Genomic DNA, 57671 nt, shown 5'->3' on the forward strand with positions numbered 1-57671 from the left:
GTTCGGCGAGCGATTTATGCAGGCGCGTGGATAACGCGTTGTTCAACCGCCTCGCCCACAAAAATGCGGACAGGTTCTTGTCGAGTAGCCGATGCACGGCGCCAATACGTCCCGGTGCGCTCTTCCCGGCCTCCAGGGCATCGTTGTCGAGCGGGCGTGACCGCAGCGCTTCACCACCAAGCAGCACCGTGTGCAGTTCAAGCACATGGTCCCGTGTCTTCCCATAGACCACCGAACCCTGACCGCATGCATCCGTGTTGACCATTCCACCGATGGTCGCCCGGTTTGACGTGGACAACTCTGGAGCGAAAAACAGTCCGTGAGGACGCAAAGCAAGGTTCAACTGGTCCTTCACCACGCCGGACTGCACGCGAGCGCAACGCTGGCCAGGATCGATCTCAAGGATCTGATTCATGTGGCGCGAAAGGTCGACCACCAGCCCATTGGTCAGCGACTGTCCGTTGGTACCGGTGCCGCCGCCGCGGGCCGCCAGCTTGATCTCCTTCCAGGCCGATGTTCCCGCAAGTTCCATCAGCCTGACCACATCATTGTGATGCTTTGGAAATGCCACGCATTGCGGCGTCACCTGGAAAATCGAATTGTCCGTGGCAAAAACTATCCGATCACCATCACGAGTCGATACTTCGCCCTCGAAGCCGCTCTTCACCAGCGCATCTGCGAACCGCAGATAGAGAGGCGCGGGAGCCGCACTCGCAGGCAAGCGCGGGATCGCGCGATTTCCAGAACGAAGCATCGCTGTTTCTACCGGTTAAACCATCACGTCCGCAAGCGACGCCATGTCATCAACCCAGAGGTCCGGTTGATGCGGCGTGCCGCCGAACGGACGCTTGCGGCGGTCGATGAATGCGGAGCGCATACCAGCCGCCTTCGCGCCAAGGCAGTCGAACGCGTGGTTCGCGACGAACAGCACTTCGTTCATCTTCACGCCCATGATCTCAGCGGCCTTCGTGTAGGTCGCCACGTGCGGCTTGAACGACTCTGCTTCCTTGACCGAGATGACCCGGTCGAACGGAATCTTGTGATAGTCCTTGGCGGTTTCGAGCATGTCCGGATCGCCGTTCGAAAGGACGACGATCTTGTACTTCGTTTGCAGACGCGCCAGCGCTTCAGGAACATCGGGGAACGGCTTCAGACGCTCGATGCAGGACACGAGGTAGCGAACTTCGTCGTCCGTATGCTTGATGCCAGCGCGATCCAGCGTGTAAGCGACTGCACGGAAGCCGATTTCACGATACGGCGTGTGCTCCTTGTGCAGCAGCGCATCAATCATCGAATTCTCGAAGTGCGTCCGACGCCACCACGTCACGAAGGAATTCGGGTTGCCCGTCCAGCCCTTCTCCTTGAGGAACGGGGTTGCGAATTCCGTCAGCCCCTTCTGCATGTCGACCACGGTGCCGTATTGGTCGAACATCACAACCTTGATCTCACTCTTGAGTTGCTCGATGTTGCTCATGACTCTCACTCTCCTGGGTTAGATGTGTCGCGGCTGCTTCTTGTTGCCACCGCGCAATTTCACTTTACGAACACGACAATCATTTAGCAAATGGATTTGCAGTATTCTCACATTCACCAAATGAATAGTTTTACGACTCAATCGTCGCTATAGATGCTGTCGTGACGCGGCTCCCGAATGAACACGAAACCAATCACGCATGACAAGGCAGCGACCGTCACCGGGTACCACAGCCCGAAATAGATGTTCCCTGTCTGCGCCACCAGCGCGAAACAGATGGTCGGCAGAAGGCCGCCGAAATAGCCATTGCCGATGTGGTATGGCAATGACATTGCGGAGTAGCGGATTCGCGTTGGGAACATCTCAACGAGAATCGCGGCAATTGGACCAAGCGTCATGGCGCCATAGGACATAAGCAGCACGAGCAACACCAGGATCATTGGCTGATTCACCAATTCAGGATCGGCCTTCAACGGATACCCGGCATTGCTCAGGGCCGTGGTCGTCGCCGCCCTGAAGCCCTGTTCCATCGCCTTTGCCTGCGCCGGAGTAAGCCCCTTCAAAGAAGGGGCTACGATCTCCGTGGTGCCAATCCGGACCCGTGTGCTCGTGCCCACTGGTGCGTCTTCTGTCGCATAACTAGCGGAATTCGCTGACAGGACACGCCGTGCGACATCGCAAGCGCTATTGAAAGTCGCTGTGCCGGTTGGATTGAACTGGAATGAGCAATCCCTTGGATCCGTGACGACGACGACCGGAGATGACGTCTGCGCGGCCGCCAGCACGGGATTCGCAAACTGTGTCAGACCATGGAAAATCGGAATGATGGTCAACGCTGCCAGTAACGACCCGCAAAGGATGATCGGCTTTCGGCCGATACGGTCCGACAATCGGCCGAAAAATATGTACAACGGCGTGCTGATCACCAGTGCAAGTCCGACAAGCAGATTCGTTGTACTGGCATCGACCTTCAACGTCTGCGTCAGAAAGAACATCGCATAGAAGAGCGCGGTGAACCACACGACGGCTTGCCCGGCGAGCAGTCCGAACAGCGCCTGCAGCACGAGCTTGAGATAGCGCCACTGACCGAACGCCTCCGACAGTGGCGCACGAGACGTGCGCCCTTCTGCCTTGATGCGTTGGAATGCCGGCGACTCACTCATCGAAAGACGCACGTAGATTGAAATCGCCAGCAGAAGGCCGGAAAAGAGAAACGGAATACGCCAGCCCCACGCGTCGAACGATTTACCTGTCAACGATCGGACAACGATGATGACCACCAGCGACAGAAGCAGGCCTGCCGTGGACGTTGTTTGAATCCACGAAGTCCAGCCACCCCTTTTATCATTTGGTGCATGTTCAGCGACGTATGTGGCTGCTGCGCCGTACTCGCCTCCAAGCGCAAGTCCCTGAAGCATTCTCAGGATGACAAGAGCGATTGGGGCCGCTACCCCGAGAGTGGAATAGCCGGGCAACAGTCCAACAGCCAGGGTCGAAAACCCCATGATGATGATGGTCAGCAGAAACGTATGTTTTCGACCAACGAGATCGCCCAGTCGACCGAAGACGAGCGCACCGATGGGTCGAACGATAAATCCGGCCGCAAAGGTCAATAGCGCGAAAACGAATGCCGTCGTGTGATTCAGGCTGCTGAAAAACTGCGCCGCAATCAGGGCGGCTAACGAACCATACAGAAAAAAGTCATACCACTCGAAAACTGCCCCCAGTGAGGCAGCAAATATGACCTTTCGCTCGTCCGCACCGATAGTGCCGGGGTGCGCCGCGGCGATTTCGTTGTGCATCGTGTCTCCTCCTTTCCTTGTCGCGCCGACAGGATTGCCGACGGAAAGCCGGCTCTGACACGTAGGCTCGTGTCTGGAGGCCTGCAAGCCCAACGATATGCTTGCAGTATTTATTTTTGAAATGGATAGGTTATATCGAACTATTCACGAGACAAATAATCCAGGCTACCTCTTAGCCAACGCGCTTCACAGCGTGGTGCAGGTCTCAACGATCAGATCTCGCATCCACTTGTGCGTCACGCTATTGTCATTGCGGCGGTGCCAGTAGATGTCCCACGAAAAGGGTTCTGACGGAAATGGCAAAGGGCGCACCGCGAGCGGCTCCGATGCAAAACGGGCCGCGAGCTTACCGGAGATGACAGCGATCAACTGGCTTTCCCGCAAGATGGGCGGGATGAGTAACCAATGCGGAACCTTCGCAACTACTTTTCGCGCATAACCCTGGTCGGCCAGCACGTTGTCGACGAAGCGAATGTCAGTCGGACTCATCGCCACGCGCAGATGATCCGCCTCGAGAAAGCGCTCCAGCGTCACCTCCCCCTGAGCGAGTGGATGATCCGCTCGCATTACGCAGACCATTTGATCCATAAACAACGGCTGGCTTCGGATATTGGACGCATGCTGCAACTGCATGCTCAAGGCGAAATCCAGCTGGTCGCTCTCAAGCGCCCTGATCGTCCGTTCCGGTGACATATGAAGAATGTCCAGCGTTACTCCGGGCGCTTTCTCCGAGAGCGCAGCGAGAATCTGGGGTAAGACAAGGCAGCCAACCAGATCGGACATGCGCGCAGTGAACTCACGCTGAGCCGTTGCCGGATCGAAGTTGACATCGCTCGACATCAACCTCTCCGTCTGCCGCAGTATCTGCCTGATGGACTCGCCAAGTTCCATCGCCCGCGGCGTGGGTTCCATCGTACCGCCGGACCGGATGAAAAGATCGTCCTTGAACAGATGCCGAAGCCTGACCAGAGCATTGCTCATGGCCGGCTGGCTCATCGGAATCCTGAGGGCGGCCCGAGTAACGTTTCGCTCCCGCATGAGCGCATCGAAAATGACCAGCAGATTGAGGTCAACGGAGCGAAGGTTCATTTCGCAGCCCCTCCCGACGTGATGGACATCATATCTTACATGAATATCAAGATACGCAAAATCCATTTAGAAAATACGATGGCTGTTGGTACTCTGCCGAAAAGACACCTTGGAGGAGAGGAAAATGGACTCGGATACGGCATGGCACGGTACATCGGCCCACCCCCTCAGCGGCATCCGGATTATCGACCTGACACGGGTAGTGTCCGGTCCGTTCGCGACGATGCATCTGGGAGATCTCGGCGCCGATATCATCAAGATCGAGGAGCCGACGAACGGGGACGACAGCCGGGCCTTCGGACCTCCGTTTGTCGCGAGCGAAAGTGCGTACTTCCTCTCGGTCAATCGCAACAAACGGAGTTGCGCAATTGACCTGAAGAGCGACGCCGGGAAGCAGATTCTTCTTGGGCTCATCGAAACCGCAGATGTCGTAGTCGACAACTTCCGGCCCGGTGCAATGCAGCGCCTTGGCTTGGACCACGAGACGTTACAAAAGCGCAACCCGCGTCTCATCTGCTGTTCAATCTCCGGCTTCGGCTCAGAGGGTCCCGACGCGCAGCGGCCAGGATATGACCTGATCGTGCAGGGCGAAGCAGGTGTGATGGATATTACCGGCGATCCAAACGGCCAGCCGACCAAGGTAGGTACGTCGATTGCCGACATGATTGCGGGTCTTTTCGCGGTACAAGGCATTCTGTCAGCTCTATATGAGCGCAGCCAGACGGGCGTGGCACGCACCGTCGAGATTTCGATGCTCGATGCGCTCGCTTCGCTGCTGACGTTTAACGCCGGCATCTTCTTTACAACCGGTGAATCCCCGAAACGGCGAGGAAACGAACATCCGACCATCTGCCCGTATGAGACTTTCCAGGCGTCAGATGGATGGATCAATCTCGGAGTGGCAAACGACAAGTTCTGGAAACTGTTTTGCGACGTGACCAACGCGACTGACCTGCTCGAGGATTCACGCTTTGCCACTGCACCCAAACGTGTCAGCCACCGGAACGAACTGCGCCCTCTCGTCGCGGCGCTTTTGCGCGACAACACGCGCGCGTACTGGGTCGAGAGGCTCGGTGCCGCCGGTGTGCCTTGTGGTTTGATCCGCACCGTTGGCGAGGTCTGCGAAGCACCTCAACTGACAGAGCGCGGCATGATCCTGTCGATGGAACATCCCGTCGCTGGAGAGGTGAAAAACATTGCGAACCCTGTTCGCCTCGATGACAGCCCCATGAGCGCCGCAGCGCCGCCGCCGATGCTGGGCGAGCACACAAGAGAGATCCTCGGTTCCCTGCTCGGATTCTCCTCAGATCAAATCGAGGAACTGCAAGCTCGCGGTGTGATTCGTGGTCTAGCCGAGCAAGACGTGGCGCAACTCATCAAAGATTGACATAACCATGGACGAAACCCGGGCACGGAGCGCGTTCGAGAACGCCCTCCGAACTTACCACCAGGACTTCAATACCTTCTTTTTGGCACGCCTGTTCGGCATGAAGGTGGAATACGGCGAAGAATCGTGCACCGTCATGATGCCAATCAGCGATTTCATGTTTAACCCCCAAGGTTCTTTGCACGGGGGAGTGACAGCCACAGTCCTCGATATCTCGATGGGTCACCTGCTTAAGCACCACGTCGGCGCAGGGGCGACCCTTGAGATGAATATCCAGTACATCCGGGCTGCACGCGAAGGAATGCTCACCGCAAATAGCCACTTCATCCGCAAGGGCCGGCAAATCTGCTTCCTCCGATCCGAAGCTACGGACGACACTGGTGGAATCGTGGCAAGTGCCACCTCAACGTGGAAGGTACTCTGACCAGTATCCCGAGTCTGAATTGCGCGAAGCTGATGTCCCTTACTGCTTGCCCGTGAACCCCTTACACGGCACGGAACGCACCAGAATCGCGCGAGAGCAACCGGCAGTGATACCGCGGTACCGGAACCGTAATGCAGGAGCAGTGAAGGAGAGGTCAATGGCGAGCGCTAGAGGGTCGCTACGACTAATGGTAGAGCACTGGCTTGCTCCGGATCTCGCGAACCAGGTTCGCGTCACCCAGTTCAGGAACCAGCGGTCCACAGGTGAATGTTACGTATGCGTCGAGACCGTCAACCCGCGAGGGACGGTTGCCATGTTTTTCTTTCGTCATCGTGACGGCGCATGGCGGGTTTTTCCGCCCAGTCCGAACAGGCCAATGATGTGTGCGGCCTGACGTCCGGCGAATCGTCAATTCACCACTAGAGATCTGCTTTGCAGCGACGACCATGAAGCCCACTTCACACGCCCCCGACACCACAACCCGCGACCGGAACGGTCGCAGTCTGTTGGAGACCGCGAAATCATTTCTCTTCGTCCCGGGCGACCGCCCCGAACGTTTTCCGAAAGCGATGCGATGTGACGCAGACGTGGTCATCATCGACTGGGAAGCGTCTGTTACCCCCGCGAACAAGCAGTCCGCCAGGGAAAATACGATCGCCTTTTTAAATGGCGTGGACGACTGCAAGGTGGCAATCCGTGTCAATCCGTTTGACGGTCGAGACTTCGCCGATGATGCTCTGGCGTTACGGGAGATTCGCGAGCGCATCGCCGGAGTCTTTCTGACAATGGTCGATTCGGGGGCCCAGCTGGTCGCCGCTGCCGATGCGCTTCCCACAGATCTGCCACTCGTGGCAATGATCGAAACCGCGCGAGGGATACTTCACGTCGAAGAAATTACCACTAGCAACCGGATTTGCCGTCTCGCATTCGGCAACATGGACTTTCAGACCGAGCTCGAATTGCCGCCGGAAGAAAACGTCGGATTGATTTACCCTAGTTCAAGAATGATCGTCGCTTCCCGCGCTGCGGGATTGCCCGCCCCTGTTTCGGGGGTGACGGAGAATATCGCTGACCTAGAAGTTTTCGAACGTTCCGCGCGGCTCGAAAGGAACCTCGGCTTCCTCGGAAAGCTCTGTGTACACCCCACTCAACTAGCCTTGACGAATGTAATCTTCGCTCCATCGGTCGAAGAAGTCGAATGGGCCAAGCGGGTAATCGCGGCAACCCGCAATTCGCACGCCGTCATGTTAGACGGTCGGATGATTGATCGACCAGTCATTGACCGGGCTAAAAACATTCTTAGTCGGTTAGGCACTGCATCGATCTGATTTCGTTGTTGCCTGGCGCCCGCGATGACACCGCCCCAACCATGAATCACATCCCGTCTTGATCCGCCGTCGCGTGGGCCACGAACTCCCCGCTCGTGGTCCACTGCCTAGTCCACGGGCGGCGCCATTGGCAATTACTTCACGCCATCCGCCCTTCGTGAGCGGCCAGCGGTCCCCTCTTGACCGCGAGGACTTATTTGACCGACATGAGGGCGTTAATTCCGGGCTGAGTGCGTCGAGGTCGGCAGGCAAGTTCATGCGGGCCAGTCTGCCAGAACCCTGCAGACGGCGGAAGCGCAACTGTTTACGTCCCGCCGGACTCAGACGACACGGATCACGCCGTCCTCGCCGATGCGTTGCCACGGCAAGCCCAGCACTAGGCCGGCCAGTTGTTTGTGCGTCAAGGCACGCTGCTTGGGTTCGCCGCCGAGGTGCGGCCAGGCGAACTGCCCCTGGTTCAGGCGTCGCGTGGCCAGCCAGATGCCGATCCCGTCGTGAATCAGGACCTTCATGCGGTTGGCGCGCCGATTGGCGAACAGATGGGCATGGTATGGGTGAGCGGCGCCGAACACCTTGACCACACGCGCCAAGGCCGTATCGAAACCGGCGCATCTCCAGTGGATCGACTGCCAGCCAGACCTCGTCAACTCGGATCACCGCAGCCACTCACGCAGCCAGGCGGCACACTGGGTTGCCTCGGACACCGGCCAACTCACCGTAATCGACTGATCTCCCCGGAGCACCTCAATGCGGATCTCTGGCGAATGCGGACTCGGCGTTCCCAATGCCGACGGCACAAAGACTGGCGGTGACGGTGGCGTGGCCGGTGGACGGCCCAACGGCCTCTGGGAAGTCGACCTTCCGCCTGATCGATCCAGCGCCGCAGCAGATTCGCGTTGATCCCGTGTTCCAGCGCGACGGCCGCAACCGATACGCCGATTCCCTGGCAGGCCGCAACCACCTGCGCTTTGAACTCCTCGTTGTAGCGTCGCCGCCGACGACGCTCCGGGAGTGATTCCGATTCGATAGTGGTCACGTGTCCGCTTACTTGTTAGTGGACACGATACTCCCAAGCGTCTCGGTCAAACTCAAGATGGGATGGCTGGCCGCTTACCCCCTTCTGCAGTAGCGAAAATACTCTCATACGCCGTGCATTGCCGGCCTGCATTCGACGTGGGCCATCAAAACCACGGCTTTTGGGGCGAAATTAACGACATCAAAAAACACAATGCCGAGATATCAATCGGGTCGAGTTCCAAAAACGTGGATTTGGCGAAAAAGGGCGCTGACGTTTGAGACATCAGCGCCCCGGCAACAGAGCGGAAGAGGTAAAGGCGCCTCATCGAAAAGCGCCGGCAGACAACTCGAAAGCACCTGTTCCATACTGTCACATCGCATTTCACCAACTGGCAAAACCGCCTCTTAGACTCCTCACCAGTTCATGATTCGTGGCGTAGATATCCGTCCTTGCTCGGGTCGCGCATACGGTAGGACACGATGAGTGAGATGGCACAAATCACGGTCACATACCAGTAGAACGTCGTCTCACTACCTATCGACTTGAACCAAAGTGCGAGATACTCTGCTGTCCCGCCAAAGATTGAATTGGCAATCGCATAGGACAGACCCACGCCCATTGCTCTGACCTCGACAGGAAACATTTCCGCCTTGATTAAGCCGCTGATCGAGGTGTAGAAGCTCACCATAACGAGTGCGGCTGAAACCAGAGCACACGCGAGTATCGGATCTGACGATGTCCTCAAGGTGTACATTAAGGGAACCGTGCAAAGGGTCGTCAACAAGCCAAAACAGATCATCGATCGACGCATACCAATGCGGTCTGAAAGAGCGCCCAAGATTGGCTGCATGACCATAAAGACGAAGAGCGCACCCGTCATAACGTTACCGGCGGTCTTGGCCGACATGCCGGCGGTATTAACGAGGTACTTTTGCATGTACGTCGTAAACGTATAGAAGCTCAAAGAGCCTCCCATCGTAAACCCTGCAACCGTGAGAACAGCACCCTTGTGCTTCCACACACCTCGTATAGTTCCAGCATCTTTCGCGTTACGTGAATGTGACGTAGAGGTTTCGTCCAGGGATTTCCGCAAGTACAGGGAGATAAGACCCGCAAATGCGCCTACCAAAAACGGAATGCGCCATCCCCACGCCTTCATTTCTTCGACTGAAAGCAGCTGCTGCAGCAGCACACACACGAGGAGCGCACATAGCTGGCCGCAGATAAGCGTCATGTACTGAAACGACGCGAAAAATCCCCGACGCCCCTTCGGCGCGACCTCACTCATATACGTCGCGCTCGTACCATATTCACCGCCAACAGATAACCCCTGAAACATTCTCGCTACCAGCAACAGGAACGGTGCCCACGCACCAATCGATGCGTATGTCGGAAGCAAACAGATGATAAGCGATCCTCCGCACATCATCAGGACCGACACCATCATCGACGCCCGTCGTCCGCGACGGTCCGCAATCCTCCCAAACAGCCAGCTGCCAATCGGCCGCATCAGAAAACCTATGGCATAGACCGCGGCTGTGTTCATCAACTGCGTTGTTGAGTTTCCGCTCGGAAAGAATGCGCTAGCGAAATACAATGCACAGAACGCATAAACGTAGAAGTCGAACCATTCGACAAAATTTCCAGAAGATGCACCTACGATCGCCATCACCCGCCGACGAGTATCGTATCTCGCCAGCAAATCCTGTTCGGTCTGGTCATTCATGATTCATTCCTTGAGCATCACATGCTGACGCATCGGCGTCTTATGTGGCAGCCATTCGCGATTGGGTAACGCTCGACGCCTTATGAGACAAGCCTGATCCCGTTCCGCGTAGCCTTATTTGGTTTGAATTATGGCGAAATCCGTCTCCATCTCCACACTGATATGTGATTCGCCATCCTTATTAAGTGACGAAAGGCTCAAGCATATTGAGCCCTTAACAACCTTATCCACTTCAGCTTAGTCGCATGACGAAAGGATTTTCTGGTGTTTTTTCGGAATTATTGATCCAGACAGTCTTGCACTGCAGATATGCCTTCATCATATCTTGCCCGCTTTCTCGTCCCAGCCCGCTATCTTTCACTCCGCCGAAAGGGGCCATAAAGCTGATTGCGCGATATGTATTCACCCACACCGTGCCAGATTGCAATCGCCGCGTGAAACGAAATACACGCCTCATGTCCTTGGTCCAGACACCGGCGCCCAGACCATACTTAGTCTCGTTCGCCAACGCAAGGGCGTGCTCTTCGTCCTCGAACGGGATAACAGCGAGAACCGGTCCAAAGACTTCACGTTGTGCAAGCTCCGATTTATTGTCAACATCACGGAAGATCGTCGGTTGAACGAAAAGCCCTCCCCCCGGAGTGTCTAGCGCTCGCCCACCGATGGCGAGCTTTGCCCCCTCCCGTTCAGCGTCGGAAATGCAACTCAACACCTTGTGATAGTGGGCGATATTCGCGAGCGGCCCCATTTGCGTCTCTGGGTCCATCGGATCGCCAATTTTGATACTTTTAGTAAGTGCGCAAACTTTATCGATGAATGCATCGTAGATCGAGCGTTGCACCAACAACCGCGAACCCGCCATGCATGTCTGACCAGCAGCAGCAAAGATTCCGGATGCGACGCCAGCCGCCGCCGCATCAAGGTCTGCATCCTCGAAGACGATGTTCGGGGACTTACCGCCGAGTTCCAGGGTGGTATGTTTGAAATCCGCCGCGGCGGCCCGGTTAATGGCTCTGCCTGCATTATCGGAACCGGTAAATGCAATCTTGGCGACCTGTGGATGACGCACGAGGGGCTCGCCGACACCGGCGCCAGTACCGCATACAACGTTCACAACGCCCGGCGGGAATCCAGCCTCTTCAAACAGTTCAACGAAGGCGACCGTCGACGCGCTGGCAAATTCTGATGGCTTGACGACAAATGTATTGCCCGCGGCGAGGCCCGGTGCCAGTTTCCACGTTAGCAACAGCAACGGGGAATTCCACGCAGTAATGGCAGCCACCACCCCCAGAGGCTCCCACGACGTGTAAACAAAGTGGTCGGGTTTGTCGATGGGAAGAACGCCACCCTCGATTTTGTCCGCAAGACCGGCGTAGTAATAGAACCACTGCGGGATGTACCGCAGCTGAAGGATCATCTCTGTCAGCAGCTTGCCATTGTCGCGTACTTCTAACTCGGCAAGACGCTGCGCGTGCTGACTCACGAGGTCACCAAATTTCCTGAGCAATGCTCCTCGAGCGCTCGGCGTCAGTCCACCCCATGCGGATGAGACGAATGCGTCATGTGCAGCTTGCACTGCATCGTCAACGTCGGATTCGTCACTATCAGGAATCTCGCACCAGTTCTCGTTTCGGAAAGGATCAAGGCTCTGCATCCACTTTCCCGACGCTGCAGGAATGCGTTTGCCGCGGATTACATTCTCGAACCGTTGCATAGGTTTCATACTCCGTGTCAGCCGCTCGGCCGACTATCAGATGGTTAAGTCTTACGCTGGTTATCGCGCAGGAAACGCGTCAGCAACCGCGATCCATAGGACCCGGCAGAAAGCTGTGTTTCGCTAGGCTTGATTGCCTCCTACTCTGCGTTCTTTAGCTTGCTAGCTGAAGCCGTCGGCAAGTCGGCGATACAGAAGCGGTTCACCGGTCATCCATGAGCAATTGCCCTTCAAACTAGCAAGGGCTAACCGCTCGGATCAGAAAGGCCGTTACAGCGACGATCACCTCCGACCGTCGACGGCTCAGTCGTAAGCAGCCTCGCCCAGCAACGCGTACCGGAAGCGATCCTTGAGATGCGAGCCATCTCTCGGCGGCATCACGAGGGACGCGCGTGTCGGCGAAATCTTCACCTGCGCGAAGATCGTTTCATCCTTGAGATGTATCCTGTCACGCAGCGCTTCGATCTCAGCCATGCTTCTAATCACCGAACTCGACGGAATGGCACATGCCGACGCCACTGCGGCGAGGTCGACGCCGGATCCGGTATGCGTTGGTTGCGCCCCTGTTTCCAAATACACTTCGTTATCCAGCACGACGATAGTCAGGTTGCGAGGCCGGCTCACACCGATGGTTGCAAGCGCGCCCAGCTGCATCAGCATCTCGCCGTCCCCGGTAATGACCACAACAGGTCTGTCGGGCTGCGCTTGAGCCAATCCCAGTCCAGTCGTGCTGGCAGCTCCCATTGCCCCCCAGACTGGGAATGTCAGAGGGCTATCCCCTACTGCGGCGCAATCCCAAACAGCTGAGCCCAAGCCGGTGACAACCAGGAGATCCTTCCGATCGCGGAGCAGTGCCGCGACTACGGTCCGACGATCCAGCGTCATCTTTTCCGTTTCGTTCGCCATAACGCTCTCACTTTGAAAAGGTTTTCGCGCCGATAAGGCGCTGAGAAATCAGCACGGCGACGCTCTTTCCACCACCATATGCCATCTGAAACGCGGCCTGCATCGTACCGGCGACCGACTCGGCGTCCGGCACTTCGAGGACGGCGAAACCCATCAGATCGAAACAGCCTTTCGTGGCTTGGCCCATCGGTATCTGCCACGGCACAAATTCGCCCCATTGACCCCGCATGGTCACCACGATCACAGCCGGGAAAGTGCATGCAGACAACAGGGAAAATAGGTTCACGCAATTGCCGACTCCAGACGATTGCATGAGCAGTGCGCTTCGCTGACCGCCCAGCCATGCACCGGCAACAACACCGACCCCTTCCTCTTCCGTAGTCAGTGCGGTGGAAATGATGTTGGCATCGCTTTTACAGAGCGAAATAAGGCGAGCGTGGCCTCCGTCTGGCACATAACAGACCTGTCGAACGTCATTGTTCTTGAAGGACTGGTATATGTGCACCGGCCATTCGTTCGTATCGTCTGGAATGCCCAGATCGCGTTCTGCCTCCCGTACGTCCCGGGATTCCTCCAGATTGGTACTCAAGGTGTCTCCTATACTAATTAAGTAAAAACTGAGAACGATGTGTCGGGACGCAGCCTCGCGGCATCGTCGTCCCCTTGCACGCAGACAGCCCGTTGAATGGCCGCTGTGCTGGATGTACTTCAGGTCTCGTCGCAAGGAACACCGGACTGTATCGATGGTATTTTCAGGCCGTCATAACGACCAATTGATAATCCGCATGAATGTATTCACCGAAGATATGCGACGCGATCGCGGGGCCTGCCGCGTTTGGATGACCGCTCTCTCTGTGGAGCGGGATCAATGGCGTGACGCAGGAGAAGACGGCGTTCGCGACGTTGCTCTCGTGCGGTGGCAAGCACTTGAACGCCGTGAAGTATCCGGTGGACGGGGCAAAACGCGCACGACCAAATACAAGAAGAGACGAGTGCCCGTAGGGTCAACGAGCGCCCGAAAGTACCCTAGATAGTCGCCGAGACGCATCAGGTCAATCGCGACACCCTCCCAGCCAACCATAGGGTCTGGTTTGGAAGCGTCAATCGACAACGAAACAGCGGAGGCCCATCGCCTCAAGAATCGACCAGATTTTCTGCTGCTTCGTCTTATTTTCGAAGACGAACCCGCTGACGCTGGGACCGCCTAGGCCAGCCGCAAAGTAAGCGTGCGCATCATTAGCCTAGTCGACGGCATCAGCAACCGTATCGGCGTCAAACTCAAGCACGACCCACGCATCGCCCGCGGGTAGTAGGGAGGTCTCTTCAGCCGCCACCTGGCGTGCCTGCCGAGCTTTGATAACGCCGCGGTCTACGCCTTCGATGGTAATGGGAGAAAAGTGGTTGAATTGGGGGCGTCAACCGCAGTGTAGATTTTGCAAAACGCCAGAACGAGCTGCACATGTCACGCCGGACGGTGCACGAGTCGGGCTTTCGCCTAAATCGTGACGGCACCGACTCCTTCGATGCCCACGAGCCCCCGTGCGACGTTAAACCCGTTCTCTGGAAGGAACCGATCCAGATTGAAGCCCGACACCGGAATCTGCTGACAGCTGGATGCGTCGGACGCTTACAGCGCCTTTGAACTGGCATCGAAGCGGATCCCCCCAGATCGCGTTCCGGAGATCTCCTTCGGCTTCCTGAAGTGGACCCTTGCTTGCCTGAAACGGGGTAGTTGGCTTCACTTTACTGCGCTGCGTTGGCGGTCATCTTGAAAATGCCAGTCGCATTGCCAGCGTCGAATCGCAAGTCAGTCTTCCAACCGCGGGTCACCTGGTCAAACGTACGCTTGCGCGTAATGAACTCGTAGAAGGAACCGGGCACTTCCCGCATGACGATCTTGCCGTCCGCGGATTTGAATTCACGCTGCACCGTATCGGCGCGATAGGCTGTCTGAAACACACGCCCGGAGCGTGAGCGCTCGACCTCGGGCTTCATCGGCCGCCCCTTTCCCTTCTGCTCATCCGACAGCGCAAAGACGTCTTCAACTCGATCGGTTGCATGATTGAATGCATTGCCTTCTGTTGCGATCCATGCCATCTCGGCAGATTCACGCAGCAGCGTTTCATAGTCAGCCTCCGAAGGAAGGTCATGATGGCGCGCAAAGGCACTGACGATAACGGGCAACAATTCGTGTGCTGTATCGAGAGGTAGCGCTCCGTCTCGCTCGAGGTCCGAGAGCTGCGAAATGGCCAGCGGAGTCAGCGGATCTGTCGATGAGCTCAGGACATTGGTCACGGCGTCTTGAAACTCGCGCGAGAAACGCTCCGGATGGAGTTCGCTCAGAAAGAACTGTGCGATCTCATCTGGTGCATCTTCGTGCGCGTACGCGCGCCCTGTCATGCCGAGCGCGTCCAGCGGATAGCGACCGTTAAGCCGGAAACCCAGCGGGCGCAGGATTCGGGTGAATGCACCTTCACCCGGGGGCAAGGCACCATTATTCGGCCAGCGGACAGTTCGCAGCGCGCCATGGTCGAAATACACAGAGCCGCCTGTTGCGATGGTGTCGTTCGTGTACGTGCGACCGCTCGGCGAACGGCTCAAAAGATCTTCGAACAGCGCCATGTTCATGGCTTGAGCCAGTTCAGCTCTGGTAACGGTGCCGCCTTCCCAGTCCCGCAGAACAGTCGGAAAATTGAGCGTTGAAAACAGGAATTCGGACTTTTCTTGGCCAACGAGTTTCTTCAACAGGCTTTCTACGTTCGCATTGCGCATCGCTTATCTCACAGAACATGACCGCCAGTAGCGGCGGGAGCTATCAACTCACTGGCCCTAATTTTTGAACCAGTTTTGCGTATAACGCATTATCGAAACGTTCCTGCCGTGCGTAAAGCGAGAGAAATTTTCAACATAATGAGTTTTTGGAACAACCATGCGCAAGCTGGGTCTTTGGCTATCCTACATGGGTCATCGACAACGAAGCATTCACAAGGTGAATGACGCCATACAAAATAATCATTTTCGAAGATGGCTCGACGTGTGGGATATTTGCGGTAGCTCTGTCTAGCAAATTACCCCGATGTCTTCCCCCGCCACAGCTGTAGCAAACATACATTCCGTCTCCCCTCGACAACGTTACATGGCGATGGCCGCGCTGATGAGCGCCGTGACCTTAGCCACTCTCGATACCACGATTAGCAACACTGCTCTGCCACAGATTGCGCGCGAGTTACAATCTTCAGAAGCCTCGATCATTTGGGTCACCAACGCATATCAGATTGCGATGATCGCAGCGCTGCTTCCGCTTGCCTCCTCCGGCGAAGCCATAGGCTACCGCCGAATCTACGTATTGGGTCTTACGCTGTTCACCATCGCGTCCATCGTATGTGGCACCGCGGACTCCTTTGACTGGGTTATTGCCGGCCGGGTCCTGCAAGGCGTTGGCGCTGCAGCAATCATGAGCGTGAATACCGCATTCATCCGCCATATCTATCCGGTAGCCCAGCTCGGGAGAGGACTGAGCTTGAATGCGCTTGTCGTTGCGCTCGGCTTTACGCTGGGGCCTCCTCTTGCGTCCTCAATCCTCTCTGTCGCCACCTGGCATTGGCTCTTCTTGTTCAATGTCCCCGTCGGAATTATTTCTCTGCCCCTGTCGTTGTGGTTTCTGCCAAATTTAGAAGGCACTCGCACCCCTTGTGACTTCGCGACTGGGAGCTCTTGCGCGGCATTTCTGGGCTTTCTGGCCTTCGGTTTCTGCGCTTTGGCTAACGGATTCGGCCAGCTCTGGATCATTCTGGCGGCCTCTGCCTGCGCGATCTCTCTAGCTATATTGCTCAAGCTTCAATCCGGCCATCCGGCCCCCATGCTCCCGGTCGACCTGATGCGCAAACCCGTCATCGGACTCTCTTCGTTGACATCCGTTTGCGCCTTTTCGACACAATCGCTCGCTTTTGTATCGCTACCGTTCTTCCTCCAAAGCACTATCGGTATCTCGATTGTGTCTACAGGGGCGCTGCTGACGACGTGGTCGTTGGTGGTTGCCGCGATGGCGGTGGTGGTACGGCCACTGACTGACAAGCTTTCTCCCGGTACCCTTTGCAGCGCTGGTCTCCTAATACTCAGCGTTGGCATGGTTGCGCTAGCAAGGACACCACTGGCAGCAACTCATGCAGACGTCGTGTTTAGGCTTGCTATTTGCGGTGTTGGGTTCGGCCTCTATCAAGCGCCGAATATGAAAGCGATTATGGGCAATGCACCTCCGCATCGCAGCGGCGGAGCCAGTGGGATCGTTGCAATCTCAAGATTGATGGGACAAGCCGTCGGCGCGGCATTGGTTGCCCAGTGCTTTCATGCCTGGGGAAAAGACGGGCCTACAGTCGCCTTGTGGCTCGGCGGGGCAACTGCGACCATAGGATTTGTTTTCAGTGCGCTCCGTCTGAAGTCGAAGGAGCGCGTTGCGCCGTGACACTCGGAATGAAGGATGCGTTGGCGTATAGTCCTCCCAATTAAACAGACGCGCCGTGTGCTCTCCTGACATGACTGGGAGTTTTGGTAGCCACCATATCCGCTTAAACAAACGGATGTAGAACCCTGATTTTCTGATTCATGAAACAGCTGGATCTTGACGTTCTCGAGATGGTCGTCGCTGTGGCAGACACCGGCTCGTTTGTAGGCGCCGCAACGTCATTGCGTCGGTCTCCTTCTGCAATCAGTATGAGGATCAAAGCACTTGAGGAAGCACTCGGGAAGTCCGTTTTCGTACGGACCACTCGAACCGTCTCTTTGACCCATGATGGCAGCAGACTAGTCGCTTATGGCCGGCGCATGCTTGCCATGCGCGAGGAGGCGTGGGCAACGGTAGTCCAACCGGATATTCGTGGCCGAGTGACGATTGGTGTCTCTGACGACTGCGCGTCGTTGCTGCTACCAGCTGTGCTTCGAAAATTCGCGACCGCGCATCCGCGCGTACAAATTCGCGTAATCGGGATGACAAGCAGAGCGCTCGCCTCCGCACTCAAAGACAACACCGTCGATCTGGCTTGCACCGTAAAAACCCGAGACATCGCTGGAGACCAGATACGCCTTGAACCCGTTGTCTGGACGGCTCGCAGTGGCCATCTATCAATATGGAAAGAACGCCCACTGCCTATTGCTGTCCCTGCTCATGGCGATGTAGTCCGTATGCGTGCGATCAGTGCGCTCAAGCTCGCCGGCATTCCATATCGGATCTCTTGCGAAAGCGTCGGCCTCCAGAGCCTGATCTGCATGGCTAGGGCGGGCATGGCTGTCGCCCCACTCGTGCGATTTACAGTTCCTGCCGATCTCGCGCAACTAGGCGCGGTGGAAGGCTTGCCCCCTATCGACGCCCTTGAGTTTGTTCTTGCGCGAAGTGTTCGCTCTGACCGAGCGCCGTGCGATATGCTCGCAAATCAAATTCTCGCGGAATTGTGACTATTGGTATTGTGAGCCCATCAGAGAAATCCGTCGGCCCCCGCGCCACTCGCGACATCCGGCGGATAGAGAGTTCCCCCGGTCCATTTCGAGCTGCAATTTTGAAACTGCGACGCACAACGGTGCTATCGCGACAAGTAAAGCCCTCGGCTATCAGGGGAAAGCAGTTTCCAGTTGCAAGGCGACTTGCCTTCTTGTAAGCGCGCACGCGCGGGCAACAGCGCGCCGTCCGCCGTCCGCCGTCCGCCGTCCGCCGCCCGATGCCCGATGCCCGATGCCCGCCACGGTCGAGCCTGATTGACTCGTTATAAACACAGTTATCCTGTCAATTGCGGGATACAGCTCTGACCACACGAGCTGCTCTTCCACTGACCCAAGCAAGCTCGAGGTTTGCCCTGTAGCTCCCCCTGGGGCAAAAGCGTTATTATGTGCGCAACGCAAACCATAGGAGTGAACATGGCGACCTACAAGGAACTTCGCAATCAACTTGAAGCTCTGTCCGAGAAGACTGAGGCCGCCCGCTTAGCAGAATTCCAAGCCGTAGTTGACGAAATCCGAGCCAAGGTTGCGGAATACGGTATCACCGAGAAGGACATCTTCGGCAGACGTCACAATCAGGCGGCCAAGAAGGAGACGGCGCCGGTAGAAGCGAAGTATCGCGATCCGAAGACTGGTGCGACCTGGTCGGGCCGCGGTCGCGCGCCGGCTTGGATCAAAGATGCGAAGAATCGCAATCGCTTCCTGATTCAAGACTGAACTCGCAGTCAGCGCTGATGCTTCGCGGGCCGCCCATACCTTAGCCAGAACACCGGTGGTCGCCACGAAGCATCAGCGCGGCTTGCAAAAAGCCGGCCTCGTTCATATCGCCCCTCGAATACCAACGCGTCAACCAGTCTTCGCGGCAGCATAGCTGAGCATGAAGACTTGTCCGCATGCGCTGTTATGTACGCATGTCTGGTCACCGACATTTAGTCCAAACGGGATAGGACAATGCTGGCACCGGGCTATGGTGAACCAAGCGATCAGCAACTCGCCACAATGGCAGCTTGCGCACCATCAGGTACGATCATCTACATCGGCCTCGGCGAGTAGTTTTGAGGTGACGTCGGAGTATGACCTCACTTCGTTCACGTCGCACCACCTTTTCCATACGTACTCGGCATCGATCGACCAGCCATCTTTTCCGACAAGTTGATAAACGCGCCCCGAGCGCGTTTGGCCACACAAGGTAACGGGGTCGAAAATGGTGATCGCAGAACTGACACGACCAGTAAAGTCTAGAGTATCGGCACCGACGAAATGCCGAGTCCCGGCATCTGTCTCAAAGATCCGCCAGTTGCTGAGACTGACATCAGGCACTTCCTTTACGGAAGGCAGTCTCCAAATCGGCATCTCGACCTCCTGAGCCGGCAGAGCTTTCAGCAGGACAAACGTCCAGTAGAGTAAGTTGCTTCGACCGAAGAGCCAGAGCGCTCCGCTCGAACCGCTTCACCGACCCGACTTCGCACGCGAAACCGGCATTTCCCAGCGCGCGGGATACACCGCACAGGTCAGTTCCATGTCGGCCAGCCCCGGATAGTGCCGCAGCAAGCTCTCGGCGACCGATGCTACGTCTGGAGGTATGGTGCCGGCCGGCGACCTCGATAGCTCCACGAGGAACGCACGCGTCCTAAGCACCGCAGCCGTACGCTCGCTCGGCGTCGTCATTACTCTGCCTCTTCGCGGACCTGCCAGATCGAAGAATCAAATTGCCGGCAATTCGAAACCGTTACCAATATACGGTTTCATTTTAGCCATTGGTCCGCGATTGGCAAGGCAACTTCGGCGCGGAGCAACTACCCTGTTGTAGGGTGGATACCCTGCATCGCTGCCGATACGAGCGTACGAGAATCAACATACGTGTCCACGCTTTGGCTTCTGAGAACGGCCATACATTGAAGAAAGAACGTCAACGAGAAGTCTCCGGCGGAGAGATGCGATAGCATCGTCTTTGCCGTAGTACTCACCCCTACAACTGCGAGACGGTGTAGCAATTCGTCTGGCGTAACCCACGGCTGCTGCGCAAGCTCGATCGCTAGAATTGCCTGTGCACGAGTCTCCCAGGTACCTTCCGACGCAAATGCATCCATCCACAAGGTGGGCGGGTGCGCACCCGTTACGTGAATGATCTGAAGGAGCAAAGTGAACTTGACAGAGCCACGCGCGACACGCGCGATAAGCGGGCGCTCCACCTCGTCAACTCCCGCCTCCGCCAAGGCATCGATCAACCGGGCATAACTACATCCTTCGCGCGCCATCGCGACATGTATCACGCGGGAAGACAGGCTCGCCCAAGGCGCCTCCGCTGCACTCACAAATATATCCCTTGTGTTCTAGCCGATTCCGGTTAAATTAGAACGTAACAACGTCTCGATCCTAACTTGACCGAGAAGGTATATCTAGAGCAGCGTAGCAAATCCGCGGCTGTAGCGACAACCCTCATAGACGGTTCCTTATCAAGCTCCTGGCGTCCAGGGACTCGTTCAGCAGCACCGGAATTCCACAGCTCCGTCGGTCGCGGCGTACTCGAACATAGACCGCATAAGAGCATAGTGTTCGTAGAAGGCATCGTCCTTGATAGACCGTGCACGCCCGTCCCAAGTATCGAAGTCGGCAACAAGCTTCGCTGAAGCGATTGCCCCGATAGTCCCGGTATGTCGTCCGTAGAGAATCAGTTCACGAAATGGGCCCGGCCCATTTGCGTCAGGATTCTGCCAGTGGTAGCCGACCAAGCGTGCTAGGTCATTGAGCCAGTCCCAATACTCACGCCGGTTGTCGCTGACTCTGAACCACTGTTCCGCCTCGAACTCGTAGCTGGCCCCAATCTCCAATCCCTCTGCATTCTGAGGACAATCCGGATTGCCGGCCACGACTACAATGTCCTCCGAGCACGTGCCCTCGAGCGATGCGTCTGTATTATGAGGAGCAGCTTCTACAGCCAGTTTCTTCAGCCCCTTCCAAGCTACAAAATAGACTCCCATACAACTCCGTAAGTGTAGGTACCAAGCCTGTTGCTTGGCTAAGCGCGCCCGGTGATCCGACGCACCTTTGATCTGCCGAGTACTTGCGTCCGGTTCAGTCGATGCTTCACAGGCTGACCATGCACTGCTACCTCGAAAGTGAGTTTTATTTAGCTAGCAACGTGCGGTATGTCGACACGGTCGAGCGTTCTTCGCTTGTCTGTGCAAGGACATGCGCGGCAGCGGCCGCGCATGTCAGAATATTCTCATCGTGCACCGTTGCTTCCCGCTGCGGGGCTGCACGGTAAATCTCGTCTCTCAGCGTTCTGTCGTGGAAGCAAACTTCGAGGAATTTCGCCCCCCAACCGTCAGCATTGGCGACTTTCAACCCGATTGGCAGTCTTTCGTATTTTCGCCACATGTCGATAGCTGCCCAAAGCTCCGGGTCAGTCATCTCTGCAACCCAGTAAAACTGAGTACCTTCAAGCTGAAGTCGCATCGTCATCAGCACTCGGTCAGAGAGCTGTATATGCCCAAGTCCAAAATTGAAATTTTCGACACTACTCGGGATGCAACGCGCTTCATAAGCCTTCAGCGGGAAGGTCAAGAAGGGCATGTCTTCGGGCAGACCACGAGCCATCGCTGGACGATTACCAAACGACCGAAGCTCTTCAAGTCGACCGATTGCTACCTGGACTTTGTTGCTGTTAACGACAGTGTATGCGTTGCGTTTTTGCATCATATTCCCCATGAAATAGAACTTGACTCACTACTCTCAAGAAAACCTTGCCTTCGCTTTTCACAGCTTCGTATAACGAAATATCCGATAATTGACCAATCATCCCTACATAGTGGTATAGCGCCAAATCACCGCATGACGAGTGGTTGATGCTCACGACCCGCAGCGAACACGTCTCGAGATCCACGAGCAAGAATCTTGAAAGCTTCCGGTCCGTAAATGGTGCTGCGTCGCACCATGTTTTATCCCGTTACCGCAAACTTTGTTGCACTCGAACGGCGGTTCTTACGTTCCGCAGACTTTGTTGTACGCCCATACTCGCCGCGATCCGCGCGAGCGCCGGCCCGAACGGTGCGCTGCTCGTCGTGAAGAACTACACCGGCGACCGCCTCAACTTCGGGCTGGCCGCCGAACTCGCGCGCGCCGAGGGCATTCCGGTCGAGACGGTGATCGTCGCCGACGACGTGTCGCTGCGCGGCCGCGTCGAGCGCGGGCAGCGGCGCGGGATCGCGGGCACCGTGCTGATCCACAAGCTGGCCGGCGCGGCCGCCGCACGCGGGCTGCCGCTTGCCCGCGTCGCGGGCATCGCGCGCGATGCGGCGGCCGAGCTCGGCACGATGGGCGTCGCGCTCGACGGCTGCACGATCCCCGGCGCCGACAAGTCCGGGTTCAGCCTCGCCGATCACGAGATCGAGCTCGGCCTCGGCATCCACGGCGAGAAAGGTGTCGAACGCACCGCGCCAATGCCGGCCGACGCGCTCGTCGAGACGCTGCTGTCGAGCATCGTCGCCGACCTCGTGCTCGATCGCGGCGAACGCGTCGCGCTGTTCGTCAACGGTCTCGGCGCGACGCCGGACATGGAGCTCGCGATCGTGCTGCGCGCCGCTTACGACAACCTGAGCCGGCGCGGCATCATCGTCGCGCGCGCCTGGGCCGGCACGTTCCTGTCCGCGCTGAACATGCCCGGCTGCTCGATCTCGCTGCTGCGGCTGAACGACGAACGCACCGCCCTGCTCGACGCGCCGGCGCAGGCGCGCGCATGGCCCGGCGGCGGTGCGGTCAACACGCAGATTCGCGTGGCCGCGGCAGCCGCGCACAATGAGCCGCTGCCGCCGCTCGACGCGGCCGGCCGCGCGTGGGCCGCGCGGCTGCAGCCAGCACTGCAGGCGGTCGCGCAAGCGTTGATCGACAACGAAGCGACACTGACGGAGCTCGACACGGCCGCCGGCGACGGCGATCTCGGCGCGAGCATGCACCGCGCCGCGCAGGCGATCCTCGCGTTGCCGCAAGCCGCATACGGCACGCCGGCCGGTACGCTCGCGGCGCTGGGCGCCGCGCTGCGCCGCGCGATCGCGGGCAGCTCGGGACCGTTTTATGCGACCGCGCTGCTGCGCGCGTCGCGACGCCTCGGCGAGGCTGCCGATATCGCCGAGCCGTCGGCGCGCGACTGGGCCGCGGCTTTCCGCAGCGCGGTGGACGCGATCGGCGAACTGGGCGGCGCACGCGCCGGCGACCGGACGATGCTCGACGCACTGGTGCCGGCCGCCGATGCGTTCGACCACGCGCTCGATCATGAGCGCGACCCTGCAGGCGCATGGGCGGCCGCCGCGGAAGCCGCGGAACACGGCGCGCGGCAAACGGCCGGCATGACGCCGCGCGCGGGACGGGCGAGCTATCTCGGCGAACGCGCGATCGGCACGCCGGACGGCGGCGCGGTGGCGGTCGCGTACTGGCTGCGTGCGTTGCTGCCGCACGTGCGGTAAACGCAAGCCCGGACGATCACGGACGGCCGGGCCTGACGTCGCATCGCGCCAATGCCGGCGTCGGACGCGTTGCGCTCAGACGCCCTCGACCAGCACCGCGCGATAGCGCGCGCCCTTGAACCGGTGCTGGACGACCGCCTGGTACTCGGGGCCGTGATACCACGCATGCGCGGCTTCCTTCGACGGAAACTCGACGATCACGACGCCTTCCGGACCTTCGCCTTCCAGCGTTTCCTGCGGCCCGTACGCGGCGAGCACCTTCACCGGATGACCGGCGAGCGTCGCGCCGACCTTGCTCTGGTAGAGGTCGAGTTCGTGCGGGTCCTGCGTGCTTTCCCGCGTGAAAATCATATAGGTTGCCAAGATGCATGCTCCCGGTGATTGCATGAAGGAAGTGGACGCACGCGGTGCCGTCGGCATCGTGCGTGTCCTCGTGGAACGCGTGAAAAGGTTCGACTGCCGTACGCGCTCCGGTCGAATCGGTCAGCCGGTCACATGATAGCCAGCGCCCTGTCCGTTGCACTCGAATACAGGGGGTGCGGCGTCGCGTGACAATCCATTTCGGCACGATGCGCGCGCATGCGCGACAGGAACCGGGGGAGCGAACGCCGCCCTGCCGCGACGGCCGATGCGACACGGGAAAACCCCGATCGCCACATCGTCCCATGACATCCGGCATCGCTAATTGGCGGGGCTAAACACCTGGTGCAATCGCGTGCGAACCCAGTACAGTGCGGAACGCATGACGCGCTACATTCATTCGGCGTGGCCGGTACGCAGCCGTCCGGAACCGGAGTCGTGTCGTGCCTGCAGCGCCCCGACACCCCGGGCACGGATCGTGCCGACCGCCAACGGCGATCGCGATCGCCCGGGTCGACCGGTATGGTCTGATCCGATCCGCCGGATCGCCTGCGATGCCTCACGACCCGCCGCGCGCTTTCGAGCTTACAGCGTGACCGGCCCCGGCCCGCAGCCAGAATCGCTCGTTGCAGGTTGGCGCGGCGGCGAGCCGCATGACACCCGGGTGACAAAAACGATAGTTTGCTATCGAATGTTTTTGCCCCTATCATCCCGCCCATGACCAATCTGCACGACCTTCGCCTCGCCGTCAGCAGCCTGCTGGTGCTCACCGCGCGCAAGTGGCGCCGCACGAGCGACACCGTGCTGACCGCGTACAACGTGTCCGAAGCCTGCGCGACGCCGCTGCTGATCGCCGGCCGCCTCGGCGAAGGCGTGCGCCAGGGCACGCTCGCCGAACACGTCGGCATCGAGGGGCCGTCGCTCGTGCGACTGCTCGACCAGCTGTGCGCGGCCGGCCTCGCACGCCGCGACGAGGATCCGCACGACCGCCGCGCGAAAACGATTTCGCTGACGTCGGCCGGCCGCGCGGTCACCGCGAAGATGGAAGAAGACCTGCGCGTCCTGCGCGCCCAGGTGCTCAAGGGCGTCACGCGCGCCGATCTCGAAGCGACGCTGCGCGTCCTGAACGCATTCAACGCGGCCGATGCGCGTCATCCGGCGTCGCGTCCGTCCCACCCCGCCGATTCCGCGTCATGACCTATCCGAGCCTTCGCGACTGGCTGTTCTCGGGCAAGACGTTCGCCGCGTCGATGCTGGCGCTGTACCTCGGCCTGTATTTCCAGCTGCCGCGCCCTTACTGGGCGATGGCGAGCGTCTACATCGTGTCGAACCCGTTCGTCGGCGCGACGCGCTCGAAGGCGCTGTATCGCGCGCTCGGCACCGCGCTCGGCGCGGCCGCCGCGATCCTGTTCGTGCCGCCGTTCGTCGAGACGCCGCTCCTGTTCAGCCTCATCGTCGCGACGTGGTGCGGCACGCTGCTGTACCTCGCGATCTCCGACCGCACCGCGCGCAGCTATGTGTTCATGCTCGCCGGCTACACGATGCCGCTGGTCGCGCTGCCGACCGTCACCGATCCGTCGACGATCTTCGACGTCGCGATCGCACGGACCGAGGAAATCGTGCTCGGCATCGTGTGCGCGAGCGTGGTCGGCAGCGCCGTGTTCCCGAACCGGCTCGCGCCGACGCTGATCGAGCGCACCGACGCATGGTTCAAGGACGCCGCGTTCTACGGCCGCGAGACGCTGTCCGGGCACCTCGCCGGCAAGGCGCTGTCCGCGTGCCGGCAGCGCCTCGCCGCGACCATCACCGGCCTCGAGTTCCTGCTGAGCCAGCTGAGCTACGACCACGCGCACCCGCGCGTGCTCGCCCGCGCGCAGGCGCTCGCAGGCCGGATGCAGCTGTTCCTGCCGTTGATGTCGTCGCTCGCCGATCCGCTGATCGCACTGATGCGCGATCTGCACGTGCGCCCTCCCGCGCTCGACGCGCTGCTCGCCGACGCCGCGAAGTGGTTCGACGCGCCGCTGCCGGCCGTGAAGGCCGGCAGCGACGGCGAGATGGCCGACGACCCGGTCGCCGACCACCTGCGCGAGCGCATCGCGTCGCTGCAGCCGCCCGACAGCGCGCTGACGAGCTGGGACGGCGCGCTGCTGTCGAACGCACTGTGGCGGCTGCACCAGGTCATCGACATCTGGCAGGATTGCCGCTCGCTGCGCGCGCTGATCGCGAACGAATCTGGCGTCTGGCAGCCGCGTTACCGGCACTGGCGGCTCGGCGGCACCGAGCGCTTCTTCGATCGCGGGATGATGCTGTTCTCGACGCTGACCGTGGCCGGCGCGATCGTGTTCGCGTGCTGGCTGTGGATCCAGTCCGGCTGGCACGACGGCGCCGGCGCCGTCACGCTCGTCGCCGTCGCGTGCAGCTTCTTCGCGGCGCTCGACGAGCCGGCGCCGCTGGTGTTCAAGTTTTTCCTGGCCACCACCGCGAGCGTCGTGTTCGCGGGCCTGTACCTGTTCGTCGTGCTGCCGCACGTGCACGACTTCGCGATGCTCGTGCTGATGTTCGCGGGGCCGTTCATCCTGATCGGCACGCTGCTGCCGCGCCCGCAGTTCAACATGGTGACGATGCTCGTCGCGGTGAACACCGCAACCTTCGTCAGCATCCAGAGCGCGTACGAGGCCGACTTCTTCGTGTTCCTGAACAGCAACCTCGCGGGCGTCGCCGGGCTGCTGTTCGCGTACGTGTGGACGCGCGCGACGCGGCCGTTCGGCGCGGAACTCGCGGTGCGGCGCCTGCTGCGCTCGGGCTGGGAGGACGTCGCGCGCTCCGCGTCGACCCAGCCGCTCGACGACCAGCGCAACCATGCATCGCGCATGCTCGATCGCGTCACGCAGCTGCTGCCGCGCCTCGGTGCGTCCGACGACCACCGCCATCCGTCGATCGAGAGCTTCCGCGACCTGCGCATCGCACTGAACGCACTCGACCTGCGCCGCTCGCGCCGCAAGCTGTCGGGCGACGTGCCCGACGCGATCGACCGCGTGCTGGCCGGCGTCACCGATCACTACACGCGCTGCGCGGCCGCGAACGTGCGCCAGCCCGCGCCGCCGGCGCTGCTCGCGTCGATCGACGATGCGCTGCAGCGCGTGGCGGGCCGCAACCTGCCGGGCGCTTCGGCCACACCGGCGGACGACGGCACGACGCCCGCCGCCCCCGCGGCGCCGGCCACGCCCGCGACGCGCCGCCGGCTGCGCGACACGCTGCACGCGCTCGTCGGCCTGCGGCTGTCGCTGTACCCGGCCGCGTCCGCGCAGCCGCCGCACGCCGCACCGGACGGAGCACGCGCATGATCCCGCTTTCCAACCTGTCTTTCCGACCGCGACCATGATCGGCGAAATCGACATCTTCGGCGTATTCGTGCCGGCTCCGCTCGTGCTGATGCTGATCGCCTACCTGATCAACATCGTCGTGCGCGCCCTGCTCGAGCGTGTCGGCTTTTACCGCCTCGTCTGGCACCGTTCGATCTTCGACCTCGGCATCTACGTGTTCGTGTTTGCCGCGGTCGTCATCGTGTCCCACCATCTCGTGGCTAGCTAACCGTGAAAAAAACCTGGCTCTCGGCAGGGCAGATCCTGCTCACCCTGATCGTCGTCGTCGTGGCCGCCCTCGTGCTGTGGCGGATCATCAACTACTACATGTTCTCGCCGTGGACACGCGACGGGCACGTGCGCGCCGACGTGATCCAGGTCGCGCCCGACGTGTCGGGGCTCATCACCGCGGTGCAGGTCGCCGACAACCAGGAGGTCAAGCGCGGCCAGGTGCTGTTCGTGATCGACCAGGCCCGCTACACGCTCGCGGAACGGCTGGCCGAGGCGACGCTCGCGCAGCGCCGCGCGACGCTCGCTCAGGCGAAGCGCGAGTATGCGCGGAACCTGCAGCTCGGCAACCTGGTCGCCAGCGAACAGGTCGAGGAAAGCCGCACGCGCGTCGAGCAGGGCGAAGCTGCCGTCGCCGATGCGCAGGTGTCGCTCGACACCGCGAAGCTGAACCTGCAGCGCACGACGATCACGAGCCCCGTCGACGGCTACCTGAACGACCGCGCGCCGCGCGTCGGCGAGTATGTGCCGGCCGGCCGCGCGGTGCTGTCGGTCGTCGACCGCAATTCGTTCCGCGTCGACGGCTACTTCGAGGAAACCAAGCTGCGCGGCATCCATATCGGCCAGCCGGTCGACATCGCCGTGATGGGTGAGCCGCATCCGCTGCGCGGCCACGTGCAGAGCATCGTCGCCGCGATCGAGGATCGCGACCGCACGCAGGGCGCGAACCTGCTGCCGAACGTGAACCCGGCGTTCAGCTGGGTGCGGCTCGCGCAGCGCGTGCCGGTGCGCGTCGTGCTCGACGAGGTGCCCGACGACTTCCGCATGATCGCCGGCCGCACCGCGACCGTCGCAATGCGCTCGCCCGATGCGCGCCGTGACGACAGGGCGAAGCCGGCTGCCGGCGCGTCGACGGCAGCCGCGGCATCGGCGGCGGCATCGTCGGCGGCATCCGTGCCCGCGGCCGTCGGCGCGACGGGAGCCTCCCAATGAAGCGCCGCAGCCTGCGCCTCGCGGCGGCACTCGCGCCGCTCGCGCTCGCCCTCGGCGCGTGCAAGTCCGTCGGCCCCGACTACACGCTGCCGCAGCAGGCGTACGTGAACGCGCCGCTCGCGAACCACGCGCTCGACGACGCGAACGGTATGCTCGTGTCGCGCGACGCGGTGCCGGGCAACTGGTGGCAGCTGTACGACGATCCCGTGCTCGACGAGCTCGTGCGCAGCGCGCTGAAATCGAACACCGACCTGCGCGTCGCCGCCGCCAACCTCGCGCGTTCGCGCGCGGCGCTGGAAGTCGCGAACGAACAGGGCGGCTTCTCCGGCAGCGCGGAAGCGGCCGTGCAGCGCGCGCAGGAATCGGCCGAGCAGTATCTGCTCGAAAACAAGCTGCCGGTCGTGAACGAAGGCGCGGTCGGCATCAGCGTGTCGTACGAACTCGATCTGTTCGGCAAGCTGCGGCGCGGCGTCGAGGCTGCGCGCGCGGACAGCGAGGCCGTGCAGGCAGCCGCCGACCTCGCGCGCATCACCGTCGTCGCGGACGTCGTGCGTGCCTTCGTCGATTCGTGCTCCGCCGGCGACGAGCTCGCGATCGCGAAGCAGTCGCTCGCGCTGCAGCAGCAGCGCGTGAAGCTGTCGCAGCGGCTGCGCGACGCGGGGCGCGGCAACCAGACCGATGTGACGCGAGGCGTCACGCAGGTGCGCACGCTGTCCGCCGACATCCCGCGCTTCCAGGGCCGCCGCAAGATCGCGCAATACCAGCTCGCCGCGCTGCTCGCGCGCTCGCCGGCCGACCTGCCGAAGGCGGTCGCCGAGTGCGAGCGGCTGCCGAAGCTGCGCCAGCCGATTCCGATCGGCGACGGCGCCGCGCTGCTGCGCCGCCGCCCCGACGTTCGCGAAGCCGAGCGTCAGCTCGCCGCCGCGACCGCGCGGATCGGCGTCGCGACCGCCGCGCTGTATCCGTCGGTCAGCATCGGCGCGTCGGCCGGTTCGGTCGGTGTCGCCGCCGACCTGTTCTCGTCCACCACGAATCGCTGGTCGTTCGGACCACTGATCAGCTGGTCGTTCCCGGTCAACGGCCAGCGCGCGCGCGTGCGCGAAGCCGAAGCCGCGACCGGCGGCGCACTCGCGCACTTCGACGGCGTCGTGCTGAACGCGCTGCGCGAAACGCAATCGAGCCTCGCGACCTATGCGGCCGACGTGCAGCGCACCGATGCGCTGCGCACGGCCTACGAATCGGCGCGCAATTCCGCCGACGAAACGCACCGGCTCTATGTGGCCGGCCGCGAGTCGTTCATCTCCGATCTCGACGCGACGCGCACGCTGACGAGCGTGCGCGCGCAGGTCGCCGCGGCCGAAGGGCAGGTCGCCGCCGACCAGGTGAAGCTGTTCCTCACGCTCGGCGGCGGATGGGAAGGCGATGCGGCGCCCGCTGCATCGCGGCAGACGTCGACGGCAGGTGCGCCGGCCGCTTCAAAATAGGCGCACGCAGGACGGCACCGCGTGCATGACACGCCTGCCGTCCTGCATCATCGTGCGCGGCTTCACATGTCCGGTATGTCGATGCCGACGTCCCGCGTCACCGGCATTGCCGGTAAACTCGTCCGCAGTTTCCGTCATTCGCTCGCCGCCCATCGGGCGGCTCATTTCCCGGAGAGTCATCATGCGAACCAGCGCCCGTAATCAATTCGCCGGCCAGATCAGCGCCGTCAAGCCCGGTGCCGTCAACGACGAAATCACGCTGCGTACCCAGGACGGCCTCGACATCGTCGCCGTGATCACGCATGGCAGCGTCGCGTCGCTGGGCCTCGCGGCCGGCACGAAGGCGTTCGCGCTCGTCAAGGCATCGTCGGTGATCGTGATGGTCGACGTCGACAGCAGCAAGGTGTCGGCCCGCAACTGCGTCGCGGGCACCGTGTCGTCGATCGCGAAGGGCGCGGTCAATTCGGAAGTCGTGATCAAGGCGGCGGGTGGCGCGGAAATCGTCGCGATCGTCACCAACGACAGTGTCGATCGCCTCGGTCTCGCGAGCGGCAAGGCCGCGTCCGCGATCTTCAAGGCGTCGAGCGTGATCGTCGGGGTCGAGTGATCGCCTGACCGTCTGATCGATTGCAATGACGCCCCGTCGTTCGCCGCGCCCGCAAGCGGCGCGCAACGCTCGACCGGCGTGCAGGCGCGCACGATGACGTCCGCGCTCGAGCACGCGCATCAACGCGCATTGCAAGCGCTGCTGTCCGGCGCGGCCGACGCCGCTTCCCCGGATGCCCATCTGTTCGGCGCACTCGTTGCGGCACGCGCATGCCGCAACGAACTCGCGCTGCTCGGCCTGTCTGCCGTCCGGTTGAGCGGCCTGCTTGCCCGCCAGTTTCCGCACCTGCGGTCCACCGATGCCGCCGCACTCGTGTCGACCGTCGCCATCGCGCCGCTGCCGGCCGCGCACGCGCAATTCGTCGCGACGCTGCACGCGCTGCTGATGCGGGATGCGCATCCCGCCGTCGCGCGCGACGATGCCGACTGCGTCGCGGCAATCATCGCGCATGCGTGCCTGCGCCCCGATCACCTGTGGCGCGATCTCGGCCTCGACGGACGCGACGCGGTGACCGCGATGCTCGATCGCTATTTCCCCGCACTCGCCGCGCGCAACGCCGCGCAGTTGCGCTGGAAGAAATTTCTCGCACGGGAAGCGGCCGCATCGCTCGGCCTGCCGCACGGCCCCGCGCCCGGATGTGCGGGCTGCGAGGATTTCGGATTCTGCTTTCCCCGGGAACGATAGTCGCGAAGGCAGCCCGCGTGGCTTGCCGGTACGCATCGTTTGACCGATCATGCGCGACATCTGTCCGCGCGCGGTCCGCGCCTTCGTTCGATTGCGAACGCTCACCGGAGAAACCACCGTGACCGACCTGGCGAGTCCCAATCTGCCGTCGCGCGATTTCGAAGCCACGTCGCGGTTCTACGCGACGCTCGGCTTCGTCGAAACCTGGCGCGACGACGGCTGGATGATCCTGAGACGCGGCGACCTGCTGCTGGAATTCTTTCCGCATCCCGGCCTCGACCCGGCCACGAGCTGGTTCAGCTGCTGCTTCCGGCTCGCCGACGTCGGCGCATTTTTCGACGAGGTGCTCGCGGCCGGCATTCCGGAGCAGACGACCGGCTGGCCACGCGCGCATCGGCCGAAACGCGAGGCATGGGGCGGTACCGTCGGCGCGCTGATCGACCCGGACGGATCGTTGATTCGGCTGATTCAGACGAACGACTGAGTCGTTACCGGTCGACTGAATCGATCGGTGTCGAAGAAGCGCGGCGGGCAGGAACCGACGCCCCATAAATGGTTACCTTGCGACGGACATTGCGCGCGCCGCGCGTCGTTCTCCTTGCGCCGCGCGGTCAGTGTCGATGGCGGTGGTGAATGTCCGGGAAATGCGCATGGCTGTGCGTGATCGGCAGGTGCACGTGCGGATGCGCGTGCGGTTCGTCGCTGTCGTACGGAAAGTCGTGCGTGTGCTGATGATGTTCGTCATGCCGATGCCGGTGCGTATGCTCGAGCCGCTCATGCGCATGTTCGTGTTCGTGCCGTTCGCGCACATGCAGCCAGATGCCGAGCGCCATCAGCGCGGCCGCGATCCAGAACGTGACCGACGGCAGCGCCGGCCAGATCAGCAGCGACAGCACGACGCCGAACAGCGGCGCCACGGAAAAATACGCGCCCGTGCGCGCACTGCCGAGATGACGCAGCGCGACGACGAACAACACGAGACTGATCCCGTAGCCGCCGAGGCCGGTCAGCATCGCGGCAGCCGCAACCGGAACGGCGGGCAGCGCCGCGCCGGCCGCGAGCGCGATGCCGATATTCACGGGCCCGGCGACCAGGCCTTTCACGCACGCGATGACCATCGCATCGTTCGCGGCGACCTTGCGGGTCAGGTTGTTGTCGATCGCCCAGCACAGGCATGCGCCGGCGATCAGCAGCGCACCGACCGGCACGCCCGCCTGCCCCGGCACCCACGACAGCAGCGTGCCGCCGGCGACGATCGCGACCATGCCGAGAAACACCTGGAGATCCACGTTCTCGCGAAACACGACCCACGCGATGACCGCCGTCAGCACGCCTTCGAGATTGAGCAGCAGCGCACTCGTCGCGGCCGGCGTGCTCGACAGCCCGAGCATCAGCAGCGCCGGGCCCGCGACGCCGCCAGCCGCGATCGCGCCGGCGAGCCACGGCAGGTCCGCGCGTTGCAGCGGCGCGGCATCCTCGGCTGGCGCGCGGCGATTGCGCAGCCCGCGCAGCAGGATCCCGAGCGCGAGGCCGATCCCGCTGCCGAGATAGAACAGGCCCGCGACCATGAACGGCGACATCGCGCCGATCATGGCCTTGGCGAGCGGCGTCGCGGCGCCGAACAGCGCGGCGGCAGTGAGCGCGACGAGAATCGCGGAGTGTCTCGGGTTCATGGTGCGGTCTTGGCGTAGGGCGTTGGGCGTATGGAGTCGGCGGGTTTCGTGTGATGCCGTGGCGCGTACTGTTTGCCGGTGTCGTTCAATGTCGGGAAATGCAGTGCGAGTCGCACCGGCTTTCAGGTACCTGTCGCGTCATGCATTGTCGGCAATGTGTGTCGGCCCGGCGATCCCGGCTGGGGAGATTATCGCGTTTGTGTCGCGAGTCGCCAACCGGCGCGACTATGGCGGCACTTCGCGCCTGACAACCGCTCTCGCGAGACATGGAGGCGTGTGTGCGAATCCGACGCTTCATCCGCGACCCGATTACATTAGGAACACGAATTATTGTAGTGGGACGTGAGTGGCTTCGTGTTGCATACCGCCGCTGGTCGACATCCGGTCGCCAGGCCCGCCCGATACGCGCGATGCATTGCGCGAGCCGCGTCCGCCAACGCGCTTTCATCGCAGGTTCGATGCTGATTCGATGACTGACTGGTGGTGTCGCCGGCTGAGGCAGTCCCGACCTGCCCCGAGCGGGGACAGGTCGGTCTGTCGCATGATGCGCTGCACGCGCGGTGCAGGCAGCCCGTCACCGCGCGTTCGCGCGGCGACGTATCGCGTGTTACTCGCTCGCGGCCGTTTGCTGCTCGGCCTGCGGTGCCGCGTCGGCCGGCGCTTCCGCGGTCGCCGGCTGCGGCGCGGCGGCGTCGGCCTGCGCTTCCGCCTTCGGCTGCTGCGGTGCGCCCTTTGCCGCTTGCGCGCCGCCCTTGTTGCCCGGACGGCGCGACTTCAGCCGGCGCGCACGCGCTGCGTCGTCGTGCGTCACGCGCCCGGCTTCGTTACCTTGCAGATCGACCCGCACCGCGTCTTCGACGAGACACGACCAGTAACGATTGCCGCGGCACCACGTGGACATCGCCTCGCGCAGCTCGGCTTCGCTCAGGCCGACGGCCTGCGCCTCGCGGGCGAGATCGTCCCAGATACCGACCTTCAGCGGCACCTTCGGGGCCGGATTCTTCGGGAACGCGCGCGGGAACCGGCGCTGCAGTTTGCCGATCGCGACGATGACCGGATCGACCGGCTTTGACGGCGTCGACGGCTTCGACTGCTTCGCCGCAGCGGGCTTGGCACCGGACGGCGCTTTGGCCCCGGCACCCGATTTGGCCCCGCGAGCGGGCCGGTCGCCGGACTTCGGCTTCGCGCCGGCGTCCGGTTGCGCGGCCGGTCGCTTCGCGTGGCGCTCCTGCTTGGCCTTGGCTGCGAGCTGCGCCCGCAATTCGGCAAGTTGTTCAAAACCCATAAATTCAATCCACCAGGAATATAAGGTGTGGTGCGTGCAGCCATTCCGCACATCGGCGTTTCGCCGCATCGCCTGCGGCTTGTCTGCCACCGATGCGGAACATTGCGGGGCCGCATCGCCACAACCACTGTTTCAGGCACCCGGCCACGATGCCGGACAAAGGCAGGAGTGGAAGTATACCGGTACGCGCGGCAGTCGGTGGACTCACCGGTTCGCATTTGACGGATCCGGGGGGCAGGCAATGCATCCGCGCGGTCCAGTTGCGCATTATGGCGGCGTTTCCAACAGGTATCGACACACGCGTTACGTAGTGCCGCTTTCGGCACTTTCGGTTTTGGTGCGCGGGTCACGCTTCGCGTCGGTTATTCCACAGTGCGGAATGGCGAGCGATGGTATGGACAGCGACGACGCCGACGCCTGCGGACTCGCCCTGTCCGACAGACCGGGCCTTCGCGTACGATTGGCGTGGCGTGGCGTGGCAGCGTGCGCGTCGACCGCTATTGGTATTCAATTAGTTGCGTCCGCATCGATCGTCGATCATACGGCTGCACCGGAAAATGCGTAGCATGGCCGGATCGACATCGTCGGCAACCCGCCGCGCCCGGTTTCACGATGCGCTGATCACCCGGCGACGTCGCTGTCGAATGCAAAGAGACCCCGGTTGTACGACACGGCCCGCCGTACGATGGCATTGCGCGCGAAGCGATTCACCATCGGCAGATCGACAAACGCGGCTATCGGCGCAGCGACGGCCGGTTCGAAAGTCACGGCCTGTCTCGCGGACCGCAAGACGAGCGATTCACACCAACTGACGTCGAACGCACGGTCGCGGCGCGGGTCCCGATTCACGACCTCGGCGTGACGCTGGTCTTCGATGCCGACATGATCGTGCGCCGGTATCCACGTTCATCAGGTCGCATCCTTATGCACAGTGTCCGGGCGGCGTCGACACGCAGCAGGCGCTTGTCGGACTACGCATCGGTGCCGGCTGGAACAGCGAGGTCCGCAAGCGCCTGCCGTCGTGCGACGCGTGCGCCCATCTGAAGGAAATTCTCGGTCCGGTCGCAACCGCGGCCTGTCGGACGATGGTCGGCGTGCGTCCGCCATCGCTGAATGACCGCGACGGCGACGGAAAGCCGCTCAAGATCGACAGCTGCCATGCGTATCGCGCTTCGCGTGATCTCGTGAAGAGCCGGTGGCGCGAATACCATCAGCCGACGGTGTCCGCCAAGGGTAACCAGTTCGTTGATACCCGATCGGTGCCGCTGCCGCGCACGGCGATGCGGGCTCGCGGGCGGTGCAGCTCAAGCCGTGCGCATCGCGCGAGTTCGCTGCAATCGGGTGCCTGCACGGCAAGCGTCACGGTCCGGTTCTTGCGTGCGGCTGTGGTACCGCCTCGACCGGGTGGACCCGCAGTAGTCATCAGAACACGCCGAGCGCGAGCCCCGCAGCAAGACCCGCGCCGATCTCCGCGCAGCGCGCGAGATCCTCGCTGCCGATCGTCTTCGGCGCAAGGATTCGCTCCGGTGTCTGCGCATGGGTACAGACGATCAGGCCGGGCGCCACATTCCTGAGTCGCCATCCGGTCGCGATCCGGTCGATCTGGCGCAGCGCATTCTGTCCGTCGCTGCCCGCGCAGATCATCGCCGCATATGGGCGGCCGTTCACGCGATCGAGCGCCGCGTAGTAGCAGCGATCGAAGAAATCCTTCATCAGCCCGGACATCGCGGCGAGATTTTCCGGCGTCGCGAACAGGTAGGCGTCGGCGGCGAGCACGTCGTCCGCGCTCGTCGCATCCGCACGCTGCAACCTGACGTCGACGCCGGGTTGCTCGCGCGCGGCACCCGCGGCCGCTTCGGCCATCTGCTGCGTGCCTCCGGTCATCGTGTGATAGACGATCAGTAGCGTCTTCATCGGTGTTCGCTCACGTTCGGTTTCATATACGCCCGCCGCACGCGTCGGTACGGCTCAAACGGACTCTGTCGACGTGTGTGCCGGGCCCTGCGCTCGCCAAAGGTCGCATGGCGCTTGCTTCCGGATGGCGAATGCAGCGCGCATCGAGCAAATCGACGCCCCCGTTCGCGTTCGCGCTTCGCACGACATGCGGTCAGTCCTGCCCGGCACCTGACGCGCCGGCGTGGTCCGGACGCGCGTAGTACGCAAGAAACATGTCGGCAGCCGTTTCCGCGACCTTCTGCTGTTCCTGCGCACCCAGCGGCGGCTGGCCCATCGTCACCTGCGGCCAGAACGCGAACGCTTTCACGATCCCATGCAGTTGATGCGCGACGAATACGGGATCGGTCGCAGACAGCCGGCCAGCCGCCGCGGCCGCGCGAATCCAGACCGTCACGTCTTCTTCGCGCTCGCCCATGCGTTCGACCATGTCGCGCGCGCGTTCCGGCGAGTGGATGGCTGCGCCGATCGCGACGCGTGCGAGCGCGAGAAACGCTTCGTCGTTCAGCAGCCGCAATTTGCGGCCCAGCAGCGCGAGCAGTTGATCGCGCAGCGGCACATCGGCACGGTAGGCCGGCGCACCGGCGGTCAGCGTCGCGTCCCACAGCTGATGCAGGATCGCTGCGAACAATGCCTCCTTGCCGGGAAAGTGGTTGTAGACGGTGCGCTTCGACACGTCCGCGCGTGCGGCGATGCGATCCATGCTGGTCGCGTCGTAACCGGCCGCGCGAAATTCCTCGATCGCGGCGGCGAGAATCGCCGCGCGCTTTCGATCGGTCAGGCGCTGAGGAGAAGAACTCGTATCCATGGAAAAATTTTACACCGCTGAGTTTACTTTTCCCAGGGATAAACTACACTGTTTAGTGTACTTTCATTTCCGGACGAATCGACATGGCTTCGCCTCTCGTTTTTCTTCATCGCGTACTGGGTTTCGCCGCCGCCAGGCGTGGCCGCACACTGTCCGGCGAGTCGCCGCAGCACAACGGCGAACGTTTCAGCAACGTCGCGCCGCGACCGGTCGATGGCTTCGGCAAGATGCTCGGCATTGCATGGAACATGCTGGTCAACAAGCCGCGCAATACGGTTCCGACAAGCGCACTGCCGATCGATTCGCTGACCCGTGAGCAACTCGACGCGGCCCCTGACCGCAGTTTGTATCGGCTCGGGCATTCGACGCTGCTGTTGAAACTGCGCGGTGAGTTCTGGATGACCGATCCGGTATTTGCCGAACGTGCCTCGCCATTTCGACGCATTGGCCCCAAGCGCTTCCATGCGCCGCCGATTGCGCTCGAGAATCTCCCGCCGTTGCGCGGCGTGATCCTGTCGCACGATCACTACGATCACCTCGACCGCGACACGGTGATCGCGCTTGCAGCCACGACCGGCGTGTTCGTTACGACGCTGGGCGTCGGCGACCGTCTGATCGAGTGGGGTATCGACGCGAAGAAGGTGCGCCAGCTCGACTGGTGGCAAAGCATCGACGTCGACGGCCTGACGCTGACCGCGACACCGGCGCAGCACTTCTCCGGGCGCAGCCTGTTTGACGGCAACAGCACGCTGTGGGCGTCATGGGTCATCGTCGACGACGCGTTTCGCGTGTTCTTCAGCGGCGACACTGGTTACTTCGACGGTTTCCGGACAATCGGCGAGCGTCTTGGCCCCTTCGACGTAACACTGATCGAGACCGGGGCATACGACCCGCAATGGCCCTACGTGCACATGCAGCCGGAAGAAACCGTGCAGGCGCACATCGACCTGCGCGGTCGCACGCTGATACCGATTCACAACGGCACGTTCGATCTCGCGATGCATCGTTGGCAGGAGCCGTTCGAGCGCGTCACTGCGTTGGCAATGGTGCGGGGCGTCGAGTTGTCGACGCCCAGGATGGGCGAGCGGCTCGATCTGAATGAGCCGCATCGCGGTGAGCGATGGTGGCGAACCGTCGATGACGCGAAAAAGGTTCCCGTCGCGAAGACGCGCCGGTGGCAAGTGTGCGCATCGCAGACAACGAAGTAGGTTTGCTGGCCGCCGCGTTTCTGGCCGAAAGCGTTGCGGCGGTTCAGCAGCGGTTTTTCGTCGAGACGCGAAATTGAGCGGCGGACTCTTCAATTGATGGTCCGTGACGACGATCGGCCGGCCAGCCGGAAAGCAGTCGTTCGGCATCGGCCGGGGTGCACGTGGTCGTGTCCGACAATGGCGACGCGCTTCATCTCCTCGACGCAGGTTTCGCAGATTCCCGATTCGTCCGAGCCTCAATAGACACTGACCGAACACCTCGGCGACGATCATCTCAGGCTGTCTGGAGAATCACGTTTCGCTCCACGCCATCTTGGGGCGTACTGTGGATTCAATATGGCCGGGGCCACGTCGATTTCCCCCGACATCCGTCAGTTCGCAATCCGGCACGCGTTGTCACGTGACAACTGGCGATGATGAGTGGCGCTAAATCTACTGAACTCCCCATGCGACCTGTTCGTCGCGATGTCTCAGGTCACCGGCGGGTCGATCGAGCTACACGCGTTGCCGCGCCAATGACGTATCTATTATTACAAAACACGTATTGCTCGATACGATTTTGCATCGTGCCTCGTTGTCTTGATGCAATCTCCCCGCGAGATCCATGCGCCCCCATTTCACTTGCCGATCACGCTCATTTTGCGTGAAACAACATGAAGAAAGTGGCGCAACCCATTGCCTGGCAATGGTTTACGAAGACACCCCATTTTTCGGAAATGTTTCACGAGCCTGCAGATTCACGTCGCCTCGCATCGCAAAACACATGAATTCACCTCCAATAGAGGGATCGTGTGGCGAGGCTGCGTGCGTGACACGATGCCAATGCTCGCATCCAGCAGATCACTCGCTGACACAACCAACTCGGAATATCTGCTCCCTCCCCTCCCCATCGTTGCTGCAACGGTGTGCCTGGATCCGTCTGATTTATTGGGGTCACATCAATTACCCGAGAATCCCGACCGGTTGCCGTGCCGAGATTAAAAGCTCGCGTCGTTCAAGAATGCCCTCAGACGGCGCCGGCCGACGCGCGCAGTTGAACGGAGTTCAATTCACGCACCCATCCCGGCTCGAATAGCGAGTCATCTTGAATCATTCTGAGTATGTCCGCAGCAATCACGCTGGTCATTCCGGCATGAAGCCACAGCGTTTGTCACGTGACAAACGCTCAACCTACAGGCGCGCATATCGGCGACCAAGGTCAACCGACTAACTTCCGCCACTTCGTATGCCCCGAAGATTCCTTCACGTTAGCGATCTCTATAGTGGCCGCGCTGCGGCGGACGATTTTCGTCCCAGGGATGAGGTTGTCACGTAACAACCCACAGCAGTCGCAGTCGCAGTCGCAGTCGCAGTCGCAGTCGCAGTCGCAGTCGCACGAGCACGAGCACGAGCACGAGCACGAGCACGAGCACGAGCACGAGCACGAGCACGAGCACGAGCACGAGCACGAGCAGTCATATGCGAGTTCAGACTACGGCAATGAGAAATGAGGATTTGCCGGGATCACGACGACACTTCGAATCCGCATGCTCCCGGCGATGCAGATTTGTGGTCCCTGGTCAGCCGTGTCGACTTGTCACGTGACAACTGCGGATTTCGATGCCGTTCAGGCTCGCAAGTCGTTAGCAAAACAGCACCAGCCCTTCCAGAACAAGAACGCAACGTGCTCCGAATCACTATTGCGATTTTTAGTCGTCCACGGCGCTAAAGTCTTCAGCACTCTATTAGCATCTTCCATCTCGAATGAAATTGTCATCATTTTCTATTTTTCATTCGATTTCAAACCACAAATAACTTGCTGGCCACTTGGCCGGCTTGTCACGTAACAACTACATCAATCAGCAAATTCATCTTGCCATCTAATACTTTCTGGACTTTTCATCAATAAGTGCATATATTACGCAAAACTCCTTGGAGGAATTTAATGGCTTTCAAGATCGCCGTCAGCAATCAAAAAGGTGGTACTGGAAAGACGACCATCTCCGTCAATATCGCGGCGGCCTTCGAGGCCGGCGGCAACAAGGTCGCCTTGATCGATGCCGACCCTCAAGGCACATCGGTCAGATGGGTGACGAGCGGAGAAAATACGCTCCCGATGACGGTGCTGTCGTTGGCCCCCGCCGGTCGCGGTATCGGCGGTGAGATCAAGAAGCAGGACGCGAATTTCGATGTGATCGTTGTCGATTGCCCAGGCAACCTCGAAGATCCGCGCATCGCGTCCGTGCTCGAAGTCGCCGATTTCTGCCTCGTGCCGCTGTCCCCGTCGCCGGCCGACCTGTACAGCACCGTCGCGATGATTCGCATGATCGAGTCGATGCGTGCCGTTCGTAACCCGACTTTGTCTTCCGCGCTGATGCTGAATAGCGTCAATGGAAAAACTAAAATGCGTGAAGAAATTTTAAAAATTCTAAGGGCTGAAGAAATAGGGGAGCATCTGCTGGACAGCCAGATCGCGCAGCGCGAGGTCTACCGGCAGACGTTCGCCCTCGGCACCACGATCCATCATCACAATCGATACCTGAAGGGGCTGAAGGAAGCCCGCGCGGAAATCGAGAGGCTGGTCACCGAAATGGCCCAATACATCGCGTCGACGCGCGCTACCGGAGCCGCTCATGGCTAAGGACACTTCCAAGGACAAGAAACCGACCGGCAACCTGCATCTCGCTGCCGGCCTGCTGCGCGGGCTCGCGCAGGAAAACGCGGCGCTGGAAACGCGTCTGCCCGAGCCGACGCCTGCGCCGAATCCCGCCGCCGAAGCGGCAGCCCCCGTCGCCCCGACCGCGGCCACGCCCGCAAACCCGCTCGATCTCGGCGCACCGCAGAAGGTCGCGGTCAAGGACTGCATCCCGAACCCGTTCAACCCGCGCGTCTTCTATTCGGAATCGAGCCTGCACGAGCTCGCGCTGACGCTGAAGCGGGAAGGGCAGATCGAGCCGATCAAGGTCACACGGCTTCCGGAATTTCCCGGCAAGCTCGTCGTGATCGACGGGCAACGCCGCTTGCGCGCAACGAGCATCAACGGCGACGAGACGATCACCGCAACGTTCCGCACGGACCACACGCCCGAGCAGCTCTATACGATTGCGTATCGCGCCAACCACGACCACGAACGCCAGACGATCTTCGACGATGCAGTCGCGTGGAAGCGCCTTCTCGACGAAAAAGTCTTCCCCGACCAGAACACGCTCGCGGAGAAGATCGGCAAGGACAAGGCATCGATCAGCAAGACGCTGTCGCTGAACGCACTGCCGAACACGCTGCTCGAGCGGATGGCCAGCGCGAACGAAGTGGTCGGCCTGCAGGCCGCGTACTTCCTGAAGCTGATCTTCGAGCGCCTGGGCGAACCGGCCGCCGACCGTCTGCTCACGGCGGTGATCGACCGGAAAAAGTCGGTACGCGACCTCGAGAATTTCCTGCGCGCGCAGAGCGACGGCAACAAGAAGACAGGGCGCACGCGCTACAGCGTTCGTCACGATTTCGCACTCGAATCACGCGCGATCGGTCAGCTGAAGACCTATCCGGACGGCCGCCTGGATTTGCAACTGAAAGGCGTGGATGCGTCCCACCAGGAATCGCTCGCCGACCGGCTCAAGACCGTGATCGATGCGTACGTCGCCGAACTGGCGGTCACTGCGCAAAAGTGAGTGTCCCAAGGCAAAGGCCTCGCACCTGCACGGCATCGCGCAGCCGGATGAAGTCCGGTACGCGACGCATGCCAGGCTGCGAGGCCTTGATCAGTTGGTCGCGAGGCTGCTTTTCAGCAGGAATTCCAGCAAGTCGTCCGAGGTCGGTTCGCCCCAGGTATCGAGCGCCAGCCATCGGAAGAAACTGGTTTGCGCCAGCTTGCTCGCCTTCTTCTTCGGCGACAGCGTGAGATCCTTCGAACCGGCCACCGTATCGTTGTAGCGCTCGATCAGCTTGGTCTGGTCGTCGATCTCCAGTTCACGGAAATACGCACCGGCTTCGTCGACCTTCGCGGCGAGGTATTTGTCGCGAATCTGTTCCTGCTTGCTCTGCGCGGACTCCTTCGCCGGCGCGGCCGTTTCGGTCCCCTGCCCGTCGGCCAGCGTATAACCGTGCGTCAGCGCCTTGCGGAAATACGCAGCCACGTTGTCGACCGGCGCCGCGTTCTTCTTCGTAGTCCGATTGAGCGTATAGGCGATTGCCGCCTTGATGCGCTGCACGCCGTACTGTGTGATCAACCGGCGCACTTCCGAACGCGGGATGCCGAACTTGGCGACTTCGTCGACGAGCGCTTCGTTCTTGACATCGCCTTCCTCGACCGTATCCGCGCTCTGCTTGCGCGTCACCTTGAACTGCACGGCCTCCACGCTGCGACCTGACTTGTGTTCGATCAGCTCGAGCGTGTGGTCGGAAACTTCATTCACCTCCTGAATGCACGGCACCAGGACCTTGCTCTTGAAGAGCTTGTACTCCTTGTACGACTGCGATGCCTTGTCCTGACCGAGAATGAGATCGCGGAATTTCGGCAGCGGAATCTTCGCCGTGATGCCGATCCCCTCGTAGCGCACCGTGTTCTCCCACAGGGCGAGCGAGTGCGAGCGTCGAAACTCGCGCGCGATCCGCATATCGATGAGCGCGTAGATCTCCGGATTGAGCAGCTCGCTGCGAATCTGGTCGGAGAAGCTGTACTTCAGCACCGATTGCTCGAGCTCGGCGCCGGCGAGCAGGCCCGACGCCTTCCACACCGTCGAGCGGTCCGCGGCAAGGTAGTCCCAGTTGACGACGGTACTGATCAGCGAGTTGACCGTATCCTTCACGTACTTCGTGTTGTTGCTGTTCAGCCCGCTCTCGTGCGAGAGCGCCGCGATCGAGATCGAGAAACTCGTCCGGCCGGGCTCGAACGCTTCCTGACGAAGGGCGTTCTTGATCAGCGAGCTGAACATCTTGCGCTGCTGCAGACCGATCTTTCCGGACTTCGGAGCGATATGAATGGCCTGGACCGCCTTGCGCAGCAGATCGGGAGGCTCGGGCGTCTGAAATAGCGAAACCTGCTTGTCGGAGCCTTTGATTGCGGGCTTGCGCGGCATCGTGATGTCCGGAGAAGGTGACCGTGTTGATGGCGGACTTTATACCTTTTCGCGCCACCGAGCAATGCCCCTTCCTACAGCATCACTTTCACTATCATCGCTAACATACCGTCACAAAAGGGAAATTCCATTTTTTTCTAGCTGTCAGAGGCCCCATATCCATATACCTTTTGGCCAAAATCAGCTCCCAAATCCTGCTACCTGTGTCGCCGGCAACCAGGATCCGGCACGAGACTTGCCTGATTGAAGGTACCCATTCATGGGAAACAATCGACCGGAACGGGATGGGCAAACCCGATTCGTGGTGCTCTGCAACACGATCCACGTACCCCCATAACAGGCTACCTTTAATGCTTCCCATGAAAGGGTACCTGTCGGAATCCAACGCCTTGCCGTTTTGTCTTCATACGTGCCCGGCAAGCGAAAATAACTCCCATGAATGGCTACCTTCGGATTCCCCCACAGAAGGTAACCTTTCCACCGGCCTGATCCTGTTTATGGGACCCTGCCTCCCAAGGCCCGAGCAAAACGAGATCACCCGGTCTGTGCAGGCACCCATAAACGACTACCTGAAATCCATCCCATAACCGGCAACCCCACATAAAATGCTGTGCTTGGCGCCGCCGATGGATCGACAAGAACGCACCATAAATGGCTACCAATGAATTCCCCCATAGAGGACTACCTGAAGCATTTTTGGCCGGATATCCCATAACAGGCTACGCGTGCCCCATATCCACACCCCTCATTTCCCACAACGCGGTACCCGATTCCCCAAATCCACAGACCTGAAGCCCCATACTCTTCCGCCTGTGCTCCCATAAATGGGTACCGAACACCTGTCAAACCCTTGCCAGACAAGGCTGTGAGCCGTCTAAAAGTAGTTAAAGAAGTAAACGTGGTTTACCAAAGATGTAAACACACGTGTGCCTGTGCAGAAAAACAACCCCCATAAACCGCTACCAATGCGAGCCTCCGGCGCTCGACAAGCACAGCAATCGGTGCCTTCGGCCCGTGGAACCCCGAATATTTGGCCTTACTGTGCAAGTCTCCTAAGCCTGGCAAGGCTTTCCACGGAGGTGAGTACCTACTCACAAGCACTCAAACGTAGAAACTTATGGGAGGAAATCCCCGTTTTCGGGGGAAAGGTATCCGCCTATGGGACCCAAAAATGGCCACTGCGGCCCATCTTCCATCCGGGATTACCCGCAAACGACGGTCGCGACGCGTGGCACAGGAATATCGGCGGCTTTCGTCACTGCAGTGAGAAATCGCCGGAATCCATCCGCGAGCGGATTTTTTGGCGTCTGTGCCGGGGCTTCCGTGGAGAAGTCTTCGGCTATCACGTGTCGGTCTGTCTGGCACTTTTTCAATCGCAGGCCTGTGCCCTGACGAAATTACCCGCGTTGCTCCAGTCATTCGACCTCACAGTTTTCTACCTTTCGACCGGTACCGGAATCGGTACCGTGTCTCGATCGGCGAAACGGCGATCGCGGGCGGTCAATCACGGCAATCCCTGCATTGCCCCGAACGTGAGGCGGTCGTCGCCAACAACGCTCACCCTCGTCAGATCCGCGCTCGAATCCCGAACATCCTCACCGTTGGAAGAGGTCGAGTCCTGTAAAAGCTCACCGACAAGGCGCTCCCCGGACGGGCAAACGGTCCGCTAGACGCCTCTGCGCCATATGCGCTCACCCAATTGAAAAGCTGTGACATCTGCGCGCAATGCCGGACGTGCCGGCGTTCTCGTCGCACAGGCTCAAGACTCTTTTCGACGCCGGTGCGATGACGAACCTCGCGTATTCGCACATCCAAACGATCGTGTGATGTTTGCGCGCAATCGTGAATGGATTCCGATCGATGCGTTCACCTTGTGCGCGATGACGTCTCTGCCGGCGAACGTCCTATCCCATAAGTGGTGACGAAAAGTGCCGAACAGGTAACCATGCATGCAGCGAGCGGTTACCCGATCGTTCGCGCCTCATCGTGTGGACGTGCAGGGGATCGCGCCGGACTCGACACCGAACGAATCGTGGTCGTTTATGGGATGAACTGCGATTCGCGCAGCCGCGAATCGCAACTTGGCACACAGGTCTGCGATTCCGTGGGTGATCCCGTTCATGAAGCGCTGATCACGTTGCGCGAGCGGCGGATTCCACGGGTGAAACAGCCAGCGTCATGCGCGTGCACGACCTGCCGGAACGGATCTCATCGTCACCGGCAACCTGCATCGGATCGACGGAACAATCCGGTTCATCACACGGTTGCCCGCGATCATGCGCGTCGCGTGATGCCGCGAGCGCGGTGCATCGTTGTGGTCCCGGCGACACGAGGATCGGACGAATGCGTGGTACATGTCACGACGCGACGTATCCCATACGTGTATCCCCAAGAATGTGTTCACGATGACGCCACGTTTTTCACAACGCGGTTATGATGCAAAGGCCCTGATCGCGACATGAAGACCGACCAGGGGCAGGGGCGGTATCTCGATCTACTTTCATTCCGTGATTAATCAGAAAAGAGAGTTCAGCGATGCGAATCCAGATCAGAAAACTCACGCTGGCTGCTACGGCAGCCGCCTTCCTCTTCGGCTCGGCGGCTCCGGTGTTCGCGCAGACCGACGCCAGTGCACCGGCCGCATCGGCCGCTCAGGATGCGAAGGCCGCGAAGCGTGAAGCGCACAAGGCAGCACGAGCAAAACGCAAAGCCGAACACAAGGCGGCCCGCGCGAAGAATACCGCCGAACTGAAGAAACTCGAAGACGCTGGTTACAAGCCGGCGGCCAACGATCCGAACTATCCGCAGAACCTGCAGAATGCGCAGAAGAAGGCGGGCGAAGCCGCTGGCGCAAGCCAGTAAGCGTCCTCCACGACCCAAACCCCGGCTCGAGCCGGGGTTTGTCGTTTGTGCTGCGAAAACGCGATACGCGTCCGGGCACCGTGCAGGTATCGTATGCGTATTGATTGATTCGGTATCCTGCGTTTCTTGGGTGGGCAAGTCGACATGCACTCTCCATGAATGAACGCGGTGTTCTGCATGTTCATTCAAAAAGGAATCCTACGGAATATAAAAATCGCCGGATGAATCACGAGGCAATAAAACGTTCATGCACGAGCAATACGTGCCGGCGCACGGCGCTCGAAACCCGCACCAACTGATCGGCCGCAGCCGACATGATCAGCGCCGCGCGTCCGCCGCCGCATTCCCCGTCGTTTTCAGCCAGTCCTTGAATGCCCGCACGGCTTCGTCCTCCGCGCGCGCGTCCGCCACGTAGGCGAAATAGCGCCACGGCGGCAGCGCCGGTTCGCTGAACGGTTGTACCAGCCGGCCTTCGGCAATGTCGTCGGCGACGAGCGCGATCGGCCCCATCGCGACGCCGAGGCCGTCGAGCGCGCCTTGCAGCGTCAGATAGAAATGCTCGAGCGTGAGCGAGTGCCGCGGCACCAGATTCGCGTGGCCGGCGGCCGCGAGCCATTCGGGCCACATGCCGGGATAGGTTGCCGCATGCAGCAGCGTGAAGCCGGCGAGATCGGCTGGGGTACGCAGTGGCCGGCCCTCGAGCAGCTTCGGTGCGCACACGGGCAACCGGACTTCGGACAGGAATTCCTCGGCCACGTACCCGTCGATTGCCTGCGGGCCCCCGCGGACGATCAGGTCGACCTTGTCGCGCAACTTCTCGATCGGCTCGTTCGACGTCGACAGCCGCACCTCGATGGCCGGATGGGCAACCTGGAACGACGACAGCTTCGGCACGAGCCAGCGCAGCGAAAACGTCGCGGGCGCGCTGACGCGCAGCACGCGCTGCTGTCCCTGGCCGAAATGCTGCGCGGTGGCGAGCGCGATCCGGTCGAACGATGCGCCGACCTCGGCGAGGTACGCGCGACCGGCATCGGTCAGCTCGACCCGCCGGTTGTGCCGTTCGAACAGCGGCCGGCCGAGCCAGGTCTCCAGTTGCTGTACATGCCGGCTGATCGCGCCATGTGTCACGCACAGCTCGTCGGCGGCAAGCGTGAAACTGCCGAGCCGGGCCGCGGCTTCGAACGCGCGCAGCGAATTCAATGGAGGGAGTCGTCGGGCCATTCGTCGTTTCGCGTGAATTTTACTCACACGGATGCTCAGATTTAATCGTTTGATCGGGCGATCCGGCTCCGCCAATATGGCACACAAACGGCCGATGCGGCCGGAATATGTGTCTGGATTTCTCACATGGAGCATGGAGCATGCCGAACGTGGTGGTAGTGGGCGCCCAATGGGGCGACGAAGGCAAGGGGCGCGTCGTGGACTGGCTGGCGGCGCAGGCCGATCTCGTCGCCCGCTACAACGGCGGCCACAACGCGGGCCATACGCTGGTCGTCGGCGACAAGACGTACAAGCTCGCGCTGCTGCCGAGCGGCATCGTGCGCGGCAAGCGCGGCGTGATCGGCAACGGCGTGGCGCTCGATCCGGAGGCGCTGCTGGCCGAGATCGGGCGAATGGCCGAACTCGGGCTGTCGGTGACGCCGGACAATCTGTCGATCGCGGAGAACGCCACGCTGGTCCTGCCGATTCACCGTGCGATCGACGAGGCACAGGAGCGCCTGCGTCGCGAACCCATCGGCACCACGCTGCGCGGGATCGGGCCGGCGTACGAGGACAAGGTCGGGCGCCGAGGGCTGCGGGTCGCCGATCTGGCGGAACCGGGCCGGCTTGCCGAGAAGCTCGACGTGCTGGTCGATCACCACAATGCATGGTTTCGCGGCCTGGGGCTCGAGCCGTGCTCGCGCGATGCGATGCTGGCAACGCTGCTCGACATCGCGCCGAAGATCCTGCCGTTCGTGCGTCCCGTGTGGGCCGACCTCAACGACGCGAACGACCGCAGCGAGCGCATCCTGTTCGAGGGCTCGCAGGCCGTGATGCTCGACATCGACTGGGGCACGTATCCGTTCGTGACGTCGTCGGGCACCGTCGCATCGGCCGCGGCGGCCGGCACGGGCCTCGGCGCGTCGAAACTCGGCCACGTGCTGGGCGTGACCAAGGCATACGCGACGCGCGTCGGCGGCGGCCCGTTCCTCACCGAACTGAACGACGCCACCGGCGAAACGCTGCGCGCGCGGGGGCAGGAGTTCGGCGTCAACACCGGCCGCCCGCGCCGCTGCGGATGGCTCGATGCCGCGCAGTTGCGGCAGGCCGTCCGGATCTCGGGGATCGATTCGCTCGCGCTCACCAAGCTCGACGTGCTCGACGGCTTCGCGTCGATCGAGCTGTGCGTCGGCTACGCACTCGACGGTGCACGCGTCGACCATCTGCCCGCGAGTCTCGATGCGCAGTCGCGCGCGACACCCGTCTACGAAACCTTCGCCGGATGGGACGGCACCGTGAAGGGCGTGCGCGAGCGTGCGGCGTTGCCGCGTGCCGCGCAGGATTTCATCGCGCGCGTCGAGGCGGTCGCGGACGTGCCCGTGTCGATGATCACGACCGGTGCCGAGCGCGACGACACGATCGTGCTGAGCAACCCGTTCGAGCGGGCCCGAGCGTGACGCGGCACGCGCAATGCGTGCCCGGCGGGTCGCCGCCGTGCGGCCTGCACCGATCCGGTGCCGCTCGTCCGGCAGCATGCTTGTCGCGTGAATGAGGGTTCGCCGCTGCGGCACACGGCAAACTGGACACGCCTGCACCGCTGCGGTACTGTTCCGCACAATTCGCGCCAGACCGGACCGTGCCGGGGCGGGCGCCGCTGCAAAGCGATTTCAATCCCGGGGACATGTCGATGGACACGTTACAGATGATGCGCATTTTCTCCCGGGTGGCGGAGGAGGGCAGCTTCACGAGCGCGGCCCAACGCCTCGACATCACCACCGCCTACGCATCGCGTTCGGTCGCGCAACTCGAAACGCACCTGCGTACGCGTCTGCTCAACCGGAGCACGCGCCGCATCGCATTGACCGATGCCGGACAGCGCTATCTCGACCGGTGCCAGCGCATCCTCGCCTATATCGACGAAGCGGAAGCCGAGGCGGCCGACGCGCAGGCGAAGCCGTCAGGGCGGCTGCATGTGCACGCGACGACAAGTTTCGGCCAGGCCTACCTGGTGCCCGCGGTCGTGCGATACCGGCAGCGCTACCCGTCGGTGGCGGTCGAGCTCACGCTGTCGCAGCACGTGCCCGACATCATCGACGAAGGCTACGACGTGTCGCTGCAACTGAGCGCGGCGGAATTGCCGGATTCGGGGCTGGTGTCGCAGCGGCTCGGTGATGTGCACAGCGTGCTGTGCGCGTCGCCCGCGTACCTGAAGGAGCGCGGCACGCCGCGCACCGTGCGCGATCTCGAATCACATGCGTGCCTGCAGATCGTCACGTCGATATTTCCGCGCGACCGCTGGCATCTCGACGGCCCTGACGGTCGCGAGACGTTCGACCTGCCGCTGCCGGATTTCCAGGTCAACATCGCAGACGCGCTCGGCGCCGCGCTGCGCGCCGGCCTCGGGATCGGCTCATTGCCGATGTCGACCGCGGTGCCCGCGCTCGCGAGCGGCGCGCTGGTTCGCGTGTTGCCCGAGTATCGGCTGCAGAAGCTGACGGTCTACACGATGTACGCATCGCGCCAGTACCTCGACGCGAAGATCCGGACGTTCGTCGATTTCCTGCGGGAATGCGTGCCTGAAATGCTGGCCGCCGACGAGGCGGCGCTGCGCGGTTCCTGCGAGTCCTGAGCGCGAGTGGGCAACGTGTGCCGGGTCGATTGACGTGGCACACGTCAGGTCGTTCATGAATCGACGTTGGTCCGTATCAGATACTTCGCATACCGAATTTGATTCCGAAGACGATTCGACGCGACGTCTCCAATCGGTTGCATCGCTCGATGCATGCCCCGCCGGGCGGGCATCCTGCCGAACGCGTCGACGTCAGCCAGGCGGCGGTGCCGTCGCTCGCGTAGCGAATTCGTACCCGTAAACGACGACGCCACGGATGCAGGTCCGTGGCGTTTTGCATTCCGTGCATCGCTGCACGGCAGCGGCGGGTGCCCGCTGCGATATTACTGCTGCTTGCCCCAGAGCGTGCGCCCGAAGAACGTGAGCGTGCGATCCCACGCGATCTGCGACCACACCGGATCGAACTGCGTGCCGCCGATGCGGCCGGGGCCGACGGCCGTTTCGTTCGCGAACGCGTGATGCGCGAGATAGCGGTGGAATTCGATGTCGACCTTCGCATCGGTCAGCTTCTTCTCCAGCGCATCGACCTGGTCGATCGTGAAGAACGCATCCTGCGTACCCCAGTGACCTATCAGCGGCACCTTGATCTTCGATGGATCGAGGTAGTCGAGCGGAGGGAAGCCGTACCACGTGACGCCGGCATCCGCATCGGCGAACTGCAGCGACAGCAGCGTGAGTGCGCCGCCCATGCAGAAACCGGTGACCGCCACGCGCGACGCGCGCGACTTCAGGTATTGCACCGCGCCGGGTATGTCCTGCGACGCGGCGTCGCCGAAATCGAGGCCGGTCATCAGGTGATGGGCTTCTTCCTCCTCGACCGTCGACTTGCCGCGATACAGGTCGGGCACGAGCGCGAAGTAGCCGCAGCGCGCGAGGCGATCGGCGACGCCGCGGATCTGGTCATTGAGACCCCACCACTCCTGGATGACGACGACCGCGGGTGCACCTTCGGTCTTTTCCGGCGTGGCGAGGTAGCCCTGCAGTTCCTGGCCGTCCGGGCGGCGAAACGTGATCATGGAACCGGATGTTTGAGACATGAAACCGCTCCTTGTCGAAAAATGCGATGAGTGCGGCATCGGGTCGGCCAGCGAGTGCGGTATGCCCCGGTGACTCGAGGCTTCGCTCGCGTTCGCTTCGGCCGGCGCCGACCACGCGGCCATTCTATGCGCAAACGCCGGCGGTCTGCGTGAACGGTGCGCGGCGGTGGCCGATTCGCGCTCGCGGATCGATCGTGCTTCGTGCACCGCGCATGTCGCATGCGCCGAAAACGCAACACCCCGCCCCGATGAACGGGAGCGGGGTGTTGCGTCGGCAGCGGGCGTATCGCGGGTCGCGTCGCGTGCGGCGGTCTTACTGACCGAAATAGACCGAGTCGCGAGCGTTCTGCTTGACCGCGATCGCGCGGCCTGCGCGCACGCCGGCGGCGGCCTGCGCGCCGTAACCCGTTGCGTCGCTGTTCGTCACCCTTGCCTGCGCGGTCTGCAGTGCATTCGGATAGTGGACGTCGGACACTTCCGGCTTGTACCCGGCCTGTTCGAGCTGGACGAGTTCTGCGCGGACCTGGGCGCGCGTCAGTTGGCCCGACGGGTTCGACTGAGCGAATGCGCCAAACGATGCGGACAGGGCGGTGGCAGCGGCGATTGCGTAGATGAACGACTTCATGATGACCTCCGGTTTTCGTAGATTTCGCGCTTCGCTTGTTGCGTCGAGCGGTTGATTGCATCGTAGCGATCGCGATACCGGTCGGAAATAGCCGTTCCAGCGAATAATTATTGCAACTGGGTAAACGATTCGCGGGGAAAGCGGAGGTTTTGTCTGATGATTTCGGGCGTGGCGGATTGTCGTCACGCGTATCGCATCATTCCTCGACAACCGCCCGTCCGATCGTCGGCGTAGGCCGGCTGATCGGGTTCCAGTTTGCCGGTGGTTATTCATTAGAAAAATTGTTACGTGACAACCACATGACGTCAGCGAGTGACGTTATATGCTGGATTTCGCCATCCCCGCACCAGGGCGAATCTTCGATTCGCACCAGCCCCGACAATGCGTGACGGGACGGGGCGGCGAGCGGAAGCCGTTCCGCCGACACTCGCAACCGAGCGCCATCGAACCGCCGACGACTCGATCCACCAGCATTCGGCAAAACGCCTATAATGATTGGGCAAATTGCCGGAGAAGAATCATGAGCACGATCGCGTTTCACCCTTCGGGCGTCGCGCATCCGCGTCAGGCCGAATTCACGATACTCGAGCAACTGCTCGCGATTCGCGTGCGCTCGGGCGCCGATCTCGCCGAGCTGGCGAGCGCGCGTGTCGACGTCGCGGTGATCGATCGGCTGTCGGAGCGCGGCCTGAAGTCGGACGAACTCGCCTTCATCATTCCGCGGCGCACGCTGAGCCATCGCCGCCAGGCGCATGAGCGCCTGTCGCCGGAGGAGTCCGACAAGGCGATCCGGCTGGCGCGTATCGTCGCGCAGGCGACGGCCACGTTCGGCGACCAGGACAAGGCGATGGCGTGGCTGCGCAACGGGCTCCAGCGCTTCGGCGGCCGCACGTCGCTCGACATGTCGAGCACCGAGCACGGCGCGCGACTCGTCGAAGAAGTCCTCACGCAGATCGACGAGGGGTACTTCGCTTGACGACGCTGTGGCGAATCAGCAATTACGCCGACCTGAAAGGCATCGGCGGATTGCGGGCCGGCGGGCGCTGGCATTTTGCCGGGCAGCCCGTCGTCTACCTCGCCGAGCATCCGGCGCTCGCGCTGCTCGAGACGCTCGTTCATTTCGAAATCGCCACCGTTGCGCAATTGCCGAGCGGATACCAGTTGCTGCGCGTCGAGGTGCCTGAGTCGGTGGACGTTGCCGAGATCGCGGAAGGCGATGCACCGGCCGACTGGCGAGAGAACGTCGACTGGACCCGCAGCGCCGGCACCGAGTGGCTGCACACGCAGCCGAGCGCGCTGCTGCGCGTACCGAGCGTCGTCGTGCCGCACGCGCACAACTTCCTGTTGAATCCGCTGCACCCGGCCGCATCGGACATCCGCATCGCGGAAGTCATGCAGTCACCGTACGACAGCCGGATTCTGCGGCTGATCCAGCCGAACAAGCGCGAACGGGGCTGATCGGCGGCATCGCGTACACGACGCCGCCCCGCGTTCGCGCGCGGCGCGATCCGCGGCCGCATCGGGCGCCGGCGTCTGCCGGATTCGCGTGACCGTTCGCGCGCTGGCGAGGCCAGGCATCGCGCTGACATCGGCATGCGCAAGGCCGTCTAGCATCCGGCCGCGCGGGCAATCACGCCGTCAATGCGCGGTATGCGTCTCGGCATTTCCCTCGAGAGGATCGCGAGCCGGTTCAATCACGTTGCATGCACAACTGCCGGTTACCTCGCCCCATTCCCTTGTTGCGCAAAAAAATCCGTTCGTGGGACTATCGATCGCATCGCCCGCCCGCCGAGGGGCGCGCAGGCAGCGTGACGCACATCGCAACGACCGACAAGAATCCCGAGAGACTATGAACCGAACAGCGATTTTCCCGTACGTGTCCGCATTGGTCGCGGCCGTCCTGATGACGGCGTGCGGCAGTGACGAAATCGAAAACAGCGCAGGCGCCACGTCGTCTCCCGTATCCGACGCGAGCTGCCTCGCGATCGACAACAGCGGCTCGACGGTCGTCGTGGGCTCGAACCAGCCGGGCGATCCGTCGCTGCCTGAAGCATCGTCCGGTTACCGCACCGGCATGAAACCCGTCCATGCGAAGACGTACCTGGTGGCGACCTCGAATGCGTTTGCGAGCGCGGCCGGTTGCGCGGTGCTGAAGCGGGGCGGCACGGCCGCCGATGCGGCCGTCGCCGTGCAGGCCGTGCTCGGCCTGACGGTGCCCGAGGCGACCGGCCTCGGCTCGGGCGGCGTGCTGCTCTACTACGACGCGCGCGGCAAGACGCTGCAGGCGTACGACGGACGGGAAACGGCGCCGGCCGCGGCAACGGAGAACTACCTGCGCTACGTCGACGACCGGAACGACCAGTCGGCGCCGCAACCGAACGCGCGCGCAAGCGGCCGTTCGATCGGCACGATCGGCGTACCGCGGCTCATCGAGTCGTTGCAGCAGGATCACGGCAAGCTGCCGTGGCAGGGGCTGTTCGGCGATGCGATCACGCTCGCGACCAACGGCTTCCCGATTGGCGGCCGGCTGGCCGATGCGATTGCGTTGAACGCCGCGAACCTGAAGCGCGATCCCGAGGCCGCCGCGTATTTCCTGAATGCGGACGGCACGCCGAAAACGCTCGGCACCGTGCTGAAGAACCCGGCTTACGCGCACACGCTGACGCTGATGGCGCAGTCCGGCGCGAACGCGCTGTACACGGGACAGATCGCGCAGGACATCGTCGCGAAGATCGCGACGACGCAGGGCGCCGACGGCTCGACGATCACGCCGGGCAAGACGACCGTCGCCGACCTGGCCGCGTACCAGGCGAAGCGTCGCGAACCCGTGTGCACGACCTATCGCAGCTACTGGGTATGCGGGATGCCGCCGCCGTCGTCGGGCGGTATCGCGGTCGCGTCGGCGCTCGGCATCCTCGAGAACTTCGACCTGGCGCCGCTGAAGCCCACGGCGATCGATCTCGAAGGCGGCAAGCCGACCGTCGCCGGCGTGCACCTGATCACCGAAGCCGAGCGTCTCGCGTATGCCGATCGCGACAAGTACGTGGCCGATACGGATTTCGTGCCGCTGCCGGGCGGCACGTGGGACACGCTGCTGAACAAGCCGTACCTGAAGTCGCGCGCCGCATTGATCGACACGAGCCGCAGCATGGGCACCGCGCAGCCCGGCAATTTCGGCGCGGTGCCGCTCGGCGTCGACACGACGCTGATCGAACACGGCACGAACCAGTTCACGATCGTCGATGGCGAGGGCAGCGTGTTGAGCGCGACGACGACCGTCGAGTCGAGCATGGGCTCGTTCCACATGACCCACGGCTTCCTGCTGAACAACCAGCTGACCGATTTCTCGGCGAATCCGGTCGACAGTGCCGGCAATCCGGTGGCGAACCGCGTGCAGCCGGGCAAGCGGCCGCGCAGCTCGATGGCGCCGACGATCGTGTTCGGCAAGGCGGCGGACGGCTCGCGTGGCGATTTCGTGATGGCTACCGGTTCGCCGGGCGGCGGCACGATTCCGCAATACGTGGTGAAGACGCTCGTCGGCGCGCTCGACTGGGGGCTCGATGCGCAGCAGTCCGCGGGCCTCGTCGACTTCGGCGCGAGCAACAGCCCGACGACGAACATCGGCGGCGAGCATCCGAACGTCGCCGCGTCGAACAACGGCGCGAACGATCCGCTGATCACGGGGCTCGTCGCGCTCGGGCACAAGGTATCGACGTCGGCGCAGGCGAGCGGCGTCAACACCGTGATGCGCGTGACGGTCGGACAGTCGCCCGCGCTGCAGGGCGGTACCGATCCGCGTCGCGAAGGCGTCGTGCTCGGCGACACATTCAGGCCGTAAGCGCACGTGTCGGAGGAGGGCGTGCGGCTCCGGTCTGCCGGTAGCGGCGGACGCGGTGCCGTGCATCGCCGATGCGGAACATGAAAGCGGCGCATGGCAGCAAGGATCGACGAACAGAACGGCCACGCATCGTGGCAAGGGGCCACCGTGACGAACGCGCATCTGCTTGAAATGGATGCAATCCTGTCCAGTCCGGGATTTTTCGATTTCCTCGGCGATGTCGATTGCGATCGCGTGCTGGCCAGCCGCGACGCGGCGCCGTTCGATGCCTGCTGGATGACGGCGTTCGACGAAGTCGATGGCGATCCGGGGGCCGCGCTCGACAAGCCGGCCGTGGATGCGCTCAGGGAAAAGGCGTTCAGGCTCGCGTTCCGGGCATCGGGGAATGTGGACATCGCGGCGTGCGTGTCCGACGACATCGACCTGATCGCGAGAAGCCGGTTGTCGGGCCGCACCGACGGTTGGCCGACCCGCGTCCTTTGGGATGCCTACAGGAACGGTCGCTTTCCCTGCTAGCCGATGCGTTGTGCCGGGCGCGCCGATGCATGGCATCGGGCGACGCCAATCACGCGCCGGTCGCGATGTTTGTCAAACAGTGTGAGTCAATCGTCAGCATTTGCAACCGAAGTAACAGTCCCCGCAATTCGATCGTTTTGGACGTCGGCGCCGCTACATTAGCTCCACCTGCCGCACGTCGCGGTGAGGCATGCGACCAGCCGCACGAGGGCGGCCCGCAGCAACAACGTCTTTGGGGAGAATGACCATGAACAAGATTCGCACGATCCTGCTTGGTGCCGCGCTGACGGCAATCGCATCGGCTGCTTTCGCACAAACGGCGCAGACGGGCGCAGAGGGTTCCGCCGGTGTCGGCGCACAAGTCCAGACGCCGCTGCTCGGCGGCGGCGTGGGCGTGCAGGCCGGTGCGGGCGCGAATGCCGCGGGCTCGGGTTCGGGCGCAGGCAACCTCGTCGGCGGTGCGCTGCAGGGCGCCGGCAAGACGGTCGGCGGCGTCGGCTCGGCGGCCGGCAACGCGGTCGGTGGCGCGACGCAAGCAGTCGGCTCGGCTGCCGGTTCGGCGAAGGATGCCGCGGCATCGGCGGTGCACGCGACGAAGTCGCACGTGAAGCACGTCGCGAACTCGGCGAAGAGCCACGCGCAAGGTGCGGTGTCGACGGCGGGTGAGGTTGCCGGCGGCGCGAAGGCGAAGGCCGGCGAAGCGCTCGACGGCGCGACGAACTCGGTGCAGGGCGGCGCATCGGTTGGCGTGAAGGGTTCGGCGTCGGCACAAGGCGGCGCGCAGTAAGCGATACGCTTCCCACGAAAGCCCGGTCCGCTTCGATGCGGGCCGGGCTTTTTTACTGATGCGCCGCGCATCGTGACCGGGTGCGTGTGCCGCGGACCGAAACGGGCGGCCGCGCACCCTCTGCCCATTGCCTGCCCGCCATGCTTAAATAGCGGGGCTCCCGGTCGCCGGGCCGCCCTCACGACGACACCGGTCCAGGCAAGCATGTCCGATCGGCAGCAAGAGCCGCGATGAAGTCGCGGCGTTTCACTTCGCGTCGGTGCCCGACAGCTACGTCGCGAATTCGAAGTACGGCGATACGGCGAACGTCGGAGTGATCGGTGTTGCATTGTTCGCGCAGAAGGGAAGCGACGAGGAAGCGCGGCGTCGCAATGCGAATCCGTTCCCGGGCAACGACAACGGTTTTGCGCCGCCGCCCGTGCCGCGCGGCGAGTGACGCGCGCGGGACGAACAGCGCGGTCGTCGGGGTGCCGGGCCGTGCGCATGCGCGGCGTCCGCTTTCAGGTACCATCCCGACCCGCAGGCGACGGGCGGCCGTGCCCGGCGTTCGACAGCGCACGATGCCGGTCGACAGCGCCCTTCGTCATGAAACAGAGGAATCTTCGTGAAGTTCATCCACGCGGCAGACATTCACCTTGACAGCCCGTTGCACGGCCTGAGCGCG

At 62.0% G+C, this 57671-nt stretch carries 53 protein-coding genes and 3 pseudogenes (1 of these 56 running past the window's edge); 29 read left to right on the plus strand and 27 right to left on the minus strand.

Translation table 11 applies throughout. From position 1 onward, the window contains the following. From DIE22_RS32810 to DIE22_RS32825, 4 genes are all read right to left on the minus strand, one after another. The coding region (locus tag DIE22_RS32810; protein ID WP_148093204.1) for an FAD-binding oxidoreductase at positions 1–754 on the minus strand (754 nt) is incomplete at its 3' end. A gap of 15 nt (positions 755–769) precedes the next feature. Further along, entirely contained in the window at positions 770–1474 is a 705-nt protein-coding gene (locus DIE22_RS32815; RefSeq protein ID WP_124607004.1) for a haloacid dehalogenase type II, read from the minus strand. A 137-nt stretch (positions 1475–1611) separates the two neighbouring features. Beyond that, entirely contained in the window at positions 1612–3276 is a 1665-nt protein-coding gene (locus DIE22_RS32820) for an MFS transporter (RefSeq protein ID WP_124607005.1), read from the minus strand. A 186-nt stretch (positions 3277–3462) separates the two neighbouring features. Next, a complete protein-coding gene (locus DIE22_RS32825; RefSeq protein WP_124607006.1) occupies positions 3463–4365 on the minus strand; it encodes a LysR family transcriptional regulator in 903 nt (300 codons plus the stop codon). Positions 4366–4489: 124 nt separating this feature from the next. Here DIE22_RS32825 and DIE22_RS32830 point away from each other — a divergent pair, with 124 nt between their 5' ends. From DIE22_RS32830 to DIE22_RS32845, 3 genes are all read left to right on the plus strand, one after another. Then, positions 4490–5752 carry a CaiB/BaiF CoA-transferase family protein gene (locus DIE22_RS32830; protein ID WP_124607007.1) on the plus strand — a complete coding sequence of 421 codons (1263 nt, stop codon included), beginning with the start codon at positions 4490–4492 and terminating at the stop codon, positions 5750–5752. A 7-nt stretch (positions 5753–5759) separates the two neighbouring features. Continuing rightward, complete coding sequence (locus DIE22_RS32835; protein ID WP_124607008.1) at positions 5760–6176, plus strand: PaaI family thioesterase; 417 nt, start codon at positions 5760–5762, stop codon at positions 6174–6176. A gap of 446 nt (positions 6177–6622) precedes the next feature. Further along, positions 6623–7504 carry a CoA ester lyase gene (locus DIE22_RS32845; protein ID WP_124607010.1) on the plus strand — a complete coding sequence of 294 codons (882 nt, stop codon included), beginning with the start codon at positions 6623–6625 and terminating at the stop codon, positions 7502–7504. 320 nt (positions 7505–7824) lie between these two features. Here DIE22_RS32845 and tnpB read toward each other — a convergent pair whose 3' ends face one another. The 7 genes from tnpB to DIE22_RS32880 all read right to left on the minus strand — a co-directional run bounded on the left by tnpB (position 7825) and on the right by DIE22_RS32880 (position 15640). Then, complete coding sequence (tnpB, locus tag DIE22_RS32850; protein WP_148093205.1) at positions 7825–8151, minus strand: IS66 family insertion sequence element accessory protein TnpB; 327 nt, start codon at positions 8149–8151, stop codon at positions 7825–7827. A 65-nt stretch (positions 8152–8216) separates the two neighbouring features. Then, the gene (locus DIE22_RS39380; protein ID WP_124607011.1) at positions 8217–8540 is read right to left on the minus strand and encodes a transposase; all 324 of its coding nucleotides are present in this window, start codon (positions 8538–8540) and stop codon (positions 8217–8219) included. A 403-nt stretch (positions 8541–8943) separates the two neighbouring features. Next, positions 8944–10248 carry an MFS family transporter gene (locus DIE22_RS32860; protein WP_124607012.1) on the minus strand — a complete coding sequence of 435 codons (1305 nt, stop codon included), beginning with the start codon at positions 10246–10248 and terminating at the stop codon, positions 8944–8946. A 232-nt stretch (positions 10249–10480) separates the two neighbouring features. Further along, on the minus strand, positions 10481–11962 hold the full coding sequence (locus DIE22_RS32865; protein ID WP_124607013.1) for an aldehyde dehydrogenase: 1482 nt from the start codon (positions 11960–11962) through the stop codon (positions 10481–10483). A 303-nt stretch (positions 11963–12265) separates the two neighbouring features. After that, positions 12266–12868, minus strand: coding sequence for a thiamine pyrophosphate-dependent enzyme (locus tag DIE22_RS32870; protein ID WP_221623911.1), 603 nt, complete (start codon positions 12866–12868; stop codon positions 12266–12268). A 7-nt stretch (positions 12869–12875) separates the two neighbouring features. Continuing rightward, a complete protein-coding gene (locus DIE22_RS32875; RefSeq protein ID WP_260426820.1) occupies positions 12876–13457 on the minus strand; it encodes a phosphonopyruvate decarboxylase in 582 nt (193 codons plus the stop codon). A 1154-nt stretch (positions 13458–14611) separates the two neighbouring features. Then, complete coding sequence (locus DIE22_RS32880; protein WP_124607014.1) at positions 14612–15640, minus strand: DUF1338 domain-containing protein; 1029 nt, start codon at positions 15638–15640, stop codon at positions 14612–14614. A gap of 364 nt (positions 15641–16004) precedes the next feature. On the opposite strand from DIE22_RS32880, the gene DIE22_RS32885 reads away from it, so the two are divergent. The 3 genes from DIE22_RS32885 (at position 16005) to DIE22_RS32895 (ending at position 19072) form a co-directional block, all read left to right on the plus strand. After that, positions 16005–17330 carry an MFS transporter gene (locus tag DIE22_RS32885; RefSeq protein ID WP_260426821.1) on the plus strand — a complete coding sequence of 442 codons (1326 nt, stop codon included), beginning with the start codon at positions 16005–16007 and terminating at the stop codon, positions 17328–17330. Positions 17331–17470: 140 nt separating this feature from the next. Next, the gene (locus DIE22_RS32890; protein WP_124607016.1) at positions 17471–18316 is read left to right on the plus strand and encodes a LysR substrate-binding domain-containing protein; all 846 of its coding nucleotides are present in this window, start codon (positions 17471–17473) and stop codon (positions 18314–18316) included. A gap of 456 nt (positions 18317–18772) precedes the next feature. Next, positions 18773–19072: an H-NS family nucleoid-associated regulatory protein gene (locus tag DIE22_RS32895; protein WP_124607017.1), complete on the plus strand. Its 300-nt coding sequence runs from the start codon at positions 18773–18775 to the stop codon at positions 19070–19072. 300 nt (positions 19073–19372) lie between these two features. On the opposite strand, the gene DIE22_RS32900 is transcribed toward DIE22_RS32895, so the two are convergent. From DIE22_RS32900 to DIE22_RS32915, 5 genes are all read right to left on the minus strand, one after another. Further along, positions 19373–19708, minus strand: coding sequence for a hypothetical protein (locus tag DIE22_RS32900; protein ID WP_185640744.1), 336 nt, complete (start codon positions 19706–19708; stop codon positions 19373–19375). Positions 19709–19804: 96 nt separating this feature from the next. After that, the gene (locus DIE22_RS39385) at positions 19805–20023 is read right to left on the minus strand and encodes a BPSL0761 family protein (protein ID WP_124607018.1); all 219 of its coding nucleotides are present in this window, start codon (positions 20021–20023) and stop codon (positions 19805–19807) included. A 128-nt stretch (positions 20024–20151) separates the two neighbouring features. Next, positions 20152–20670, minus strand: coding sequence for a DUF6471 domain-containing protein (locus DIE22_RS39390; protein WP_221623912.1), 519 nt, complete (start codon positions 20668–20670; stop codon positions 20152–20154). Positions 20671–20838: 168 nt separating this feature from the next. Then, positions 20839–21336, minus strand: coding sequence for a hypothetical protein (locus DIE22_RS32910; RefSeq protein ID WP_124607019.1), 498 nt, complete (start codon positions 21334–21336; stop codon positions 20839–20841). A 145-nt stretch (positions 21337–21481) separates the two neighbouring features. Beyond that, positions 21482–22054 carry a hypothetical protein gene (locus DIE22_RS32915; protein ID WP_185640745.1) on the minus strand — a complete coding sequence of 191 codons (573 nt, stop codon included), beginning with the start codon at positions 22052–22054 and terminating at the stop codon, positions 21482–21484. 314 nt (positions 22055–22368) lie between these two features. Between DIE22_RS32915 and DIE22_RS32920 the strand changes: the two are divergent. Continuing rightward, positions 22369–23817: pseudogene (locus tag DIE22_RS32920) on the plus strand (dihydroxyacetone kinase family protein); the annotation flags it as partial. 75 nt (positions 23818–23892) lie between these two features. On the opposite strand, the gene DIE22_RS32925 reads toward DIE22_RS32920, so the two are convergent. After that, on the minus strand, positions 23893–24180 hold the full coding sequence (locus tag DIE22_RS32925; protein ID WP_124607020.1) for a DUF1330 domain-containing protein: 288 nt from the start codon (positions 24178–24180) through the stop codon (positions 23893–23895). 714 nt (positions 24181–24894) lie between these two features. On the opposite strand from DIE22_RS32925, the gene DIE22_RS32930 reads away from it, so the two are divergent. The 8 genes from DIE22_RS32930 (at position 24895) to DIE22_RS32965 (ending at position 32019) form a co-directional block, all read left to right on the plus strand. Then, entirely contained in the window at positions 24895–25374 is a 480-nt protein-coding gene (locus DIE22_RS32930) for a MarR family winged helix-turn-helix transcriptional regulator (protein ID WP_124497099.1), read from the plus strand. Then, positions 25371–27521 (plus strand): FUSC family protein, encoded by a 2151-nt coding sequence (locus tag DIE22_RS32935; RefSeq protein ID WP_124607021.1) that lies wholly within the window; start codon positions 25371–25373, stop codon positions 27519–27521. Before DIE22_RS32930 ends, DIE22_RS32935 begins: the two co-directional genes overlap by 4 nt. Before the next feature lie 34 nt (positions 27522–27555). Next, the gene (locus DIE22_RS32940) at positions 27556–27768 is read left to right on the plus strand and encodes a DUF1656 domain-containing protein (protein ID WP_006755496.1); all 213 of its coding nucleotides are present in this window, start codon (positions 27556–27558) and stop codon (positions 27766–27768) included. A gap of 2 nt (positions 27769–27770) precedes the next feature. Beyond that, positions 27771–28760, plus strand: coding sequence for an HlyD family secretion protein (locus tag DIE22_RS32945; protein WP_124607022.1), 990 nt, complete (start codon positions 27771–27773; stop codon positions 28758–28760). Continuing rightward, positions 28757–30244, plus strand: coding sequence for an efflux transporter outer membrane subunit (locus tag DIE22_RS32950; protein WP_124607023.1), 1488 nt, complete (start codon positions 28757–28759; stop codon positions 30242–30244). The genes DIE22_RS32945 and DIE22_RS32950 overlap by 4 nt, the downstream gene beginning before the upstream one ends. 181 nt (positions 30245–30425) lie before the next feature. Beyond that, positions 30426–30851, plus strand: coding sequence for a molybdopterin-binding protein (locus DIE22_RS32955; protein WP_124497103.1), 426 nt, complete (start codon positions 30426–30428; stop codon positions 30849–30851). Between the two features lie 93 nt (positions 30852–30944). Continuing rightward, positions 30945–31535, plus strand: a complete 591-nt coding sequence (locus DIE22_RS32960; RefSeq protein ID WP_124607024.1) for a nitrogen fixation protein NifQ — start codon at positions 30945–30947, stop codon at positions 31533–31535. Between the two features lie 118 nt (positions 31536–31653). Then, on the plus strand, positions 31654–32019 hold the full coding sequence (locus tag DIE22_RS32965) for a bleomycin resistance protein (RefSeq protein ID WP_124607025.1): 366 nt from the start codon (positions 31654–31656) through the stop codon (positions 32017–32019). 127 nt (positions 32020–32146) lie between these two features. On the opposite strand, the gene DIE22_RS32970 is transcribed toward DIE22_RS32965, so the two are convergent. Further along, positions 32147–33208 (minus strand): DMT family transporter, encoded by a 1062-nt coding sequence (locus DIE22_RS32970; protein WP_124497106.1) that lies wholly within the window; start codon positions 33206–33208, stop codon positions 32147–32149. A 607-nt stretch (positions 33209–33815) separates the two neighbouring features. Then, entirely contained in the window at positions 33816–34493 is a 678-nt protein-coding gene (locus DIE22_RS32975) for a ProQ/FinO family protein (RefSeq protein WP_124607038.1), read from the minus strand. Between the two features lie 690 nt (positions 34494–35183). Here DIE22_RS32975 and DIE22_RS39260 point away from each other — a divergent pair. Further along, positions 35184–35731: pseudogene (locus DIE22_RS39260) on the plus strand (DUF2889 domain-containing protein); the annotation flags it as partial. Between the two features lie 184 nt (positions 35732–35915). Here DIE22_RS39260 and DIE22_RS32985 read toward each other — a convergent pair. Both DIE22_RS32985 and DIE22_RS32990 read right to left on the minus strand, forming a co-directional pair. Then, positions 35916–36407, minus strand: coding sequence for a flavodoxin family protein (locus DIE22_RS32985; protein WP_124497108.1), 492 nt, complete (start codon positions 36405–36407; stop codon positions 35916–35918). 193 nt (positions 36408–36600) lie between these two features. Next, a complete protein-coding gene (locus DIE22_RS32990; RefSeq protein ID WP_124607026.1) occupies positions 36601–37254 on the minus strand; it encodes a TetR/AcrR family transcriptional regulator in 654 nt (217 codons plus the stop codon). 83 nt (positions 37255–37337) lie between these two features. Between DIE22_RS32990 and DIE22_RS32995 the strand changes: the two genes are divergently transcribed. Next, positions 37338–38462: an MBL fold metallo-hydrolase gene (locus DIE22_RS32995; RefSeq protein WP_124607027.1), complete on the plus strand. Its 1125-nt coding sequence runs from the start codon at positions 37338–37340 to the stop codon at positions 38460–38462. Between the two features lie 1307 nt (positions 38463–39769). Here DIE22_RS32995 and DIE22_RS38400 read toward each other — a convergent pair. Beyond that, on the minus strand, positions 39770–39910 hold the full coding sequence (locus DIE22_RS38400; RefSeq protein WP_185640746.1) for a hypothetical protein: 141 nt from the start codon (positions 39908–39910) through the stop codon (positions 39770–39772). Between the two features lie 476 nt (positions 39911–40386). On the opposite strand from DIE22_RS38400, the gene DIE22_RS33005 reads away from it, so the two are divergent. Next, positions 40387–41082 carry a ParA family protein gene (locus DIE22_RS33005; RefSeq protein ID WP_124497112.1) on the plus strand — a complete coding sequence of 232 codons (696 nt, stop codon included), beginning with the start codon at positions 40387–40389 and terminating at the stop codon, positions 41080–41082. After that, positions 41075–42106 carry a ParB/RepB/Spo0J family partition protein gene (locus DIE22_RS33010; protein WP_124497113.1) on the plus strand — a complete coding sequence of 344 codons (1032 nt, stop codon included), beginning with the start codon at positions 41075–41077 and terminating at the stop codon, positions 42104–42106. The genes DIE22_RS33005 and DIE22_RS33010 overlap by 8 nt, the downstream gene beginning before the upstream one ends. Positions 42107–42196: 90 nt before the next feature. On the opposite strand, the gene DIE22_RS33015 is transcribed toward DIE22_RS33010, so the two are convergent. Next, a complete protein-coding gene (locus DIE22_RS33015; protein WP_124497114.1) occupies positions 42197–43513 on the minus strand; it encodes a replication initiation protein in 1317 nt (438 codons plus the stop codon). A 2535-nt stretch (positions 43514–46048) separates the two neighbouring features. On the opposite strand from DIE22_RS33015, the gene DIE22_RS33020 reads away from it, so the two are divergent. After that, positions 46049–46375, plus strand: coding sequence for a DUF4148 domain-containing protein (locus DIE22_RS33020; RefSeq protein ID WP_124497115.1), 327 nt, complete (start codon positions 46049–46051; stop codon positions 46373–46375). A gap of 318 nt (positions 46376–46693) precedes the next feature. Here the strand turns inward: DIE22_RS33020 and gcvA are convergent, their stop codons facing one another. Beyond that, the gene (gcvA, locus tag DIE22_RS33025) at positions 46694–47596 is read right to left on the minus strand and encodes a transcriptional regulator GcvA (RefSeq protein WP_124497116.1); all 903 of its coding nucleotides are present in this window, start codon (positions 47594–47596) and stop codon (positions 46694–46696) included. Positions 47597–47736: 140 nt separating this feature from the next. Between gcvA and DIE22_RS33030 the strand changes: the two genes are divergently transcribed. Next, positions 47737–49032 (plus strand): adenylosuccinate synthase, encoded by a 1296-nt coding sequence (locus DIE22_RS33030; RefSeq protein WP_124497117.1) that lies wholly within the window; start codon positions 47737–47739, stop codon positions 49030–49032. 230 nt (positions 49033–49262) lie between these two features. Next, entirely contained in the window at positions 49263–50204 is a 942-nt protein-coding gene (locus tag DIE22_RS33035; RefSeq protein ID WP_124607028.1) for a LysR family transcriptional regulator, read from the plus strand. A gap of 323 nt (positions 50205–50527) precedes the next feature. On the opposite strand, the gene DIE22_RS33040 is transcribed toward DIE22_RS33035, so the two are convergent. Further along, positions 50528–51241, minus strand: coding sequence for a dienelactone hydrolase family protein (locus DIE22_RS33040; RefSeq protein ID WP_124497119.1), 714 nt, complete (start codon positions 51239–51241; stop codon positions 50528–50530). A 313-nt stretch (positions 51242–51554) separates the two neighbouring features. Next, a complete protein-coding gene (locus DIE22_RS33045) occupies positions 51555–51866 on the minus strand; it encodes a DUF4148 domain-containing protein (protein ID WP_124607029.1) in 312 nt (103 codons plus the stop codon). 520 nt (positions 51867–52386) lie between these two features. On the opposite strand from DIE22_RS33045, the gene DIE22_RS33050 reads away from it, so the two are divergent. Continuing rightward, positions 52387–52842, plus strand: a complete 456-nt coding sequence (locus DIE22_RS33050; RefSeq protein WP_124497121.1) for an antitoxin Xre/MbcA/ParS toxin-binding domain-containing protein — start codon at positions 52387–52389, stop codon at positions 52840–52842. Beyond that, complete coding sequence (locus tag DIE22_RS33055; RefSeq protein ID WP_124497122.1) at positions 52839–53324, plus strand: RES family NAD+ phosphorylase; 486 nt, start codon at positions 52839–52841, stop codon at positions 53322–53324. The genes DIE22_RS33050 and DIE22_RS33055 overlap by 4 nt, the downstream gene beginning before the upstream one ends. Positions 53325–53354: 30 nt before the next feature. Here the strand turns inward: DIE22_RS33055 and DIE22_RS39075 are convergent. Beyond that, positions 53355–53477 (minus strand): annotated as a pseudogene (locus tag DIE22_RS39075) (site-specific integrase); the annotation flags it as partial. 238 nt (positions 53478–53715) lie between these two features. Between DIE22_RS39075 and DIE22_RS33065 the strand changes: the two are divergent. The 5 genes from DIE22_RS33065 to DIE22_RS33085 form a co-directional block, all read left to right on the plus strand. Further along, complete coding sequence (locus tag DIE22_RS33065; RefSeq protein WP_124497123.1) at positions 53716–55704, plus strand: gamma-glutamyltransferase family protein; 1989 nt, start codon at positions 53716–53718, stop codon at positions 55702–55704. 93 nt (positions 55705–55797) lie between these two features. Further along, positions 55798–56220 (plus strand): hypothetical protein, encoded by a 423-nt coding sequence (locus tag DIE22_RS33070; protein WP_124607030.1) that lies wholly within the window; start codon positions 55798–55800, stop codon positions 56218–56220. A gap of 247 nt (positions 56221–56467) precedes the next feature. After that, positions 56468–57007, plus strand: a complete 540-nt coding sequence (locus DIE22_RS33075) for a hypothetical protein (protein WP_124607031.1) — start codon at positions 56468–56470, stop codon at positions 57005–57007. A gap of 259 nt (positions 57008–57266) precedes the next feature. Next, positions 57267–57443, plus strand: coding sequence for a hypothetical protein (locus DIE22_RS33080; protein WP_260426823.1), 177 nt, complete (start codon positions 57267–57269; stop codon positions 57441–57443). Positions 57444–57611: 168 nt separating this feature from the next. Further along, on the plus strand, positions 57612–57671 hold the start of the coding sequence (locus DIE22_RS33085; RefSeq protein ID WP_124607032.1) for a DNA repair exonuclease. Its footprint extends 1191 nt past the window's final position; the window shows 60 of its 1251 coding nt (coding positions 1–60); the start codon lies at positions 57612–57614; the stop codon falls past the right edge of the window.

It is taken from the genome of Burkholderia sp. Bp9142 (assembly GCF_003853415.1).
GTDB lineage: Bacteria > Pseudomonadota > Gammaproteobacteria > Burkholderiales > Burkholderiaceae > Burkholderia.

What these genes read in the sequence shown, in the direction of transcription:
- DIE22_RS32815 (WP_124607004.1), bottom strand. Translation starts at nt 1,474, where the DNA reads ATGAGCAACATCGAGCAACTCAAGAGTGAGATCAAGGTTGTGATGTTC.
- DIE22_RS32820 (WP_124607005.1), bottom strand. Translation starts at nt 3,276, where the DNA reads ATGCACAACGAAATCGCCGCGGCGCACCCCGGCACTATCGGTGCGGAC.
- DIE22_RS32825 (WP_124607006.1), bottom strand. Translation starts at nt 4,365, where the DNA reads ATGAACCTTCGCTCCGTTGACCTCAATCTGCTGGTCATTTTCGATGCG.
- DIE22_RS32830 (WP_124607007.1), top strand. Translation starts at nt 4,490, where the DNA reads ATGGACTCGGATACGGCATGGCACGGTACATCGGCCCACCCCCTCAGC.
- DIE22_RS32835 (WP_124607008.1), top strand. Translation starts at nt 5,760, where the DNA reads ATGGACGAAACCCGGGCACGGAGCGCGTTCGAGAACGCCCTCCGAACT.
- DIE22_RS32845 (WP_124607010.1), top strand. Translation starts at nt 6,623, where the DNA reads ATGAAGCCCACTTCACACGCCCCCGACACCACAACCCGCGACCGGAAC.
- DIE22_RS32860 (WP_124607012.1), bottom strand. Translation starts at nt 10,248, where the DNA reads ATGAATGACCAGACCGAACAGGATTTGCTGGCGAGATACGATACTCGT.
- DIE22_RS32865 (WP_124607013.1), bottom strand. Translation starts at nt 11,962, where the DNA reads ATGCAACGGTTCGAGAATGTAATCCGCGGCAAACGCATTCCTGCAGCG.
- DIE22_RS32870 (WP_221623911.1), bottom strand. Translation starts at nt 12,868, where the DNA reads ATGGCGAACGAAACGGAAAAGATGACGCTGGATCGTCGGACCGTAGTC.
- DIE22_RS32880 (WP_124607014.1), bottom strand. Translation starts at nt 15,640, where the DNA reads ATGCGCAATGCGAACGTAGAAAGCCTGTTGAAGAAACTCGTTGGCCAA.
- DIE22_RS32885 (WP_260426821.1), top strand. Translation starts at nt 16,005, where the DNA reads ATGGCGATGGCCGCGCTGATGAGCGCCGTGACCTTAGCCACTCTCGAT.
- DIE22_RS32890 (WP_124607016.1), top strand. Translation starts at nt 17,471, where the DNA reads ATGAAACAGCTGGATCTTGACGTTCTCGAGATGGTCGTCGCTGTGGCA.
- DIE22_RS32895 (WP_124607017.1), top strand. Translation starts at nt 18,773, where the DNA reads ATGGCGACCTACAAGGAACTTCGCAATCAACTTGAAGCTCTGTCCGAG.
- DIE22_RS32900 (WP_185640744.1), bottom strand. Translation starts at nt 19,708, where the DNA reads ATGCCGATTTGGAGACTGCCTTCCGTAAAGGAAGTGCCTGATGTCAGT.
- DIE22_RS39385 (WP_124607018.1), bottom strand. Translation starts at nt 20,023, where the DNA reads ATGACGACGCCGAGCGAGCGTACGGCTGCGGTGCTTAGGACGCGTGCG.
- DIE22_RS32910 (WP_124607019.1), bottom strand. Translation starts at nt 21,336, where the DNA reads ATGGGAGTCTATTTTGTAGCTTGGAAGGGGCTGAAGAAACTGGCTGTA.
- DIE22_RS32915 (WP_185640745.1), bottom strand. Translation starts at nt 22,054, where the DNA reads ATGCAAAAACGCAACGCATACACTGTCGTTAACAGCAACAAAGTCCAG.
- DIE22_RS32930 (WP_124497099.1), top strand. Translation starts at nt 24,895, where the DNA reads ATGACCAATCTGCACGACCTTCGCCTCGCCGTCAGCAGCCTGCTGGTG.
- DIE22_RS32935 (WP_124607021.1), top strand. Translation starts at nt 25,371, where the DNA reads ATGACCTATCCGAGCCTTCGCGACTGGCTGTTCTCGGGCAAGACGTTC.
- DIE22_RS32940 (WP_006755496.1), top strand. Translation starts at nt 27,556, where the DNA reads ATGATCGGCGAAATCGACATCTTCGGCGTATTCGTGCCGGCTCCGCTC.
- DIE22_RS32950 (WP_124607023.1), top strand. Translation starts at nt 28,757, where the DNA reads ATGAAGCGCCGCAGCCTGCGCCTCGCGGCGGCACTCGCGCCGCTCGCG.
- DIE22_RS32955 (WP_124497103.1), top strand. Translation starts at nt 30,426, where the DNA reads ATGCGAACCAGCGCCCGTAATCAATTCGCCGGCCAGATCAGCGCCGTC.
- DIE22_RS32960 (WP_124607024.1), top strand. Translation starts at nt 30,945, where the DNA reads ATGACGTCCGCGCTCGAGCACGCGCATCAACGCGCATTGCAAGCGCTG.
- DIE22_RS32970 (WP_124497106.1), bottom strand. Translation starts at nt 33,208, where the DNA reads ATGAACCCGAGACACTCCGCGATTCTCGTCGCGCTCACTGCCGCCGCG.
- DIE22_RS32975 (WP_124607038.1), bottom strand. Translation starts at nt 34,493, where the DNA reads ATGGGTTTTGAACAACTTGCCGAATTGCGGGCGCAGCTCGCAGCCAAG.
- DIE22_RS32985 (WP_124497108.1), bottom strand. Translation starts at nt 36,407, where the DNA reads ATGAAGACGCTACTGATCGTCTATCACACGATGACCGGAGGCACGCAG.
- DIE22_RS32990 (WP_124607026.1), bottom strand. Translation starts at nt 37,254, where the DNA reads ATGGATACGAGTTCTTCTCCTCAGCGCCTGACCGATCGAAAGCGCGCG.
- DIE22_RS32995 (WP_124607027.1), top strand. Translation starts at nt 37,338, where the DNA reads ATGGCTTCGCCTCTCGTTTTTCTTCATCGCGTACTGGGTTTCGCCGCC.
- DIE22_RS33005 (WP_124497112.1), top strand. Translation starts at nt 40,387, where the DNA reads ATGGCTTTCAAGATCGCCGTCAGCAATCAAAAAGGTGGTACTGGAAAG.
- DIE22_RS33010 (WP_124497113.1), top strand. Translation starts at nt 41,075, where the DNA reads ATGGCTAAGGACACTTCCAAGGACAAGAAACCGACCGGCAACCTGCAT.
- DIE22_RS33015 (WP_124497114.1), bottom strand. Translation starts at nt 43,513, where the DNA reads ATGCCGCGCAAGCCCGCAATCAAAGGCTCCGACAAGCAGGTTTCGCTA.
- DIE22_RS33020 (WP_124497115.1), top strand. Translation starts at nt 46,049, where the DNA reads ATGCGAATCCAGATCAGAAAACTCACGCTGGCTGCTACGGCAGCCGCC.
- gcvA (WP_124497116.1), bottom strand. Translation starts at nt 47,596, where the DNA reads ATGGCCCGACGACTCCCTCCATTGAATTCGCTGCGCGCGTTCGAAGCC.
- DIE22_RS33030 (WP_124497117.1), top strand. Translation starts at nt 47,737, where the DNA reads ATGCCGAACGTGGTGGTAGTGGGCGCCCAATGGGGCGACGAAGGCAAG.
- DIE22_RS33035 (WP_124607028.1), top strand. Translation starts at nt 49,263, where the DNA reads ATGGACACGTTACAGATGATGCGCATTTTCTCCCGGGTGGCGGAGGAG.
- DIE22_RS33040 (WP_124497119.1), bottom strand. Translation starts at nt 51,241, where the DNA reads ATGTCTCAAACATCCGGTTCCATGATCACGTTTCGCCGCCCGGACGGC.
- DIE22_RS33045 (WP_124607029.1), bottom strand. Translation starts at nt 51,866, where the DNA reads ATGAAGTCGTTCATCTACGCAATCGCCGCTGCCACCGCCCTGTCCGCA.
- DIE22_RS33050 (WP_124497121.1), top strand. Translation starts at nt 52,387, where the DNA reads ATGAGCACGATCGCGTTTCACCCTTCGGGCGTCGCGCATCCGCGTCAG.
- DIE22_RS33065 (WP_124497123.1), top strand. Translation starts at nt 53,716, where the DNA reads ATGAACCGAACAGCGATTTTCCCGTACGTGTCCGCATTGGTCGCGGCC.
- DIE22_RS33070 (WP_124607030.1), top strand. Translation starts at nt 55,798, where the DNA reads ATGGCAGCAAGGATCGACGAACAGAACGGCCACGCATCGTGGCAAGGG.
- DIE22_RS33075 (WP_124607031.1), top strand. Translation starts at nt 56,468, where the DNA reads ATGAACAAGATTCGCACGATCCTGCTTGGTGCCGCGCTGACGGCAATC.